General features: G+C 48.6%; 37 protein-coding genes and 1 pseudogene (1 of these 38 running past the window's edge). 21 read left to right on the top strand and 17 right to left on the bottom strand.

Annotated features, from left to right (window positions below; genetic code table 11):
• Positions 1-158: the 3' portion of a DNA polymerase III subunit epsilon gene (dnaQ, locus tag C8R34_RS02620; RefSeq protein WP_110337565.1), read on the top strand. It extends 562 nt beyond the left edge of the window; only the last 158 of its 720 coding nucleotides appear in the window; the start codon falls outside the window, past its left edge; it ends in the stop codon at positions 156-158.
• Positions 159-211: 53 nt separating this feature from the next.
• Here the strand turns inward: dnaQ and hpnA are convergent, their stop codons facing one another.
• From hpnA to C8R34_RS02600, 4 genes are all read right to left on the bottom strand, one after another.
• A complete protein-coding gene (gene hpnA / locus C8R34_RS02615; protein ID WP_110337563.1) occupies positions 212-1,201 on the bottom strand; it encodes a hopanoid-associated sugar epimerase in 990 nt (329 codons plus the stop codon).
• A gap of 101 nt (positions 1,202-1,302) precedes the next feature.
• On the bottom strand, positions 1,303-2,352 hold the full coding sequence (locus tag C8R34_RS02610; protein ID WP_110337561.1) for a phytoene/squalene synthase family protein: 1,050 nt from the start codon (positions 2,350-2,352) through the stop codon (positions 1,303-1,305).
• A gap of 71 nt (positions 2,353-2,423) precedes the next feature.
• Positions 2,424-3,677 carry a diaminopimelate decarboxylase gene (lysA, locus tag C8R34_RS02605; protein ID WP_110337559.1) on the bottom strand — a complete coding sequence of 418 codons (1,254 nt, stop codon included), beginning with the start codon at positions 3,675-3,677 and terminating at the stop codon, positions 2,424-2,426.
• Entirely contained in the window at positions 3,674-3,805 is a 132-nt protein-coding gene (locus C8R34_RS02600; protein ID WP_110337752.1) for a lipoprotein, read from the bottom strand. Before C8R34_RS02600 ends, lysA begins: the two co-directional genes overlap by 4 nt.
• Positions 3,806-4,139: 334 nt before the next feature.
• Between C8R34_RS02600 and C8R34_RS02595 the strand changes: the two genes are divergently transcribed.
• The 6 genes from C8R34_RS02595 to C8R34_RS02570 all read left to right on the top strand — a co-directional run bounded on the left by C8R34_RS02595 (position 4,140) and on the right by C8R34_RS02570 (position 26,047).
• On the top strand, positions 4,140-6,149 hold the full coding sequence (locus C8R34_RS02595) for an FG-GAP repeat protein (RefSeq protein WP_110337557.1): 2,010 nt from the start codon (positions 4,140-4,142) through the stop codon (positions 6,147-6,149).
• 65 nt (positions 6,150-6,214) lie between these two features.
• Positions 6,215-8,134, top strand: coding sequence for an integrin alpha (locus C8R34_RS02590; protein WP_110337555.1), 1,920 nt, complete (start codon positions 6,215-6,217; stop codon positions 8,132-8,134).
• Positions 8,135-8,206: 72 nt separating this feature from the next.
• The gene (locus tag C8R34_RS02585) at positions 8,207-12,130 is read left to right on the top strand and encodes an FG-GAP repeat protein (protein WP_110337553.1); all 3,924 of its coding nucleotides are present in this window, start codon (positions 8,207-8,209) and stop codon (positions 12,128-12,130) included.
• A gap of 72 nt (positions 12,131-12,202) precedes the next feature.
• The gene (locus C8R34_RS02580) at positions 12,203-18,049 is read left to right on the top strand and encodes an integrin alpha (RefSeq protein ID WP_110337551.1); all 5,847 of its coding nucleotides are present in this window, start codon (positions 12,203-12,205) and stop codon (positions 18,047-18,049) included.
• A 75-nt stretch (positions 18,050-18,124) separates the two neighbouring features.
• A complete protein-coding gene (locus C8R34_RS02575) occupies positions 18,125-20,134 on the top strand; it encodes an integrin alpha (protein WP_110337549.1) in 2,010 nt (669 codons plus the stop codon).
• A gap of 72 nt (positions 20,135-20,206) precedes the next feature.
• The gene (locus C8R34_RS02570; RefSeq protein WP_110337547.1) at positions 20,207-26,047 is read left to right on the top strand and encodes an FG-GAP repeat protein; all 5,841 of its coding nucleotides are present in this window, start codon (positions 20,207-20,209) and stop codon (positions 26,045-26,047) included.
• Between the two features lie 25 nt (positions 26,048-26,072).
• On the opposite strand, the gene C8R34_RS02565 is transcribed toward C8R34_RS02570, so the two are convergent.
• The 6 genes from C8R34_RS02565 to tsaE form a co-directional block, all read right to left on the bottom strand.
• Positions 26,073-26,693: an ABC-type transport auxiliary lipoprotein family protein gene (locus tag C8R34_RS02565; protein WP_110337545.1), complete on the bottom strand. Its 621-nt coding sequence runs from the start codon at positions 26,691-26,693 to the stop codon at positions 26,073-26,075.
• Complete coding sequence (locus C8R34_RS02560) at positions 26,690-27,595, bottom strand: MlaD family protein (protein ID WP_110337543.1); 906 nt, start codon at positions 27,593-27,595, stop codon at positions 26,690-26,692. The genes C8R34_RS02565 and C8R34_RS02560 overlap by 4 nt, the downstream gene beginning before the upstream one ends.
• Positions 27,568-28,371, bottom strand: a complete 804-nt coding sequence (locus C8R34_RS02555) for an ABC transporter ATP-binding protein (protein WP_110337541.1) — start codon at positions 28,369-28,371, stop codon at positions 27,568-27,570. Before C8R34_RS02555 ends, C8R34_RS02560 begins: the two co-directional genes overlap by 28 nt.
• Complete coding sequence (locus C8R34_RS02550) at positions 28,368-29,504, bottom strand: ABC transporter permease (RefSeq protein ID WP_110337539.1); 1,137 nt, start codon at positions 29,502-29,504, stop codon at positions 28,368-28,370. The genes C8R34_RS02555 and C8R34_RS02550 overlap by 4 nt, the downstream gene beginning before the upstream one ends.
• 114 nt (positions 29,505-29,618) lie before the next feature.
• The gene (locus C8R34_RS02545) at positions 29,619-31,058 is read right to left on the bottom strand and encodes an N-acetylmuramoyl-L-alanine amidase (protein ID WP_110337537.1); all 1,440 of its coding nucleotides are present in this window, start codon (positions 31,056-31,058) and stop codon (positions 29,619-29,621) included.
• Positions 31,022-31,528: a tRNA (adenosine(37)-N6)-threonylcarbamoyltransferase complex ATPase subunit type 1 TsaE gene (tsaE, locus tag C8R34_RS02540; RefSeq protein ID WP_110337535.1), complete on the bottom strand. Its 507-nt coding sequence runs from the start codon at positions 31,526-31,528 to the stop codon at positions 31,022-31,024. Before tsaE ends, C8R34_RS02545 begins: the two co-directional genes overlap by 37 nt.
• Between tsaE and queG the strand changes: the two genes are divergently transcribed.
• From queG to C8R34_RS02525, 3 genes are read left to right on the top strand one after another with little or no spacing between them, the layout of a single operon-like run.
• Entirely contained in the window at positions 31,523-32,620 is a 1,098-nt protein-coding gene (gene queG / locus C8R34_RS02535; protein ID WP_110337533.1) for a tRNA epoxyqueuosine(34) reductase QueG, read from the top strand. The genes tsaE and queG overlap by 6 nt on opposite strands.
• 30 nt (positions 32,621-32,650) lie before the next feature.
• The gene (gene purT / locus C8R34_RS02530) at positions 32,651-33,862 is read left to right on the top strand and encodes a formate-dependent phosphoribosylglycinamide formyltransferase (protein WP_110337531.1); all 1,212 of its coding nucleotides are present in this window, start codon (positions 32,651-32,653) and stop codon (positions 33,860-33,862) included.
• Positions 33,863-33,894: 32 nt separating this feature from the next.
• Positions 33,895-34,803 carry a D-hexose-6-phosphate mutarotase gene (locus tag C8R34_RS02525; RefSeq protein WP_110337529.1) on the top strand — a complete coding sequence of 303 codons (909 nt, stop codon included), beginning with the start codon at positions 33,895-33,897 and terminating at the stop codon, positions 34,801-34,803.
• A gap of 47 nt (positions 34,804-34,850) precedes the next feature.
• On the opposite strand, the gene ampD is transcribed toward C8R34_RS02525, so the two are convergent.
• Positions 34,851-35,420 (bottom strand): 1,6-anhydro-N-acetylmuramyl-L-alanine amidase AmpD, encoded by a 570-nt coding sequence (gene ampD, locus C8R34_RS02520; RefSeq protein WP_110337527.1) that lies wholly within the window; start codon positions 35,418-35,420, stop codon positions 34,851-34,853.
• A 75-nt stretch (positions 35,421-35,495) separates the two neighbouring features.
• Here ampD and tmk point away from each other — a divergent pair, with 75 nt between their 5' ends.
• From tmk to C8R34_RS02495, 4 genes are all read left to right on the top strand, one after another.
• Complete coding sequence (gene tmk / locus C8R34_RS02515) at positions 35,496-36,122, top strand: dTMP kinase (RefSeq protein WP_110337525.1); 627 nt, start codon at positions 35,496-35,498, stop codon at positions 36,120-36,122.
• Positions 36,112-37,161 carry a DNA polymerase III subunit delta' gene (gene holB / locus C8R34_RS02510; RefSeq protein ID WP_258364324.1) on the top strand — a complete coding sequence of 350 codons (1,050 nt, stop codon included), beginning with the start codon at positions 36,112-36,114 and terminating at the stop codon, positions 37,159-37,161. The genes tmk and holB overlap by 11 nt, the downstream gene beginning before the upstream one ends.
• A 145-nt stretch (positions 37,162-37,306) precedes the next feature.
• Positions 37,307-39,316: an integrin alpha gene (locus C8R34_RS02505; protein ID WP_110337521.1), complete on the top strand. Its 2,010-nt coding sequence runs from the start codon at positions 37,307-37,309 to the stop codon at positions 39,314-39,316.
• Between the two features lie 399 nt (positions 39,317-39,715).
• A complete protein-coding gene (locus tag C8R34_RS02495; protein ID WP_110337517.1) occupies positions 39,716-43,936 on the top strand; it encodes an FG-GAP repeat protein in 4,221 nt (1,406 codons plus the stop codon).
• Between the two features lie 128 nt (positions 43,937-44,064).
• On the opposite strand, the gene C8R34_RS02490 is transcribed toward C8R34_RS02495, so the two are convergent.
• Both C8R34_RS02490 and C8R34_RS02485 read right to left on the bottom strand, forming a co-directional pair.
• On the bottom strand, positions 44,065-44,586 hold the full coding sequence (locus C8R34_RS02490; protein ID WP_110337515.1) for a heme-binding protein: 522 nt from the start codon (positions 44,584-44,586) through the stop codon (positions 44,065-44,067).
• 214 nt (positions 44,587-44,800) lie between these two features.
• Positions 44,801-45,379, bottom strand: a complete 579-nt coding sequence (locus C8R34_RS02485; RefSeq protein WP_110337513.1) for a hypothetical protein — start codon at positions 45,377-45,379, stop codon at positions 44,801-44,803.
• Between the two features lie 313 nt (positions 45,380-45,692).
• Between C8R34_RS02485 and C8R34_RS02480 the strand changes: the two genes are divergently transcribed.
• From C8R34_RS02480 to C8R34_RS02460, 5 genes are all read left to right on the top strand, one after another.
• The gene (locus C8R34_RS02480) at positions 45,693-46,406 is read left to right on the top strand and encodes a dienelactone hydrolase family protein (protein WP_110337511.1); all 714 of its coding nucleotides are present in this window, start codon (positions 45,693-45,695) and stop codon (positions 46,404-46,406) included.
• Positions 46,407-46,457: 51 nt separating this feature from the next.
• Positions 46,458-49,001, top strand: coding sequence for a glycoside hydrolase (locus C8R34_RS02475; protein ID WP_165872512.1), 2,544 nt, complete (start codon positions 46,458-46,460; stop codon positions 48,999-49,001).
• Between the two features lie 201 nt (positions 49,002-49,202).
• The gene (locus tag C8R34_RS02470; protein WP_110337750.1) at positions 49,203-50,675 is read left to right on the top strand and encodes a DUF4139 domain-containing protein; all 1,473 of its coding nucleotides are present in this window, start codon (positions 49,203-49,205) and stop codon (positions 50,673-50,675) included.
• A 238-nt stretch (positions 50,676-50,913) separates the two neighbouring features.
• Positions 50,914-51,177, top strand: a complete 264-nt coding sequence (locus tag C8R34_RS02465) for a hypothetical protein (RefSeq protein ID WP_110337507.1) — start codon at positions 50,914-50,916, stop codon at positions 51,175-51,177.
• Positions 51,178-51,230: 53 nt separating this feature from the next.
• Positions 51,231-51,527 (top strand): hypothetical protein, encoded by a 297-nt coding sequence (locus tag C8R34_RS02460; RefSeq protein WP_110337505.1) that lies wholly within the window; start codon positions 51,231-51,233, stop codon positions 51,525-51,527.
• 83 nt (positions 51,528-51,610) lie between these two features.
• Here the strand turns inward: C8R34_RS02460 and C8R34_RS16615 are convergent, their stop codons facing one another.
• The 4 genes and pseudogenes from C8R34_RS16615 to C8R34_RS02440 form a co-directional block, all read right to left on the bottom strand.
• Positions 51,611-51,835 (bottom strand): hypothetical protein, encoded by a 225-nt coding sequence (locus C8R34_RS16615; protein WP_110337503.1) that lies wholly within the window; start codon positions 51,833-51,835, stop codon positions 51,611-51,613.
• Between the two features lie 59 nt (positions 51,836-51,894).
• On the bottom strand, positions 51,895-52,485 hold the full coding sequence (locus tag C8R34_RS02450; RefSeq protein WP_110337501.1) for an HdeD family acid-resistance protein: 591 nt from the start codon (positions 52,483-52,485) through the stop codon (positions 51,895-51,897).
• Between the two features lie 132 nt (positions 52,486-52,617).
• Positions 52,618-52,805: pseudogene (locus C8R34_RS02445) on the bottom strand (IS3 family transposase); the annotation flags it as partial.
• A 530-nt stretch (positions 52,806-53,335) separates the two neighbouring features.
• Positions 53,336-53,605 (bottom strand): hypothetical protein, encoded by a 270-nt coding sequence (locus C8R34_RS02440; protein WP_110337499.1) that lies wholly within the window; start codon positions 53,603-53,605, stop codon positions 53,336-53,338.
• A 476-nt stretch (positions 53,606-54,081) separates the two neighbouring features.
• On the opposite strand from C8R34_RS02440, the gene C8R34_RS02435 reads away from it, so the two are divergent.
• Positions 54,082-56,373, top strand: coding sequence for a hypothetical protein (locus C8R34_RS02435; protein ID WP_110337497.1), 2,292 nt, complete (start codon positions 54,082-54,084; stop codon positions 56,371-56,373).
• A gap of 609 nt (positions 56,374-56,982) precedes the next feature.
• Positions 56,983-57,339 carry a small metal-binding protein SmbP gene (smbP, locus tag C8R34_RS02425; RefSeq protein ID WP_110337495.1) on the top strand — a complete coding sequence of 119 codons (357 nt, stop codon included), beginning with the start codon at positions 56,983-56,985 and terminating at the stop codon, positions 57,337-57,339.
• Positions 57,340-57,671: the final 332 nt, after the last annotated feature.

Genomic DNA, 57,671 nt, shown 5'->3' with positions numbered 1-57,671 from the left:
CAGTGGATCATCTGGACGGTTGCGACTTGAAGATCATTGTAGCGACAGCGGATGAACACGCCCAGCATCTGGCGATATTGGAAAGCATTGCACGCGAAAGTAACGATAAGTGCGTGTGGAAGAAGCTTGAAGCGGATCATCGCACGGAATCGAGCTGAGGATTTTTACGAAAACCGGCAAAGTTGTTGGTGATTACAAGGACTCAGTGCGGCTATTTGCAGTAACCATTTTCTTTGAACCACCGGATAGCGTCTTTGAGCGCTTCAATGGCAGGGCGGTATTGATAGCCTAATTCGCGCTGGGCCTTGGCGCTGGAGAAAAACATCAGTTTCTTGGCCATTTGCACACTATCCAATGTTGCGCGTGGTTCGGTGTGCGTGAAGGTTGCGATTTTTTCCATACACCATGCCATGGGCAGCATTAAATTCACAGGCATCCTGATGCGGTTTACTGGTACCTGATTGATTGCATCAATCGTTTGCAGGATTTGCAACAACATCATGTTATCGCCGCCCAATATGTACCGCTCGCCCGGTTTTCCATGTTGATAAGCCAATAAATGCCCGTACGCAATATCGTCCACATGCGCAATGTTTAATCCGGTATTCACATAAGCAGGCATTCGACCCATTAATGTATCCACTACGATGCGGCCTGTGGGTGTCGGGCGTACGTCGCCGGGGCCGATTGGCGTGGATGGATTGACGATGGTTAAAGGCAAGCGGTGGTCATCGGTCAATTTTTTTACGATTTGTTCGGCCTGATATTTGGATCGCTTGTAGTATCCATTGATCGTTGCGAGATTGGCGGATGTTTCTTCATCCGCCGGCAATCCATCCGAGTTCAAACCTAAGGTTGCCACACTGCTGGTATAGATAATACGCTTCAAACCAGCCTCTGCGGCAGCAATGATGAGTGCTTGTGTACCGGTGACGTTGATTTCATGCATTGTCTGCGGATCAGGCACCCACAGACGATAATCCGCGGCCACATGAAATAGATTGTCGCAACCGCTGACCGCTCGTTTAAGCGATTCGTGATCAAGCAAATCACCTTCGGTAATTTCGACCTGAAAATTTTCAAGGTTCTTGCGATTACTACCAGGTCTCACCAGCACACGAACTTCATGACCTGCGGTTAACAAACATCGCATGACAGCGGAGCCGAGGAATCCTGTTGCACCGGTAACCAATGATTTCATAATTAAATACGATCTTGTAGCACGTTATTAACAAGTTGCCTTAAAAAAACAAGCAGCACAATTCGGGTACGACAAACCAATCAGCGGCCTTTTATCTGATCTCAGAGCAAGACTTCTTGATGTATTTCAGCATCGGGAAGGTTCCTGGATGTCAGTTTAAACAATAAATTGAGTGCCCGGTTGTGACTCGCGAATAAATTGGTTGTGACGATGGTTGCTTTCACATCGCGACGACTGATTTTAACCTGTGTTCCTTCAGAAAAATTCCGGTGCTGATTGATTTTATTGAGCGTCAAGATGGCCATGCCGATTGCCCATAAACAGAAACGCCGAATCCCTTTTTCATGCGGGGGAATCAAGCTCGTGTATATAAGCGCATTCTGCAAATGGCCTTTAGCGATACCCAGCAACTCTGCTAATCCTGCCTGAAATTCCGGACTCGACATACCTGGCTGTAAGTTATTGAGATTGAATCCATGTTTAAGGAAAATATCCTGGGGTAGCCAACACGCGCCGCGTTTACGATCATCCCAAATATCCTTGAGGATATTTGTCATCTGTAGTCCCTGGCCAAATGAGACGGAAAGCTTCATCAGCGTGGGTTTATGGATATTGATTTCCTGAGAGTAGTCGCAAAACAATTCAGTGAGCATTTCACCGACTACACCGGCAACGTAATAACAGTACTGGTTCATTGCAGGCAAATCCTTCAATCCTTCCAGGGATTCCGTCTCCTGATAATCCGACATGCCCTGCGCCATGATGCGAACACAACGTTCCAGCGCGCTGCGTTGCGTGGAATTAAAACTATGTGTAATGCGGATAACCGCAGGTGTGTTTTTGATTAAATCATGCTCTGCCGGGATGGTATGGTTGGAGAGGAGCGGATAGAGCCTTTGTGCAAATTCTTCGGCGGATGCAGTACCGCAGACTACCGCAGAAAATAGCTGCGATAGTTGTCTGGTTTGTTCTAAGGTGAGCGCGCTATCATCTTCAATCGTATCGGTGATGCGGCATAGCAGATAGGCATTGCCGATAACACGGCGTAAAGCTTCGGGTAATTGTGGAATGGTTAATGCGAACGTGCGCGATACACCTTGCAGGATATGATCCTGATATTGCTCGTCGTTGATGCTGAGAAGGCTTGTCATTACAGATTTGTCATAAAGCGATAAGGCATGTTACTACAATTGGGCGCATCGCCATATCCTATGCCGCTAAATTAAGACAAAATTTGTTCGCCGGCGATGAGTTGATCGATGGTTTCACGTTGCCGGATGACATGCACTGTGTCCCCATCTACCATGACTTCTATTGCGCGTGGCCGGGTATTGTAATTGGAACTCATGCTCATGCCATAGGCACCGGCTGACATGACCGCCAATAAATCCCCATCGGTCAGACCCAGCTTGCGATCATGACCGAGAAAGTCGCCGGTTTCGCACACGGGGCCGACAACCTGATAACTTTTCATATCCCCATTATTGTTATTAACCGGAATAATGTCGTGATAGGCATCGTAGAGCGCCGGGCGCATCAGATCATTCATTGCCGCGTCGACAATGGCAAAGTTGCGTGCGGACGTGTGTTTGAGGTATTCAACGCGCATGAGCAGAATGCCTGAATTACCCACCAAGGATCGGCCCGGCTCAATGAGCAGACGCTGCTTGACTTGATCGGTACTGGCACATAGCGCGGCGACATAATCCTTGATGGACGGCGGCGTTTCATTAGTATAGCGAATGCCTAATCCGCCACCCAGATCCAAATGCTCAATTTCCAGCCCTTGTGATTGCAAGGTGTCCAGCAAATTGAGCATTTTGTTACTTGCTTGCATGAATGGCTCGAGTTCTGTCAGTTGGGAGCCAATATGGCAATCCAATCCAGTGAACCGGATAGAAGGATACAAGTGCGCGGATTGATAGATTCTTTCAGCTTCACTGGCCGGAACACCAAACTTGTTTTCTTTCAGGCCGGTTGAAATGTAGGGGTGGGTTTTTGCATCCACATCCGGGTTGACGCGCAAGCTGACGGGTGCAATCTTGCCCAATTCTTTTGCGACCCGATTCAAAGTGACCAACTCAGCTTCAGATTCCACATTAAAACACAGAATACCGGCATGTAATGCCATGCGCATTTCATGCGCATTTTTACCAACGCCGGAAAAAACGATTTTTCGCGGATCGCCGCCCGCCTTGATAACGCGTTGCAGCTCACCGCCCGACACGATATCGAAACCGCTGCCAAGTTGCGCGAATAGATTGAGTATGGCGATATTGGAATTGGCTTTTACTGCGTAACAAATTAAATGATCCCGCTTGGCAAAAGCGGCGTCGAATTCCTGATAAGTCTTGGTTAAGGCGGCGCGTGAGTAAACAAAGCACGGCGTACCGAATTCATCGGCGATCTGTTGTAAAGAGACCGATTCTACAAAGAGTTCATGATTGCGGTAGCCAAATTCCGGAAAGCCGCTCATTTCTTTTCGACTTCATCAGATGATGCGGGCTTGGCTGCATCAGCCGGTGGCGGCATATAGAGCGGCCCTTTAAGACCGCACGCAGTAAGTAGATAGGTTAAAAGCAAGGTAGTAAGAAATAAACGCACAAGAAAACCCCTGAACAATAATTTTCGGGATACTAACACAAGAGAATAACAAGGACATCTTTAAAAAATCCAGATTGTTGCAACACTACGTCATCCACAAAAAATATTCCTGCTAATTCCATGAAACGCTTGGACAAAGCGGATGACCGCTGCCAGGAGCAAATGCATCGATTGCAACTTGATTGAGTACACAACAAATACGTGTTAGGCACGATTGTAAGTAGGATTTTTCTGGCGTAGTATCGAATCATCTGATGGAATCGCGCGATGGCGATTTCCGGTACTTCGTTCTTTAATCAGGCTTATCGAGCCATTTTTACAGGGGATTCTGATCATGGCAATCAATAGCATTAATTTATCCAGCCTCGACGGCAGCAATGGTTTTCGTTTGGATGAGCGTATAACGCAGACATATGGTGGATTGGGTTCTTCAGTCAGTGCAGGGGATATCAATGGCGATGGCTTTGATGATGTGATAGTTGGTGCTATAGGTGAAGGTGGTTATCCGTACCATTTCGGTGCTTCTTCGAGTTATGTGGTGTTTGGCAAGGCATCAGGTTTTGATGCTGTATTGGATGTATCCAACCTCGACGGCAATAACGGTTTTCATCTTATTAGTGGTGAATATGATTTATTCCCGTTTAGGGTGAACAATGCCGGTGATGTCAACGGTGATGGCTTTGATGATGTGATTATTGGTGCTTCTAATTATAGCTATAGTGGGGCTGATCGCATTAGCTACGTAGTGTTTGGACGAGCTTCCGGTTTTGATGCTGAACTGAATTTATCCACTCTCGATGGCGACAATGGTTTTCGTCTGATCGCAGCGGCGAGAGATGAATCGGCGAGCTTTACAGTCAGCAGTGCAGGGGATATCAATGGCGATGGCTTTGATGATGTGATTGTTGGTGCTCATGGTGCTGACACAAACGGCAACTACTTCGGTTCTGGTTACGTGGTATTCGGCAAGAATTCCGGTTTTGATGCGACGCTGGAGCTGTCCACTCTCAATGGCAGCAATGGTTTCCGCCTGGATGGAACGGCATCGTTTAACCTTACGGGTGCCGTCAGCAGCGCAGGGGACGTTAACGATGATGGATTGGATGATTTGTTCGTCGGTGCGCCTAGCGCTAATCATGGAACTGGTTCCAGTTTTGTGGTGTTTGGCAAGGTTTCCGGTTTTGCCGCTGCACTGGATCTATCCAGTCTGGATGGTAGCAACGGCTTCCGGCTGGATGGGGCGGCAGAACTTGATCTTTCAGGCGCTTCAGTCAGCGATGCCGGGGATGTCAATGGCGATGGTTTTGGTGACCTGATTATTGGTGCACCTCGTGCTGATTCGAATGGCGACAGATCGGGTTCTAGCTATGTGGTGTTTGGTAAGGCATCGGATTTTAGCGCTATGCTGAATTTATCCAGTCTTGACGGTACAAATGGTTTTCGCCTGGATGGAGAAACAACCTATGATGGTGCGGGCATCTCAGTCAGTAGTGCCGGGGATGTCAATGGCGACGGGTTTGATGATGTGATTATCGGTGCCCCTTATGCCGATCCGGATGGCAATGTTAGAGCAGGATCAAGTTATGTGGTGTTTGGTAAGGCCGGTGGTTTTGATGCTACGGTGGATTTATCCAGCCTGGATAGCAGCAGCGGTTTTCGCCTGGACGGCGCGGCAGCGGTTGATTATTCGGGTTCGCCGGTCAGCGGTGCTGGAGACATCAATGGCGATGGATTTGATGATTTAATTGTTGGCGCACCTGATGCTCGCATCAATGACAGAGGCCTCGGCGCCGGCTACGTCATCTTTGGCCGCAGCGACTTTGGTGGTGGTGGCGGTAGCAATGTGATTGCGGGTACGCCCGGGGATGATGTTCTCAAAGGTACTTTGGCGGCAGATATCTTTGAAGCCGGAGACGGCAATGATCGGATGACTGGTCGCGGTGGCGCGGATGTGTTTCATGGCGGTGCCGGGGATGATTATATTCAGGTGGCGGATCTTGGCTTTGGCTCGGTTGACGGCGGCAGCGGCAACGACACGTTGCACCTGGACGGCAAGGATCTGAATCTGGACTTGGCAAATCTTGGCAACAAAATCCACGGCATCGAAACCATCTGCTTGTATGGCAAGGGCGATAATACATTGACCCTAACCGCAACAAATCTCCTAGACCTATCAGACACCACCAATACGCTCAGAGTCAATGGCAATGCGGGAGATCACATTACTATCCAGGACGCCGGCTGGGTCGACGGCGGTCCCCGCGGTTCCGGTTATTACCATGTGTATACCCATGACGACGCGGTGTTGTTGGTGGGACAGAATGTCACGGTGGATTTTGCATAACGCGAGAGTTGCATTTCACTTTTAATACAGTAGCAATTCAAAGATGATGCTAGAGGAGAATAATCATGAGTGTTCCAGTTTTTAATTTATCCAATCTTGATGGTAGTAATGGTTTCCGCTTGGATAGTGACAGCAATATATATATTTCAGTCAGCAGTGCCGGCGATGTCAACGGCGATGGCTTCGATGATGTGATAGTTAACTCAAATGATAGTAGTGACAGTAGTTATGTGGTGTTTGGCAAGGCATCCGGATTCGATGCTCATATCAATTTATCCAGCTTGGATGGCAGCAATGGCTTTAGGCTGAATCCGGGTGAGACGGTTGGCAATGCTGGAGATGTGAATGGTGATGGCTTCGACGATGTGATTGTCGGTTTTCCTTATGCTAACGAGAGTTACGTAGTATTTGGCAAAGCATCCGGATTCAATGCGCAGATCGATTTGTCCAGTTTGGATGGTCATAACGGTTTTCGATTGGATAGCGACAGCGACTTTGATGAGTTCGGCAACTCTGTCAGCAGTGCCGGTGATATCAATGGTGATGGTTTTGACGATGTGATTGTCGGTGCTCCTTTTGCGGTTGGGTCCGGCGCTAGTTATGTGGTATTCGGCAAGGCTTCGGGCTTTGCTGCGACATTGAATGTGTCCGATCTTGTTGGCGATAACGGTTTTAGTATGAGAAACGGACTCTTGTCACAAGCTGGTCTTGGCTGGTCAGTCAACAGCGCCGGAGATGTAAATGGCGATGGCTTAGACGATGTAATTGTGGGCGCCCCCTTTTCTGAATACCGCGATAACTATGGCGCGGATGGGTCCAGTTATGTGGTGTTTGGCAAGACCTCAGGTTTTGGCGCCACACTGGATGTATCCAGTCTTGATGGCAGTAATGGCTTTCGTCTGAACGGAGGAGCGTATAGCGGATCGGGTCAATCAGTCAGCAGCGCCGGAGATGTGAATGGCGATGGCTTAGATGATCTGATCATCGGCGCGCCTTATGCTGCTAGCGCTATCACAAATGATTTTTTCGTCGGAGCTGGTTACGTCGTGTTTGGCAAGGTTTCGGGGTTTGCTGCCACATTGGATCTGCCCAGCCTCGATGGTCATAACGGTTTTACTCTGGAAGCTGTAAACTCAGGCGGTAGCTTTGGCAACTCAGTCAGCAGTGCCGGAGATGTCAACGGAGATGGATTTGATGATGTGATTATCGGTGCTCCCCATGATAATCATTCTTCCGGTTCCAGCTACGTGGTATTTGGTAAAGCTTCAGGATTCGATGCACATATCGATTTATCCAATCTGGATAGTAAAAGCGGTTTTCGCCTGGATGAAGAAAATCCGCATTCTTTCGGTGGTTTGGGCAGATCAGTCAGCAGTGCCGGAGATGTCAACGGTGATGGGTTTGGCGATCTGTTGATCGGTGCTAGAGGGACTAGTTATGTCATTTTCGGCAGCCGTGATTTTGGCAGTGGCGGTGGTGGCAATGCCATTGCAGGCACGCCCGGAAATGACAAGCTCACCGGCACTTCGGCAGCAGAAATCTTCGAAGCGGGTGACGGCAATGACAAAATGATCGGACGTGGTGGCGCGGATGTGTTTCATGGCGGTGCCGGCGATGATTACATCCAGGTGGCGGATCTTGGCTTTGGCTCGGTTGACGGCGGCAGCGGCAACGACACGTTGCACCTGGACGGCAAGGATCTGAATCTGGACTTGGCAAATCTTGGCAACAAAATCCACGGCATCGAAACCATCTGCTTGTATGGCAAGGGCGATAATACATTGACCCTAACCGCAACAAATCTCCTAGACCTATCAGACACCACCAATACGCTCAGAGTCAATGGTAATGCGGGAGATCATATTACTATCCAGGACGATGGCTGGGTCGATGGCGGCCCTCGCGGCTCCGGTTATTACCATGTGTACACCCATGACGACGCGGTGTTGCTGGTGGGGCACAATGTGACGGTGGATTTTGCGTAACGGAAAGTTGCATCAGCGGCACTTGCGTTATTTCTAAAGCAGCCGGATTGAAATTCATAAGGAGATTTGATCATGGCAATATCAATTATTAACGTATCTATTTTGAATGGTAGCAATGGGTTTCGTTTGGATGGGCAGTATTCGGGTAGGTCAGTTAGCAGTGCAGGGGATATCAATGGGGATGGTTTTGATGATGTGATGGTCGGTGCTTTTTTTGAATCTTGGTACGCGGGCAATTTTGGCTCCAGTTACGTGGTGTTTGGACAGGATTCCGGTTTTGCTGCTGACATCAATTTATCGAACCTTGATGGCAGTAACGGATTCCGTCTTGATGCACCAAACTCCAATTTGCTCCCATTTTTCGTCAGCGATGCCGGGGACATCAATGGCGATGGCTTTGGTGATGTCATTATTGGCGCCAAGGGAGTTCATGATGAGTATGGTAATCCACAAGACCATGCGGGGGCCAGTTACGTGGTGTTTGGCCGGGATACCGGTTTTACTGCTGATATCGATTTATCTAGCCTGGATGACAGCAATGGGTTTCGTCTGGATGCTGGAGGTATAGACTTTTTAGTGAGTGGTGCAGGAGACGTCAATGGTGACGGATTTGATGATGTAATTGTCGGTACTGCAGGCACTAGTTACGTGGTGTTTGGCAAGGCTTCGGGCTTTAGTGCTACGATGAATTTATCCGGTCTCGACGGCAATAACGGTTTCCGTTTGGATGGAGCGGCGGAATTTGATCTTTCTGGCAGTTCGGTTAGCAGTGCAGGCGATGTCAATGGCGATGGTTTTGATGATGTGCTTGTTGGTGCTTACCGCGCTGAGCCGAACGGCGAGGTATCCGGCTCCAGTTACGTGGTGTTTGGTAAAGCAGGTGGTTTTGATGCTGTGATGAATGTATCCAGTCTGGATGGTACTAACGGTTTTCGTCTGGACGGCGTGGCGGAAGGCGATTGGTCGGGTCGCTCGGTCAGCAACGCAGGGGATGTCAATGGCGATGGCTTTGGTGATGTGATTATCGGTGCTTTTGGTGCTGATCCGGACGGTAGCTATACCGGTTACTCCGGTTCCAGTTACGTGGTATTTGGGCGTGCTTCCGGTTTTGATGCCACGATGAATTTATCCGGTTTGGATGGCACTAACGGTTTCCGTCTGGATGGGGTTGAGGCGGGTGACCGGTCAGGCAGATCGGTCAGCAGTGCAGGGGATGTCAACGGCGATGGGTTTGATGATGTGCTTGTCGGTGCGCCTGAAGCTCATCCGAATGGCGAATTGCATATCGGCGCCAGTTACGTGGTGTTTGGTAAGGCTTCCGGTTTTAATGCCACGATGAACTTATCCAGCTTGGACGGCAATGATGGCTTTCGTCTTGACGGAAGGGGAGAGAGTGGTTTTTTTGGCTATGCGGTCAGCAGCGCCGGTGACGTTAACAGCGATGGCTTCGATGATCTGATTATCGGTGATTCTATCGGTATTAGTTACGTAGTATTTGGCGGCAAATTCATTACTGGTGAGGCAGTATATCAGGGCACATCCGGAAATGATAACCTCACGGGTACGATCTTAGCAGAACGCTTCGAGGCGGGTGACGGCAATGATCGCATGAGCGGCCTTGGCGGCGCGGACATATTCCATGGCGGTGACGGTGACGATACCACTGCGGTGCCGGATCTCAACTTTCAACAGATAGATGGTGGGATTGGCGTCGACACGCTGGCATTGACGGGAAGCGACCTTAAATTGGATCTAGCCGACTTTCACGACACCATCGATGGCATCGAAACGATTGATTTGACCGGCAGCGGTGACAATGCATTAATGCTCACGTTGCCGGACTTGCTCAGTTTGTCCGATACCACCGATACTTTTACCGTGAATGGCAACGGAGGAGATAGTGTTGTAGGACTCAGTGACGGCTGGACGGATGACGGCATTGATGGCAATTATCGTATTTTTACCAATAGCGGGACGACGCTGCGGATAGATAGGGCTGTGCACACAGACGTACCGATAGCGGGTGTGATCAATTTGGCTGGTCTTGACGGCAGCAATGGTTTTCGTCTGGATGGGGCTGAGTATGATGGATCAAGTTCTTCGGTCAGCGGTGCCGGGGACGTCAATGGTGATGGGTTTGATGATGTGATCGTCAATGCTGGCGCTGCTAGCGGTGTGGTATTCGGGCACGCTTCGGGATTTAGTGCTGCGACGGATTTATCCAGTTTGAACGGCAACAATGGGTTCCGTCTGGATGGAGCAGGGGGAGGATTCAACGTCAGTAATGCCGGGGATGTCAACAGCGATGGTTTTGATGATGTGATTGTCGGTGATGCTAGTGCCGATTCGAGCGGTGATGAATCCGGCTCCAGTTATGTGGTATTCGGCAAGGCCGCCGGTTTTGATGCCGCGTTGGATCTGTCCAGCCTCGATGGTAGTAACGGTTTCCGTTTGGATGGAGCGACGAAGTTTGACTATTCCGGTCGATCGGTCAGCAGTGCAGGCGATGTCAACGGCGATGGCTTTGATGATGTGATTGTTGGCGCTGACCGCGCTGAGCCGAATGGCAGAGAATCTGGCTCCAGTTATGTGGTATTTGGTAAAGCGAGCGGTTTTGATGCGGCAATGAATTTATCCAGTCTCGATGGTAATAACGGTTTCCGCCTGGATGGAGCAGCGGCGTATAACCAGTCGGGCAGTGCGGTTAGTAGTGCCGGAGATATCAATGGTGATGGCTTTGATGATGTGCTTGTTGGCGCCCGCTATGCTGACCCGAACGGCCTTGGCTCTGGCTCCAGTTACATAGTATTTGGGCGCGCCTCGGGTTTTGATGCTGCGATGAATTTATCCAATCTCGATGGCAGTAATGGCTTTCGCCTGGATGGAGTGACAGAGCAGGATGTTTCTGGGTATTCAGTCAGTAGTGCAGGTGACGTCAACGGCGACGGCTTTGCTGATATGATTATCGGCGCAAAGAGTGCTGGCCCGAACGGCTACGGTTCAGGCTCCAGCTACGTGGTGTTTGGCAAAGCAACCCGATTCGATGCACAGATTGACCTATCCAGCCTGGATGGTAGCAATGGTTTTCGTTTGGATGGCGTGGCAAGTAACGATTCTTTGGGTAGTTCGGTCAGTAGCGCCGGTGATATCAACGGTGACGGCTTTGACGATGTGATTGTCGGTGCTTACGCTGCCGACTCGAATGGCTACACCGCTCGCGACTCCGGTTCTAGTTATGTGGTGTTTGGCAAAGCTTCCGGTTTTAGTGCTGCAATGAATTTATCCAGCCTCGATGGCACTAACGGTATCCGTCTGGATGGCGTGGCGCGTGATGACTACTCGGGCAAATCGGTCAGCAGCGCAGGCGATGTCAACCGTGACGGATTTGATGATTTGCTGGTTGGTGCTCCTCGCGTTGATTCGAACGGTAAGGATTCCGGTTCCAGTTATGTTATTTTTGGCCGCAGCGATTTTGGCGGTGGCAGCGGCGGCAATGTGATTGCGGGCACGCCTGGGAATGATGTCCTCAAGGGCACCTCAGCAGCGGATATTTTTGAAGCGGGCGACGGCAATGACAAAATGATCGGACGTAGCGGCGCGGATGTGTTTCATGGCGGTGCCGGTGATGATTACATTCAGGTGGCGGATCTTGGTTTTGGCTCGGTTGACGGCGGCAGCGGCAACGACACGTTGCACCTGGACGGCAAGGACCTGAATCTGGACTTGGCAAATCTCGGCGACAAAATCCACGGCATCGAAACCATCTGTCTGTATGGCAGGGGCGATAATGAGTTGACCCTAACCGCAAATGGCGTGCTTAACCTGTCGGATACCACCAATACGCTCAGAGTCAATGGCAATGCGGGAGATCACATTACTGTCCAGGACGATGGCTGGGTCGACGGCGGCCCCCGCGGCTCCGGTTATTACCACGTATACACCCATGACGACGCGGTGTTGCTGGTGGGGCAGAATGTGACGGTGGATTTTGCATAGCGAAAAGTTGCAGCAGCGGCGCTTGCGGTATTCCTAAAGCTGCCGGATTGAAATTCATAGGGAGATTTGATCATGGCAATTATTAACAGTATCAATTTATCCAGTCTCGATGGCAGTAACGGTTTTCGCCTGGATGGTGTGGCAGCAGGAGATCTTTCTGGCTCTTCGGTCAGCAATGCCGGGGATGTCAACGGCGACGGCTTTGATGATGTGATTATCGGTGCTCGCGGTGCTTACCCGAACGGTGATCGTTCTGGCTCCAGCTACGTGGTATTCGGCAAGGCTGCTGGTTTTGGTATTGCCATGGATTTATCCAGCCTCGATGGCAGCAATGGTTTTCGTTTGGATGGAGCGAGTAGATCGATCAGCAGCGCGGGCGATGTCAATGGCGATGGTTTTGATGATGTGATAGTTAATGGCAGCTATGTCGTGTTTGGCAAGGCTTCCGGTTTTGATGCGACGATAGATTTATCCAGTCTCGATGGCAACAATGGTTTTCATCTGGAAGGAGCGGGTGGACCAGTCAGCAGTGTCGGCGATATCAATGGGGATGGCTTTGATGATGTGATTATCGGCGGCGGCGGAACTTATCCTTCTCCGATCACCGTTGATTATGTGGTGTATGGTAAAGCTTCCGGGTTCAGCGCTTCGATGAATCTTGCCGACCTCGATGGCAACAACGGTTTTCGCCTGGATGTCAATACCAATATCTATAGCGCTGGTGCTACTTCGGTCAGCAGCGCGGGCGACATGAACGGCGACGGCTATGATGATGCGATTGTCGGCGTTGTTTCTCTCTCGGGCTTTGATGGCCATCTGGATACCGAGAGTTATGTGGTATTCGGACAGGGCACTGGTTTTGATGCCGCGGTAAATTTGTCCAATTTAAATGGCAACGACGGTTTTGTTTTGGTAGGGGCGGGTGTTGGTTGGTTTGGTGGGGCGCTTGAAGTCAGCGATGCGGGCGATGTCAATGGCGATGGCTTCGGCGATGTGATCATTGGTGCCCCCGAAAGTAGTCGCAATGACTATTATTCTGGTTCCAGCTACGTAGTCTTCGGGCGCGCTTCAGGATTCGATGCTTCGATAGATTTATCCAGTCTGGATGGCAACAACGGTTTTCGCGTGGATGGTGGAGAAGCGTTAAATTCTTTGGGCAGATCAGTCAGCGGCGCTGGCGATGTCAATGGCGATGGTTTTGATGATGTGATCATTAATGTTAGCTCCATTGATCCAAACGCGGATTACTCTGGTTTCAGTTATGTCGTGTTCGGTAAAGCTTCCGGTTTCGATGCTGCGATGGATATATTCGCCCTTGACAGTAGTACTGGTGTTCGCTTGGATGGGGGTAGTTCAGTCAGCCGCGCCGGAGATGTGAATGGCGATGGAATGGATGATCTACTGGTGGGTAATTCATCTGCCAGTCCCAATGGAAAGGATTTTGCGGGTTCCAGTTATATCGTTTTTGGCAATCGTCACTTTGACGGTATCGTGACTTATGTAGGTACTGATGGCGATGACAATTTCACTGGCACCCCGGCCGGTGAGCGTTTCAAAGCGGGTGGCGGCAATGATGTCATGACTGGTGGTGGCGGAGCGGATGTATTTCTGGGAGGGGATGGTGATGATGTTATTCGCGTGCCTGATCTTGCCTTTGAAACACTGGATGGCGGTTTAGGCATCGATACGCTGGAATTAATCGGCAGCGGCATCGATCTGGATTTGGCCAATTTCCATGACAAGATCGACGGTATCGATACCATCGATCTGACTGGCAGCGGTGATAATACACTAACGCTGACCTTGGCAAATTTGCTCGAGGTGAACGGGGCGCTAAAAATCGATGGCGATGCAGGAGATCGTGTGGTGATACGCGGCGGTGGCTGGCTGGACGGCGGTATCGATGGCGACTATCACACCTATACCAATCGCGATAGCACGGTGCTACAGATTGATGTGGCAGTGAACACAGACCAGCCAGTTTTCGGTGGAGTATTCAGTTTGGTCAATCTCAATGGCAGCAATGGTTTTCGCTTGGATGGAGAAAAGTATGATCGTTCGGGATCGTCAGTCAGCGACGCAGGCGATGTCAATGGCGATGGCTTTGATGATGTAATTATTGGTGCACCTGGCGCTGACCCGAACGGCAATTATTCCGGCTCCAGTTACGTAGTATTTGGTCGTGCTTCGGGTTTTGATGCGGCCATGGATTTATCCAGTCTTGATGGTAGCAACGGTTTTCGCCTGGATGGGGAAGCGTCTGATCGTTCGGGCTCGCCAGTCAGTAATGCGGGCGATGTCAATGGTGACGGTTTTGCTGATTTGATAGTCGGTGCCTATGGGGCTAATTCCGGTTACGTGGTATTTGGGCGCGCTTCGGGTTTTGATGCGGCGATGGATTTATCCAGTCTTGATGGCAGCAATGGTTTCCGTCTGGATGGCGGAGCAGGAGCATTCAATACGGGTAGATCGGTCAGCCGGGCAGGCGATGTCAATGGCGACGGGTTCGGTGATGTAATTATTGGTGCACCTGGCGCTGAGCCGAATGGCGAGAATTCCGGCTCCAGTTATGTAGTATTCGGACGCGCTTCCGGTTTTGATGCGGCCATGGATTTATCCAACCTCGATGGCAGTAACGGTTTCCGCCTGGATGGAGAAAAGTATGATCACTCGGGATTGTCAGTCAGCAAAGCAGGCGATATCAATGGCGACGGATTTGATGATGTAATTATTGGTGCACCTGGCGCTGACCCGAACGGCACTTATTCCGGCTTTGGTTACGTGGTGTTTGGGCGCGCTTCGGGTTTTGATGCGGCGATCAATTTATCCAGCCTTGACGGCAACAATGGCTTTCGTCTGAATGGAGCGGCAAGAGATGACTATTCGGGCTTTTCGGTAAGCGGTGCAGGCGATGTCAATGGCGATGGCTATGATGATGTGATTGTCGGTGCGTTTAGAGCTGACTCAAGCGGCGATTACTCCGGCTCCAGTTACGTGGTATTTGGTAAGGCATCAGGTTTTGACGCTACGCTGAATTTAACCAGTCTCGACGGTAGCAACGGTTTTCGCCTGGATGGTATACGTGACGATAAAGCGGGTGTTTCAGTCAGCAGTGCAGGAGATGTCGATGGCGATGGCTTTGATGATGTAATTGTCGGCACTTCGTATGGCGGCTACGTAGTATTTGGCCGAGCTTCCGGTTTTGACGCCGTGCTGGATTTATCTGAGCTTGATGGCAATAACGGTGTACGCATTGATGGTGCGACGTATTCTAATATCTCTGGCAGATTAATTAGCGGTGCTGGCGATGTCAACAGTGATGGTTTTGCTGATTTGCTTGCTAGCCAGATTTATGCCCGTCCGAATGGCGATGAATCCGGTTCCAGCTATGTCATCTTCGGCAGCCGCGATTTTGGCCGTGCGGGATCTGACATCGTGGGAACGTCCGGCGATGATGACCTCATGGGCACTCCTTTGGCAGAACGCTTCGAAGCAGGCGACGGCAACGATCGCATGACCGGCCGTGGCGGGGCGGACATTTTCCGTGGCGGCAATGGCGACGATGTCATCGGGGTGTCCGATCTCGACTTCCAAATAATAGATGGTGGGATGGGTAGCGATACCCTGGAATTGATGGGTAGTGGTATCAACACGAATCTGGCCAACTTTAGCGACAGGATCGTTGGCATCGAAACGATCGATCTGACCGGCAGCGGTGATAATACATTGATGCTCACATTGCCGGATTTGCTCAGCTTGTCAGACACCACCGATACTTTTACCGTGAATGGTAATTCGGGAGATCGCGTTTTCGGGCTCATGGATGGTTGGACAGATGGCGGTATCGATGGCAATTATCGTATTTTCACCAATCACGCAGCGGTGCTGCGGATCGATACGGCTGTGAGTACGGATTCGTTGAAACCCGGCATTAACTTGGCCGACCTCAATGGTAGCAATGGTTTTCGCCTGGATGGCGTGACGATGCTTGACAAGACGGGCTCGTCGGTCAGCAATGCGGGAGACGTGAATGGTGACGGATTCGATGATGTGATCGTTAGCGCTCGCGGTGCTAACAATTCCTTTGGTGCCGGTTACGTAGTGTTTGGCAAAGCTTCAGGATTTGAAGCCACAATAAACCTAACCAGCCTTGATGGCAGCAACGGTTTTAGCTTTTATGGCAGCAATTCAGTCAGCGGCGCAGGCGATGTCGATGGCGATGGATTTGATGATTTGCTTATCGGCACTCGCTTTGCTGACTCGAATGGCAGTGATTCTGGTTCCAGTTATGTGGTGTTTGGGCGCGCTTCGGGTTTTAATGCGACGTTGAATCTATCCAGTCTCGACGGCAACAATGGTTTTCGTCTGGATGGCGTGACCGCATATGACCGGTCAGGCAGATCGGTCAGCAGTGTCGGCGATGTCAATGGCGATGGATTTGATGATTTGCTTATCGGCGCTCCCTATGCTGACTCGAATGGCAGTAATTCCGGTTCCAGTTATGTGGTGTTTGGGCGCGCTTCGGGTTTTAATGCGACGTTGAATCTATCCAGCCTCGATGGCAGCAATGGTTTTCGTCTGGATGGGGCAATGGCAGGTGACATATCAGGCGCATCGGTCAGCAGTGCCGGCGACGTCAATGGCGATGGATTTTATGATGTGATTATCGGTGCCTTCGGCGCTGATCCGAATGGTGATGATTCCGGTTCCAGCTATGTGATATTTGGGCGCACTTCGGGGTTTGACGCCACGATGGACTTATCCAATCTGGATGGTAATAATGGTTTCCGTCTGGATGGGGCGACGGAGAGGGACTATTCGGGTAGATCGGTCAGCAGTGCCGGGGATGTCAATGGCGACGGATTTGCTGATGTAATTGTCGGTGCTGGCAACGCCGATCCACAATTTTCAGGTTCGAGTTATGTGGTATTTGGGCGCGCTTCTGGTTTTGATGCGACGTTGAATCTATCCAGCCTCGATGGCAGCAATGGTTTCTGCCTAAATGGTGTCGCGGCGTATGACTATTCGGGTGGATCGGTTAGCAGTGCCGGAGATGTCAATGGCGACGGCTTTGATGATGTGCTCGTCGGTGCTTTCAACGCCGATCCGAACGGCTACAGCTCTGGTTCCAGTTACGTCGTGTTTGGCAAGGCTTCCGGTTTTGATGCTGCGATGGATTTATCCAGCCTTGATGGTATTAACGGTATCCGCCTGGATGGCGTGACGGTGTATGACCAATCGGGCTATTCGGTCAGCGGTGCTGGGGACGTCAACGGCGATGGTTTTGATGATTTGATTGTGGGTGCGCCTTATGCTGATGCAAACGGTCAAAATTATTATAACTACGGCTCCAGCTACGTCATCTTCGGCAGCCGCGATTTTGGCGGTGGCAACGGCGGCAATGTGATTGCGGGCACGCCAGGGGATGATGTTCTCAAAGGCACATCAGCAGCGGATATTTTTGAAGCAGGCGATGGCAACGACAAAATGATCGGACGTGGTGGCGCGGATGTGTTTCATGGCGGTGCCGGCGATGATTACATCCAGGTGGCGGATCTTGGTTTTGGCTCGGTTGACGGCGGCAGCGGCAACGACACGTTACACCTGGACGGCAAGGACCTGAATCTGGACTTGGCAAATTTCGGTAACAAAATCCACGGCATCGAAACCCACGGCATCGAAACCATCTGTTTATATGGCAGGGGCGACAATGCGCTGACGCTAACCGCAACAAATCTCCTAGACCTGTCGGATACCACCAATACTTTGAGAGTCAATGGCAATGCGGGAGATCACATTGCTATCCAGGACGACGGCTGGGTAGACGGCGGTCCACGCGGCTCCGGTTATTACCATGTGTACACCCATGACGACGCGGTGTTGCTGGTTGGGCAGAATATCACGATGGATTTTGTGTAGCGGGAAGTTGCATCAGCGGCGCTTGCGGTATTTCTAAAGCAGCCCGGCCTATTTATTCTATAAGGAGATTTGATCATGGCAATTATTAACAGTATCGATCTATCCAGTCTCGATGGCAGTAACGGTTTTCGTCTGGATGGAACAAAGAGCGAGGATAATTCGGGCAGCTCGGTTAGCAGTGCCGGAGATGTCAATGGTGACGGCTTTGATGATGTGATTGTCGGTGCTCTTTTTGCTGACCCCGCCGGTTCCAGTTATGTGGTGTTCGGGCACGCTTCCGGTTTTGATGCTGCATTGGATTTATCCAGTCTCGACGGCAACAACGGTTTTCGTCTGGATGGTGAAACGGCGGGTGATTATTCGGGATGTGCAGTAAGTAGTGCCGGGGACGTTAATGGTGACGGGTTCGATGATGTGATTATCGGTGCTCTTGGGGCTGATACGAATGGCGACAACTCTGGTTCCAGCTATGTGGTATTTGGCAAGACTACCGGTTTTGATGCGGAGATGGATTTATCAAGCCTCGACGGCAGTAACGGTTTCCGGTTGGATGGGGCAGCGTCAAAGGATGTTTCGGGTAATGCAGTCAGTGGTGCCGGTGATATCAATGGTGATGGCTTTGACGATGTGATTATCGGCAGTAGGGATCGCAATGACGACTATTCTTCTCCGGTTACTGTTGACTATGTGGTGTTTGGTAAGGCCTCCGGATTCAGTGCTGCAATGAATCTTTCTGACCTCGACGGCAGCAACGGCTTTCATTTGGATGCCAACACTTCTGTCGCTTCCACTAATTCGGTCAGCAGTGCGGGTGATGTCAACGGCGATGGTTTTGATGATCTAATTGTCGGTATCGATTTCCCATCGCCTGAGGGATATTTTACAAGAGACGCTGCAAGTTATGTGGTATTCGGCAAGGATTCTGGTTTTGACCCCGCGTTGAATTTATCCAATCTTGATGGCAGTGACGGATTCCGCCTGGCAGGTGCGAATTTTAGTGTATACAACGGAGGACTTGAAGTCAGTGACGCGGGAGATATCAATGGTGACGGTTTTGGTGATTTAATTGTTGGGAGTTATTCGGGAGGTAATCTCTATTTTTCAGGTGTCAGCTATGTAGTGTTTGGCAAGGCTTCTGGTTTCACTGCTGATTTGGATTTATCCAGCCTTGATGGCAACAATGGTTTTCGCCTGGATGGAGAGATGGAGGATGATGGTTCGGGAAGTTCAGTTAGCAGCGCCGGAGACATCAACGGTGATGGTTTTGATGATTTAATCGTCGGTGCTCGTGGTGCTGGCTCAAACGGCGATCAATCTGGTTCCAGTTACGTGGTATTTGGGCGTGCTTCCGATTCTGATGCTGTGATGGACTTATCCAGTCTGGACGGCAAAAATGGTATCCGCCTGGATGGGGCAGCAGATGAAGAGTCGGGTACTTCTGTGAGCAACGCCGGGGATGTCAACGGCGATGGTTTTGACGATTTGCTGGTTGGTGCTCCTCGTGCTGATTCGAACGGCGATTTCTCCGGTTCCAGCTACGTCATTTTTGGCCGCAGCGACTTTGGCGGTAGCGGTGGTGACAATGTCATTGCGGGCACGCCCGGGAATGATGTCCTCAAGGGTACTTCGGCAGCAGAAATCTTCGAAGCAGGCGACGGCAATGACAAAATGATCGGCCGTGGCGGCGCGGATGTGTTTCATGGCGGTGCCGGCGATGATTATATTCAGGTGGCGAATCTCGGTTTTGGCTCGGTTGACGGCGGCAGCGGCAACGACACATTGCACCTGGACGGCAAGGATCTGAATCTGGATTTGGCAAATCTCGGCAACAAAATCCACGGTATCGAAACCATCTGCTTGTATGGCAAGGGCGATAATACGTTGACCCTAACCGCAACAAATCTCCTAGACCTGTCGGATACCACCAATACCTTGAGAGTCAATGGTAATGCGGGAGATCACATTACTGTCCTGGACGACGGCTGGATCGACGGCGGCCCCCGCGGCTCCGGTTATTATCATGTGTACACCCATGACGACGCGGTGTTGCTGGTGGGGCAGAATGTCACGGTGGATTTTGCGTAGCGGAAAGCTACATCAGCGGCACTTGCGGTATTCCTAAAGCTGCCGGATTGAAATTCATAAGGAGATTTGATCATGGCAATTATTAACAGTATCAATCTATCCAGTCTCGATGGCAGTAATGGTTTTCGTCTGGATGGTGTGGCAGCAGAAGATTTTTCGGGTTATGCGGTCAGCAATGCCGGAGACGTCAACGGCGACGGCTTTGATGATGTGATTGTCGGTGCTCGCGGTTCTGACCCGAACGGTAATAGCTCTGGATCCAGCTACGTGGTATTCGGGCGTGCATCCGGTTTTGATGCCGCCATGGATTTATCCATCCTTGACGGCAGCAGCGGCTTCCGTTTGGATGGAGCAAATGAGTTTGATAGTTTGGGCGCTTCGGTCAGCAATGCTGGAGATGTCAACGGCGATGGTTTTGATGATTTGATTATGGGTGCGCCTTATACAGATCTAAACGGCAGTTACTCAGGCTCGAGTTATGTGGTATTTGGGCGCGCATCCGGTTTTGACGCTGCGATGGATTTATCCAGTCTCGATGGCAACAATGGTTTTCGTCTGGATGACATTGTTAGGGGTCAATCTGCTAGCGGCACAGGAGACATCAATGGGGATGGCTTGGGTGATGTGATTATCAGCAGCAGTGGTCGCAACGATGACTATTCTTCTCCGGTCACCGTTGATTATGTGGTGTTTGGTAAAGCTTCCGGATTCAGCGCTTCGATGAATCTTTCCGACCTCAATGGCAGCAACGGTTTTCGCCTGGATGTTGGTACCTATAATGCTGTTACGACTTCGGTCAGCAGCGCGGGCGACATAAACGGCGACGGTTATGATGACGCGATTGTCGGCATCGTTTTTCCATCTAACAATAGAGGCGCCATACGAAGTACCGAGAGTTACGTGATATTTGGGCATGCTTTCGATTTTGGTGCTGCGGTAAATCTATCTAATCTTGACGGTAGTAACGGCTTTCGCCTGACAGGAGCGGATGCCAATTTGCATGGTGGGAAACTTGGAGTCAGCGATGCGGGCGATGTCAATGGCGATGGCTTCGGCGATGTGATCATCGGCGCTCCCGGAGATAGCCGAAGTGGTCATGATTCCGGTGCCAGCTTCGTAGTATTTGGGCGCGCTTCAGGATTTGATGCTTCGATAGATTTATCCAGTCTGGATGGCAACAACGGTTTTCGCGTGGATGGTGGAGAAGCGTTAAATTCTTTGGGCAGATCAGTCAGCGGCGCTGGCGATGTCAATGGCGATGGTTTTGATGATGTGATCATTGGTGTTAGCTCCATTGATCCAAATGTTACTTCCTCTGGTTTCAGTTATGTGGTGTTTGGTAAGGCCTCCGGTTTCGATGCTGTGATGAATATATTCGCTCTTGACAGCAGCACCGGTGTTCGCCTGGATGGAAGCAGTTTGGTCAGCGGCGCCGGAGATGTGAATGGCGATGGGCTGGATGATTTACTGATGGGTGATTCATCTGCTGATCCGAACGGTAACGCTTCTGGCTCCAGTTATGTGGTATTTGGCAGTAGCAATTTTAGAGGCACAAGAACTTTTGTAGGTACACCCGGGGATGACAATTTCACCGGCACCTCGGCGGATGAGCGTTTCGAGGTGGGCGATGGCAACGATACGATGACAGGTGGCGGCGGGGCGGATGTATTTTTGGGAGGGGATGGTGATGATGTCATCCGCGTGCCCGATCTCACCTTTCAGACACTGGATGGCGGTTCCGGTACCGACACCTTGGAGTTGACCAGTGGGAGCATCGATCTGGATCTGGCCAATGTTCATAACAAAATCGACGGTATCGACGTCATCGATCTGACCGGCGGCGATGACGATACGCTAACGTTGACTCTGACGAATTTGCTTGAGGTGTCGGACAGGACGCTGAAAGTCAATGGCGATGCAGGAGATCGCGTGGTGATACGCGGCGGTGGCTGGATAGATGGCGGTATCGATGGTGGTTATCACACCTATACCAATAGTGGTCAGACGATGCTGCAGATTAATGTGGCGGTGAGTACGGATCCACCGTTGCTCGGTGGAGTGTTCAGCCTGTCCAGCCTCGATGGTAGTAACGGTTTTCGCATGGATGGGGAGATGTATGATCTTTCGGGCAGGTCAGTCAGTACCGCAGGCGATGTCAACGGCGATGGCTTTGATGATGTAATTATTGGTGCTCCTGGCGCTGCCCCGAGTGGTATCAGCTATGTGGTATTTGGGCGCGCTTCCGGTTTTGATGCGGCAATGGATTTATCCAGTCTTGATGGTGGCAACGGTTTCCACCTGTATGGGGAAGCGTCTAATCTTTCGCTTGCACCGGTCAGCGATGCAGGGGATGTCAATGGTGATGGATTCGGTGATTTGATAGTCGGTGCCTATGGGGCTAATTCCGGTTACGTGGTATTTGGGCAGGCTTCCGGCTTTGATGCCGCGATGGATTTATCTGCTCTCGATGGCAGCAATGGTTTTCGCCTGGATGGTGGAGCAGAAGCATTCAATACGGGCAGATCGGTCAGTAGCGCCGGAGATGTCAATGGGGATGGTTTCGATGATGTAATGATCAGCACTTATTATGCGGGCTTGAACTACAACTCCTTCGGTGCCAGCTTCGTGGTGTTTGGTAAAGCCTCTGGGTTTGATGCAGCACTGGATTTATCCAGTCTGGATGGCAGCAACGGTTTTCGCCTGGATGGGGAAACAGCCTATGCTGGTACGAGAATCTCAGTCAGTAATGCCGGGGATATCAACGGCGATGGCTTTGCTGATGTGATTATAGGGGATTCTCTTGCTGATCCGAATGGTGATCGATCCGGTTCCAGTTACGTGGTGTTTGGGCGCGCTTCGGGTTTTGATGCGGCGATCAATTTATCCAGCCTTGACGGCAACAATGGCTTTCGTCTGAATGGAGCGGCAAGAGATGACTATTCGGGCAGTTCGGTGAGCAATGCGGGAGATATCAATGGCGATGGCTTTGGTGATGTAATTATTGGTGCTCCTGGTGCCGATCTGAGCGACAGCTATTCCGGTTCCAGTTACGTGGTGTTTGGTAAGGCATCAGGTTTTGACGCCATACTGAATTTGGCCAGTCTTGACGGTAGCAACGGTTTTCGCCTGGACGGCGCATATGGCGGCGGAGTGGGCAATCGAGTCAGCAGTGCGGGAGACGTTAATGGCGACGGTTTTGCTGATGTTCTGATAAGTTCTAGCGGTGGTGGTCTGAGCGCTCCTAGTTACGTGGTGTTTGGTAAAGCCTCGGGGTTTGACGCCACGCTGGATTTATCCGTTCTCGATGGCAATAACGGTGTACGCCTCGATGGTGTGACGGATTTTAATACCGGTGGCAGATCGATCAGCGCTGGTGCCGGAGATGTCAACGGTGACGGTTTTGACGATTTGCTGGTTGGCCAGGATTATGCCAGTCTGAATGGCGATGGTTCCGGTTCCAGTTATGTCATCTTTGGCAGCCGCAACTTTGGCCGTGCGGGATTTGATATCGTGGGAACGTCCGGCGATGATGATCTCACGGGCACTCCTTTAGCAGAACGCTTCGAGGCAGGCGGTGGCAACGACCGCATGACCGGTCGTGGCGGAGCGGATATTTTCCATGGTGGTAGTGGTAATGATGTCATCGGAGTGCCCGATCTTGACTTTCAAATAATAAATGGCGGCACCGGCACTGACACGCTGGAATTGATGGATAGCGACATTAATCCGGATCTGGCCAATTTCCGCGACAGGATTGTCGGCATCGAAACGATCGATCTGACCGGCAATGGTAATAATATATTGACGCTCACGTTGCCGGATTTGCTCAGTTTGTCAGGCACGACTGATATTTTCACCGTGAATGGCGATGCGGGAGACCGCGTTTTCGGGCTCATGGATGGTTGGACAGATGGCGGTATCGATGGCAATTATCGTATTTTTACCAACCACGGAACGGTGCTGCGGATAAATACGGCTGTGAGCACGGATTCGTTGAAGCCCGGCATCAACCTGGCTGATCTCAATGGCAGCAATGGTTTTCGCCTGGATGGATATGCGCTTGATCGTTCAGGTTCATCGGTCAGCAATGCAGGGGACGTGAATGGTGACGGCTTTGATGATGTGATTGTTGGTGCTTCAAGTTATTATGGCCACAGTTACGTAGTGTTTGGGCGGGCTGCCGGTTTTGATGCTGCAATGGATTTATCCAGTCTCGATGGAACTAGCGGCTTTCGCCTAGACGAAGGTGGCACGGTTAGCACTGCAGGAGACATCAATGGCGACGGTTTGGATGATTTGATCTTTGGTGTTTCTGGCACTTCTGATTACTATGGCATCCCGATCAGCGATGGTGATGGTTTCGTAGTATTTGGACGGGCTTCCGGTTTTGATGCTGTCATAGATTTATTTAGCCTTGATGGTAGCAACGGATTTCATCTGGATGTAGCTGGAAGCCAATCCGTTCCAGTCAGCGGCGCCGGAGATGTCAATGGCGATGGCTTCGATGATGTGATAGTCGGCGATTCTAATGCTGGCTCGAATGGCGATCGCTCGGGTTCCAGTTATGTGGTATTCGGCAAGCCATCCGGTTTTGATGCTGTCATGGATTTATCCAGTCTTGATGGCAACGATGGTTTCCGTCTGGATGGAGTGGCGGCAGGTGATCTTTCTGGTGGTTCGGTCAGTAATGCCGGGGATGTCAACGGCGATGACTTTGATGACGTGATTGTTAATGGTGGTGGCTCCAGCTATGTTGTGTTTGGCAAAGCTGCCGGTTTTTCTGCTGTAATGGATTTATCCAGTCTTGATGGTAGCAACGGTTTTCGCTTGGATGGAGCGAGTAGATCAGTTAGTGGCGCGGGTGATGTCAATGGCGACGGGCTTGCTGATTTGATCGTTGGTACGCCCAGGGGCGGTTCGATAGATTCAGGCTCGAGTTATGTGATATTTGGGCGCGCTTCGGGTTTTGATGCGATGTTGAATTTGTCCAGCCTCGACGGCAATAACGGGTTTCGCCTGGATGGCGTGACGGCGCATGACCTGTCGGGTTATTCAGTCAGTGGTGCCGGGGATGTCAATGGCGACAGATTCGATGATGTGATTGTCGGTGCCAAGTGGGCTGATCCGAACGGTGATTACTCCGGTTCCAGTTACGTGGTATTTGGGCGCGCTTCCGGTTTTTCTGCCGCGATGAATTTATCCAGCCTCGATGGTAATAACGGCATTCGTCTGGATGGTGTGGCGGCGCTGGATGAGTCGGGTAGTTCAGTCAGCGGTGCCGGAGATGTTAACGGCGACGGTTTTGACGATTTGATGATCGGTGCGCCTAGTGCTAGCCCAAACGGTGCTGGTTCCGGCTCAAGTTACGTCATTTTCGGCGGTCGTGATTTTGGTGGTGGCAGCGGTGGCAATGTCATTGCGGGTACGCCCGGGAATGATGTCCTCAAGGGTGCTTCTGCAGCAGAAATCTTCGAAGCAGGCGACGGCAACGACAAAATGATCGGTCGTGGCGGCGCGGATATGTTTCGTGGCGGTGCCGGTGATGATTATATCCAGGTGGCGGATCTTGGTTTTGGCTCGGTTGACGGCGGCAGCGGCAACGACACCTTGCACCTGGATGGCAAGGATCTGAATCTGGACTTGGCAAATTTCGGTAACAGAATCCACGGCATCGAAACCATCTGTTTATATGGCAGGGGCGACAATGCGTTGACGCTAACCGCAACAAATCTCCTAGATCTATCAGACACCAGTAATACGCTCAGAGTCAATGGCAATGCGGGAGATCACATTACTATCCAGGACGACGGCTGGGTCGACGGCGGCCCTCGCGGCTCTGGTTATTATCATGTGTACACCCATGACGACGCGGTATTGCTGGTGGGGCAGAATGTCACGGTGGATTTTGCGTAGCGAGCCGTTGAAAAAATATCGGCGGCTAGTGGCGAGGCAATTCAGCGGCTAACCATGCAATCAATTGATCGATCAATTGATTGCTGGCGGATCCGAATGCGAATACGGCACCTGCCGCATCAGCAGTTGGTGCTTTTTCTGTGATACTAAAATCTTTCTGGGCAAGTAGGTTGCGCGAGCTGCGTTCTATCAAGCTGGCGCGCAAGCCGATGACGACGCGGTTGTCTTGCGTGGTATCAAATAGTTGCATGAATTCTTCCAATTCGATGTGCAAAATGTAGTCGGTTTTCGCCGTACTGCTACTTTTTATGACTTGCTCGTCGGTATTGGCGACAATACGGTCGCGTATTTGCTGAGTCAGTATGGCAGCCGGCGATGCTCTCCAACGGCTGTTGGCGTAGCTATACGATTGAGATGGATTATGATAGAGCAGCCGGTAATGAATTGCGGTGCTGTCCAGCCATGTTGGCACGGTAGCATCGGCGATGAGTATGCTTTTTCTGTGCTTATGCGATGGCTGCAATCTGTCCTGAGTATGCGACTGTGTGCCTAAATCGTAAGTAGCCATTGCCGAATGGGATTTGTGCAATGCGGTACAACCTGAAAATAGACATGCAATTACAATCAATAGAAGAACTTTCATCATTTGAAATTCTCAACGGGAACGGGTGATGTGAAGCCTGTTTCTCCAGGTCCGGGTGATGCTGACGAGCGACCGAATATCAGGCTTTGCGGATTCTCTTCCAATTGATGCAGTACCCGGTCGAGATTATTTGAATTACGTGCGATGCTGTTACTCACTTTATGTAGTTCAGGGATTGTTGTTGCTAATTCCTGCGCGCTTTGCGACAAGCTGTCAAAGATACCTTCTTTCTGATTGGCTTTTGCCAGTGCAAGATTGATTTCACCGAGCAATTGATCAAGACGCTTAACCAGAGTGGCGGATTCAATGGTCAGTTCGGTGAAAGACTTTAATACGGGTTGTAAATGCCCGGCAATTCCATCAAAGTTTCTGGTGGCTTTTTCAATATTTTGCAAGATTTTGGCAACTTGCGTTTGATTCTGATCGTCAATCAATTGATGCATTTTCAATACCAATTGATTGACATTGCTCAGTAAATCCTGGCCGGATCCGGTCACTTCATCGAGTAACGACCGGCGCATTGGAATCGATGCATCCGGCGGTAATGGTTCATTGTCGACGCCATCATCATTCAATTGTATATAAGCGAGTCCGGTAACACCTTGGTATCCTAACTGTGCATACACCGATTTGCTGAGCGCCACATTCTCATTAATCAGGATATGAACAAGAATTTGGCGTAAATTATCGGGATCAAACTCGATATTTTCAACTTTACCAATATTAACACCGCGATAGTGTACGGCGGATTGCGGGTTCAGTCCGCTCACCGATTCTTTGGTTATCACGAGATAAGCGTTATACCGAATATTGCTGCCGCTGAACTGCATCGCAACTAAAGCGATCGCGATACTGAGGAAAATAACGAATAAGCCGGCTACGAGAGCGTGGGCGCGGTTTTCCATGTTTGCTCCGAATAATCTTTTTGATCAAATTTATGTCGTATGCTCTTAAAGAAACTGGTTGTGAATGGGTGCTGAAGGCGACATATTTCAGCGACAGTACCGGTTGTCACCACTTGTTGGTCAGCCAGCACAGCAATGCGGTCTGATAATGCAACCAAGGTATCGAGGTCATGAGTTACCATGACAATCGTCAGATCCATTTCGCTGCGCAATGTAAGAACCAGTTCTACAAAACTTTCGCTTAATTCAGGATCCAGTCCGGCGGTGGGTTCATCCAGAAATAATAATTCCGGATCTAATGCCAGCGCGCGCGCCAGGGCGACACGTTTGATCATGCCACCCGATAAGGCCGAGGGCATTTTGCTGGCATGTTCCGGTTCGATTGCCACCATATTCAATTTGATCATGACCAAATCACGAATCATATTTTCACTCAGTGTGTGTAGCTCCCGTAGCGGCAAAGCAACATTATCAAACACGGTCAATGCGCTGAATAATGCGCCTTGCTGAAACAGCACGCCGGAGCGACTGCGGATGCTTTTTTGCTGAAGACTGAGATTGGTAGGCGCGCTTCCAAAAATTTTTACGCTACCTTGAGTGGGTTTTTCCAGACCCAGCATCTGGCGCAGCAAGGTTGTTTTCCCGCTACCGGAACCACCGATCAGTGTCAGTATTTCGCCATGATAAATGGATAAATTGACATCTTTATGGACGACATGGTCGCCAAAGCGCGTATGTAGTCCTTTAATTTCGATGATGCATTCCGCGGTTATCATTGTTGAGTGAGCCCTACGTCGGAAAATATGACTGCAAAAATTGCATCGACGATAATCACCATCGTGATCGCGGTAACCACGGAAGTGGTCGTGCCTTCTCCTAGGCTCTCGGTATTGGGTTTTATTCTTAGGCCAAAATGGCACGCGATCAGCGCGATCACCATGCCACATACTACCCCTTTTCCTAATCCCAGCCACAGATTGCCGATCGGCACAGTATCGGGTAATGCAGTAATAAAATATTGATAGCTCAAGCCTAACTGTAATTCGGCTGCAACCATTCCACCCAATAGCGCCATGGTGCTGGTCCACATGACCAACAATGGCATGGCAATCCCAAGACCTACTATTTTGGGCAATACCAAACGTTGACTATGCGAGATGCCCATGACCGTCAGGGCATCCAATTCTTGTGTTACGCGCATGACACCCAATTGCGCTGTCATCGATGATCCGGAGCGACCTGCTACTAATATGGCGGCCAGCATGGGTCCCAATTCACGGGTAATGCTGATGCCCAATATATTGATGATGAAGATATCCGCGCCAAATAATTGCAATTGTTTCGAGGATAGGTAGCTCAGTACGATACCAATTAGAAATCCCACCAGTGCTGTGATTCCTAGTGCTTGTGCGCCGGTGCGAAATAAATTGGCGGAGATTTCACGCCAGGGAATGTAAACAGGGTGCCGGATTAAATAAACAGCATCAATCAGTAATTGACCGATCAGCGTGATCAGCCCCACGGTATGTTGCCATAGCAGTAGCGCTAGTCGCCCCAGGCTGGTGATGGGCCACAGGATATCGGTATATTGGGTTGCAGGTTGCGGAATAGGAGACTGCTCCAACCGCTCAAACATTTTTTCATGTTCCGTGCGTAGTTGAAGCTGTTTCGGACGTTGTGCCTTCCAAGCATGCCATAGCATCATCATACCGGCGGTATCCAATTGTTGGATGCCGGTTAGATCCCAGTGTAAGTCAGCATTGGCTGCCTGTTGAGTCAGTTCGTCTGCCAATGTTTCCATCACTGGTTCAAGCGCTGCCAACGTATAATTACCCGCAAGCGCTATGCGTTGCGTGCCTTGTTCATTACTCAGCTGATACCATTTTATTAGGGTTTGATCGGTGTGCATTCACTCATGCTTGCTTGGTAATCGTATATGTGAATTCTTTGGGCAGCGGTTATTGTATATCGTTTGCTGCGACAGTTTTAATGCGATTGCATTGCTTCACGAATGATGGTTGGTTTATTTTACTTGTGCCATTTCGGCGCGAGTGAGCGCCGGATTACTTGCAAAGTAGTTTCTAATTCCCACAAAAACCGCGTCGGCCATTTTGTTTTGATAAGTATTATTGCGTAACTTCTCTTCTTCTTTGGGGTTGCTGAGAAAAGCGGTCTCAACCAAAATGGATGGAATATCCGGTGATTTGAGCACGGCAAAACCGGCCTGCTCAACCCCCTTTTTATGCAAGTGATTGATGTCGCCAAGTTGTTTCAGAACGTGTTCGGCCAGTTTTACACTGTCGTTAATGGTTGCGTTGAGTGATAAATCCAGTAACAGCTCTTTGATATCTTTTGATTTGGATGTGATATCAATTCCTCCCATCAGATCGTTGTCTACGCTGTTTTCCTTGTCAGCAAGCCAACTCGCTGTGGTTGAGGTTGCGCCATGCTCGGATAGTGTAAATACTGAAGAGCCGTGCGCATGCGATTTGGGATTGGCATCCGCATGGATCGATACAAACAGATCGGCATTGGCGCGCCGGGCGTTGATACGTCGCTGCGGAAGTGAGATATAGTAATCGCCGGTGCGGGTCAAGATCGCGCGCATATTCGGTTCTTTGTCGATTCTTTCTTTGAGTTTCCTGGCAATTGCTAGAGTCACGTCTTTTTCGTGAGTGCCTTGATAGCCGACTGCGCCAGGATCTTTACCGCCATGGCCGGGGTCAATAGCAACAATGATGATTCGTGGAACCATCATGGGTTTGCGGTTTTTGGCGGCCTGGGAACCAGCGGTGGGTTGCTTCGATTGGCTTGCCTGCTGAGGTTTGGGAAGCGGACGGCTGGGCTGCGTGTGACTTGCCTTGGGTCGCTTACCACCCTGTATCAGTGTGGCAACCAATTCATCCAACATATCCGCCGTAGAATCAGCACCCAAACCGGCCTCGAAATTGGCATTCGAATCGGTTTTCGCTGCTTTGTCTGGATGGTAAATATCCAATATCAATCGATGTGCATAGTTTTCTTTTGGTGCAACCACAAAAGTGCGTGGCACTACATTCGCTTTCAAATCGAATACCAGCCGGATGACATCGGGTTTGAATTGTCCGATCCGCACTTTCTCCACTAGAGGATCGATGGCATTTACTTTCTGCGGCAATGTGGCAAGTGCCGGGGAAGGCTTGATATTGCTTAAATCTACGATAACCCGGTGCGGATTGTCGAGCATGCTGAGTTCATACTGCAGCGGCTGATTGGATTCCAGTGTGATACGGGTATAGTCCGGTGTTAGTCCAACACGCACGGATTTAACGGTGACATCTGCAGCGAGTGCAGGTTGGTTTAGCAATAGCAGCAGGCAGGTTAGAATAAGGAATGCCAGGAAAATACCTTTTGCACAAGCAATATTATGCTTACTAAAATAGGTGATCACACGCTGTTCTGATTTTTCCAATGTTCTAAGCATTGCTTTCCTGTCTCTGTACCCACTCGAATTTCGACACTTCGACCTGTTTCAAGTATTTTAAAAAACAGCTGAAGATCAGCCACAGGCAATAAATCTCCCGCTTTTTCAGGCCATTCCACTAAGCAGATTGAATCCGAATTAAAGTATTCGCGAAAACCTGCTTCTTCCCATTCAAAATAATCATTGAAGCGATAAAAATCAAAGTGATACAAGTATAACCTAGAAATTTTATAGATTTCAACTAAATTATACGTAGGACTTTTTACAATATGTTGGTAGCCAAGGCCGTGTAAAATACCTCGTGCGAATGTTGTTTTACCGGCACCTAGATTGCCAACCAGATTAATAACCAACCCGGCATGCAGGATAGCAGCCATTGCTTTACCAAAATTCAACGTCGCTGTTTCATCAGCTAGATCATATGTAAAGTGTTGTGCTGGCACAGAATCTGAAGAATGAATGTTATGCAAGAAAATACCTCAACGAATAAATTGCCTGATTACATTGCTTTGGCGACCGCCATTAAAGCGTGGAGCAAGGAACTTGGTTTTCAGGATACCTGTATCGCGGATGCCGGTGCTGATATGTCCGCAGTGGAATCCGGGTTGTTCCAGTGGTTGGATAAAGGATATCACGGCGACATGGATTATATGGCGAAACATGGCACCAAGCGTACTCGTCCCGCTGAGCTCGAGCCCGGAACGCAACGGATTATTTCGGTGTGTATGAATTACTCTCCGCCTGCTACCAAGAAAAGCTGGGATGTGATCAACATGGGGGACCAAGCCTTTATTTCACGTTATGCATTGGGGCGTGATTACCACAAGGTCATGCGCGCACGCTTGCAACGATTGGCTGATAAAATCACTGCAGCAGTAGGGCAATTCAATTACCGGGTTTTTTCGGATAGTGCACCGGTGATGGAAGTGGCATGGGCGCAGAAAGCCGGTCTGGGCTGGCGCGGCAAACATACCTTATTGTTGTCGCGTCAAGCAGGTTCGATGTTTTTTCTCGGTGAAATGTATACGGATTTACCGCTGCCCGTTGATGAGACAACTGGAGATTATTGCGGTAGTTGTTCCAAATGTATCGATATATGCCCAACGCAAGCCATCATTGCGCCGTATGAGTTGGATGCCCGGCGCTGTATTTCTTATTTGACCATCGAATTGAAAAGCAGCATTCCGGAATCGTTGCGTCCGCTAATTGGCAATCGAATCTATGGGTGCGATGATTGCCAGTTGGTGTGTCCATGGAATAAATTTGCCAGGATCACCAATGAAAATGACTTTCATGTACGGAATGGCCTGGATGATGTATCGTTGATTGCGTTATTCAGTTGGGATCAGGAAACATTTGAAACCAAACTGGCCGGCACGCCAATCCGCCGCATCGGTCACCAGCAATGGTTGCGCAATATCGCCGTCGGTCTGGGTAACGCGCCGTATTCCGGCGAGATTGTCACGGCATTGCAAGCCCGGTTGGATGATGCATCGGCTTTGGTGCGCGAACACGTGCAGTGGGCGTTACAACAGCAGGACAAAAAAAGAACAGAACAATAAAACAGTAATTTTGAAACAGCATAACATACGATGAATAAACGATCAGTGATTGGCACACCGCTGAGTCCGTCAGCAACCAAAGTCATGTTGCTGGGTAGTGGTGAACTTGGTAAGGAAGTCATTATCGCGCTGCAGCGGCTTGGCGTCGAAACCATTGCGGTGGATCGCTATGCCAATGCACCGGGACATCAGGTGGCGCATCGCTCGCATGTGATCAATATGGCGGACGGCAAGGCATTACGTGCCCTGGTGGAGCAGGAACGTCCCGACATTATCGTGCCGGAAATTGAAGCCATCGCCACCGAGATGTTGATTGAAATTGAACAAATAGGATTGGCGACAGTGATTCCAACCGCGCGCGCCGCCAAATTAACTATGAATCGCGAAGGCATTCGTTGCCTGGCAGCGGAAACATTAAGCTTGCCGACGTCGCCTTACGCTTTTGCCAACAGTTTGGACGAATTGCGCGCGGTGATTGATGGCAAGATCGGTTATCCGTGTATAGTCAAACCGGTGATGTCTTCTTCCGGCAAAGGACAATCACGTATTGACACCGCCGAAGCAGTTGAAGCGGCCTGGCGTTACGCCGCAAGCGGCAGCCGGGTGGATCAAGGGCGGGTGATTGTCGAAGGGATAATTCACTTTGATTATGAAATCACACAACTGACCGTGCGTGCGCTGGATGCCAACGGTGTCGTGCAAGCGCATTTCTGCGAACCGATCGGGCATGTGCAAGTGCATGGCGATTACGTCGAAAGCTGGCAGCCGCAAGCGATGACACCGCTGGCATTGCAACGTGCACGTGAAATTGCCAAGAAAATAACCGATGATCTCGGCGGTTTGGGTATTTTTGGCGTGGAATTATTCATCAAAGGCGACGAAGTCTGGTTCAGTGAAGTCAGTCCGCGACCGCATGACACCGGTATGGTGACGATGTGCAGCCAACGGCAGAGTGAATTTGATTTGCATGCGCGCGCCATCTTGGGACTGCCAGTGGATGCCTCCTTGCAGGCGCCGGGTGCCAGTGCGGTGATTTATGGCCAACTGGAAGCCCAAGGCATTGCGTTTTCCGGCGTGGTTGAAGCGCTCAGTGTGCCGCAAAGTGACTTGCGCTTATTTGGCAAACCGGAATCTTTTGTGCAACGACGCATGGGAGTCGCTTTGGCGAACGGCACCCATACAGATGAAGCGCGGAGCCGTGCTAAACTTGCAGCCAGCCGAGTCAAACCCATTCAAGAATAGAAAATCAAACAACAACTTAAAAAAGGAAAATCATGACTATCGAACAACTCAACGCGCAATTCGGTATTGCAGGTCAACTTGAATTCGTAGTAGGCAAGGGCGGATTACCGATGATTCAGGTCAATAGCGCCAAAGCCAAAGCACTGATATCGATCCATGCCGGACAGGTGCTGTCATTTAAACCCGGCAACGAGCCGGAAGATGTGATGTTTTTGAGCGAAAAAGCTTATTATCAGGACGGTAAAGCAATTAAAGGCGGCGTACCGATTTGCTGGCCATGGTTTGGTGCCGATCCGGAAGGCAAAGGACGTCCGGGACATGGCTTTGTACGCAATCGTCCGTGGAATGTCATTGCAACGCAAGCCACTATAAATGGCGACATCGTCATCACGCTGGGTCTGACGGATACTCCAGAAACCCAGGCTATCTGGCCACATTCCTTTATCTTGAATCAGGAGATTATCATCGGCGATTCCTTGAATCTATCCTTGATGACCCGCAACACAGGGAAAGAAAAATTTTCCATTACGCAAGCGTTTCATACTTACTTCAAGGTTGGCAATATTGCGCAAGCCAAAGTGCTTGGCCTGGAAGGCTGCAATTATATTGACAAAGTAGGCGGCAGCAATGCGCAAAAGCAGCAATCAGGCGCAGTGACCATCGATTCGGAAGTGGATCGTATCTATTTAGATGTCGGCAATACCATGATCATCGAGGATAGCACATTGAACCGTCGTATCCAGATCACTTCACAAAGCAGCAAAACCGCTGTGGTGTGGAATCCCTGGGAGAAAATATCCAAGGAAATGGCCGATCTGGAAGATGCGGATTACCAACGTTTGCTATGTGTTGAAACGACCAATGCCGCCAACGATGTGGTGGAAGTTGCACCGGGAAGCGAATGCCGATTGGTTGCTAATTATCGAGTGATACGCAACTAGTCATGGGTTTCTAATACCGGATGGTGAGGTGTGCGGATGCCTCATCATCAGGAACATGAAATGGTTTTGAGATATTCATGATCGCCCAAGCTGCTGGCATATTTTTGCCAATCGAAACGCGGTCCAGGATCGGTTTTGCGACCAGGGGCGATGTCTGCATGCCCGACGATATGCTGGATGGGATATCGACTGCATAAACATTGCGTTACTGCAATCAGCATTGCATATTGGGCATCGGTAAAAGGCATGGTGTCGCTACCTTCCAGTTCAATGCCAATCGAAAAATCGTTGCACCGCTCCTTACCTTGCCAGCTGGATACGCCTGCGTGCCAGGCGCGCATGTTGCAAGGCACAAACTGTATGATCAAGCCATCACGGCGGATGAAAAAATGTGCGGATACCTTCAATCCCTGCAACGACTGGTAATAAGGATGCGCGTACGGGTCGATTTGATTTGTGAACAGTTCAAGTACGCCATTGCCGCCAAATTCATTCGGCGGCAGGCTGATGTTATGGATCACCAGTAAGCTGATGTGAGTACCTGCCGGTCGTTCGTCAAAATTCGGGGAAGCGATAAACTGGGCAGTATCCAGTAGGCCTGCGGCATCTATTTGCATGCGTTAAAATGGACGGATGATTAACTGATCGTGCATGGTAGCTTACCTTCATAACACTTGAAAACAGAAAAACACATGACACAGGGCAAATTCATTACGCTGGAGGGCATTGACGGCGCGGGTAAATCGACTCAGCTTGCCTGGATCATCGAATTATTGCAGCGTGCGGGATTACAAACTGTGGTTACGCGGGAACCGGGCGGAACACTTTTGGGTGAGCAGTTGCGCGCTTTGTTACTGGATAAATCCATCGCCATGCATGCTGAAACGGAAGCGTTACTGATGTTCGCCGCGCGCCGTGAGCACCTTGACAAAGTGATTCTGCCGAGTTTGGCGCAAGGCCAATGGGTCATATCCGATCGCTTTACCGATGCCAGTTTTGCCTATCAAGGCGGCGGCAGAGGATTGGATAGCGAGAAACTGGCTATCCTGGAACACTGGACGCAAGGTACGCTGCAGCCCGATTTAACGCTGTACTTCGATGTACCTGTCGACGTGGGGCAGCAACGCGTGAGTCAAATCAAGGTTTCCGATCGATTTGAGCAAGAACAGACTGACTTTTTCCAGCGGGTGCGTGCGGCCTATTTAACCAGAGCCAAGCAGTTTCCTGATCGCATCAAGCAGATCGATAGCAGCCAATCGTTATCCGAAGTCAAAATTGCGGTTGAGCAAGTTCTACAGCATTTATTGCATGATGAGTGATATTTATAGCTGGCAGCAGGGCATCTGGCAGAAATTGACGCAGAACCGTCAATTCCGGGGTCACGCATTGCTGCTAAAAGGGAAAAAGGGCATCGGCAAGTACGGTTTTGCACGTCATCTGGCGAAATCATTGCTATGCACAGCGCCCACAGCAGAACAAAAGGCTTGTGGGGAATGTTCAAGTTGCGGATGGTTTGAGCAGCATGGGCACCCCAATTTTTATCAGGTGATGCCGGAGGCGCTAGCGGTCCACTCTGGTGAGTCGAGCGAGAAAGAAGAAAGTGACGAGAAATCCGGCAGTGCTACGACCAAGAAAAGTGCCAGCCAGCAAATCAGTATCGAGCAAATCCGCAAACTCACCGATTTTGTCTACATGACCGGGCATCAGGATGGTTACAAGATTATCCTGATTTATCCCGCCGAAACCATGAATAGAGCGGCAGCCAATGCACTGCTCAAGAAGTTGGAAGAACCGCCGGCCAATGTGTTGTTTATTCTGGTAACGCATCAAACGCAGCATGTATTGCCGACCATACGCAGCCGCTGCCAGCAAATCGCAATGCCGGTCCCGGACATTGAAACTTCCATTGCGTGGCTAAAGCAGCATGCGATCAATGATCCGCAAGCCTGCCTCGCAGCCGCCGGCTTTTCTCCCTTGTCGGCACAGCAGTTCGATCAAGGAGAAAATGTAGCGCAATACCAGCAATTTATCCAACACATCGCTGATTCCAAGCGGCTGGATGCGCTTTCTCTGGCTGAGGCCTTGCAGCAGACAGCTTTATCTGTCGTCGTCAGTTGGTTGCAAAAATGGTGTTATGACTTGATCAGTTATCGCACCACTGGAAAAATCCGCTACTATTTGAATCAACTGGCTACCATCCAAGCGTTGAGTGGGCAGTTTGATTTGCTGGAATGCATTACTTTTGCGCGTACTCTAAATACCAAACAACGATTGTCCCACCACCCGCTGAATCCCCGCCTGTTCCTGGAAGAAATGTTCATCGACTATGCAACGATGATGCATGGCAGTAGGCAATAAAGGTTATTTCAAGGAAAGACATTAAGCAGGCTCGCTTGCCAGCAGAATTTTCCAAGCGTACATTGACCTCGTTACTTTATAAAATAGCGGATTAGATGCTTTTTTCAGGTAAATTCCTGATAAATTCTTTGAAGGAGTTCTTATCATGGCAACAACAATAATTAATTTATCCAGTCTTGATGGTAGTAATGGTTTTCGTTTGGATGGGGTGGCGAAGGGTGATAGATCAGGCTTTAGTGTCAGCAATGCGGGAGACGTCAATGGAGACGGTTTTGGTGATGTGATTATCGGTGCAGACAGTGCTGATCCGAATGGCGAGAGATCCGGCTCCAGTTACGTAGTGTTTGGCAAGGCTTTCGGTTTTGATGCCACATTCAATTTGTCCAGTCTCGATGGCAGCAACGGCTTCCGTCTGGATGGAGAGGCGGCAGATGATTCTTCGGGCAGACGTGTCAGCAGTGCCGGAGATGTCAATGGGGACGGTTTCGATGATGTACTTGTCGGTGCGGACCACGCTGACCCAAGCGGAATCTATGGCGCTGGATCCAGTTATGTAGTGTTTGGCAAGGTTTCCGGTTTTGCTGCTACGCTGGATTTATCCAGTCTCGATGGCAACAATGGCTTCCGCCTGAATGGAGAGGCGGTGTCGGATAGATCGGGTAATTCGGTCAGCAATGCAGGCGATGTCAACGGCGATGGTTTTGCTGATGTAATCATCGGTGCAAGTTATGCGGCACCCAACGGCATTTACAATGCTGGTGCCAGTTATGTAGTTTTTGGCAGGGCTTCCGGTTTTGCTGCTACGCTGGATTTATCCAGTCTCGATGGCAACAATGGCTTCCGTCTGAATGGAGAGGCGGGATTCGGTAGATCAGGCAATAGTGTCAGCGATGCCGGAGACGTTAACGGCGACGGTTTTGATGATGTGATTGTCGGTGCTCCTAATTCGTATGGACAGGTAGACAGTTCCAGTTATGTAGTGTTTGGCAAGGCCGCCGGTTTCAGTGCCGCGCTGGACTTATCCAGCCTCGATGGCAGCAACGGCTTTCGTTTGGACGCAAGAGCGAGGGATGATGGACTAGGTTATTCGGTCAGTAGTGCAGGCGATGTCAACGGCGACGGTTTTGATGATGTAATAGTCAGTGCCTATGGAATAAACCAGAATTACGATATCTCCGGATCCAGTTATGTGGTGTTTGGCAAGGCTTCCGGTTTTGAAGCCGCGCTGGATCTGGATGGTCTCGACGGCAGCAATGGTTTTCGAATGGATGGAACAATAGAAGGTCGTCCTGTTGTTTCTGTCAGTAGTGCGGGGGATGTCAATGGCGATGGTTTTGCGGATGTGGTTGTCGGTGCTTCCCACGCAAGCCCGAACGGTAACTTCTTCTCTGGTTCCAGCTGCGTTGTGTTTGGGAAGGCTGGAGGTTTCAGTGCTACGGTGGATCTATCCAATCTCGATAGCAATAGCGGTTTTCGCCTGGATGGCGTGACGCGAGGAGATACTTCGGGCGATTCAGTTAGCAGTGCGGGGGATGTCAATGGCGATGGCTTTGATGATTTGATCGTCGGAGCTCTTGGAGCAGGCCCGAACGGCGATGTCTCCGGCTCCAGTTACGTGGTATTTGGCAGAAGCAACTTTGGCGGTGACAATGTGATTGCGGGCACGCCGGGAGATGACATTCTCAAAGGCACCCCGGCGGCAGAAACCTTTGAAGCGGGCGATGGCAACGATCAAATGATCGGCCGTGGCGGGGCGGATACCTTTAAGGCGGGCGCGGGCAATGACAAGATTACCGTGGCCGATCTCGATTTTACATTGGTCGATGGCGGTGCGGGCAACAACGATGTGCTGCATCTTGCCGGTAACGGTCTGAATCTCAACTTGGCGGATTCCGGCGCCAGCATCAGCGGCATCGAAACCTTGTGTTTGTTCGGCAAGGGCGATAACACGCTGACATTAACCGCAGAAGGCTTGCTCAATCTGTCGGATACCAGCAATACCCTGAGAGTCAACGGCAATGACGCAGGCCACATCATTGTGGAAGATAGCGGCTGGGTCGACGGTGGCGATCGCGGTTCCGGTTATTACCATGTGTATACCCATGACGACGCGGTATTGCTGGTGGGGCAAAATGTGACGGTGGATTTTGCTTAACAAAAACTATCTGCATTGCCGCTGCGGTGTTTAAAACGGGCTTGAAATGCGCATTTATTGCGTATACCTCGCATTTTCTGGCCTGTTTTTGCGCGGCAATTGGTTTTGCTTCGAATGCGTTTTGCGATGATTTGATAAGAAGCGTAGAACGCCTGTCACTTCAAGCACAGCAGAAAATCCATACTGCTGATTCCATAAGATTCCTCACTGCGTTTGGAATGACGTCAGTGGAATTATCCAAAATACCTTAAAATTGATAGCAATTACAAAAACTTTGTAATTGGTAAGCAGTTTTTTCAGCGTAGCATCAGCTACCTACTTGTTGAAATAACATATCGATATTTCTGATACTTTTTTCAAGTTGTTAGTTGATTAATTCTTTTGTGGAGATTATCGGTCATGGCTACAGCAATAATCAATTTATCCAGTCTCGACGGCAGCAATGGTTTTCGTTTGGATGGAACAGCGGCAAGTGACTATTCGGGCAGTTCAGTGAGTAATGCAGGCGATATCAATGGGGATGGCTTTGATGATGTGATTGTCCAAGATAGTGGCCGTGACCCGCACGGTGATAGCTCCTCAGGATCCAGTTATGTGGTGTTTGGTAAAGCTACCGATTTTGATGCTGCACTGGATCTATCCAGCCTCGACGGCAGCAATGGGTTCCGTGTAAATACGGAATCGACATATGATTATTCGAGCATCTCATCCAGCGATGCAGGGGATATCAATGGCGACGGTTTTGATGATTTGTTTGTCCGTACCTTTGGTCATGATGCGTACAGCCATAGCAATGGTTTTGAAACCAGCTATGTGGTGTTTGGCAAGGCTTCCGGTTTTTCCGCTGCGCTGGATTTGTCCAGCCTCGATGGTAGTAATGGTTTCCGCGTGGATGAGGAGACATCCCATAATCATTCGCAGACTACAATCGTTAACGCAGGGGACGTTAATGGCGATGGACTGGAGGATATGTTTATCCGTGCCATTGGTGATACTTCGAACGACAATAGCTTCGGGTCCAGTTATGTAGTATTTGGGCGCACTTCGGGTTTTGATGCCACGCAGGATCTATCCAGCCTCGATGGCAGCAATGGTTTTCTGCTGGATGGGGTAACAGTAGGCGGCCAGTTAGGCTTCTCGATCAGCGATGCCGGCGACGTCAACGGCGATGGCTTTGATGATGTGATTATCGGCGCGCCTGACGCCGACCCGCACGGCGAGAATTCCGGTTCCAGTTACGTGGTATTTGGTCAGGCTTCCGGTTTTGATGCCACGCTGGATTTATCTACTCTCGATGGCAATAATGGTTTTCGCATGGACGGCGTGGCGGAGGATTACCATTTGGGAAGCGCAGTCAGCAGCGCAGGGGATATCAACGGTGATGGACTTGATGATGTTATTGTGGATGCTCCCGGTGCCAACAAGTACAGCTATGGATACTACACGCTCTCTCGCGATGCCCATTACGTGGTATTTGGTAAGACTTCCGGCTTTGATGCCACGCTGGATTTATCTACTCTCGATGGCAGCAATGGCTTTCGCATGGATGAATCATCTGCCTCGAGTTCCTCGGTCAGCAGTGCAGGAGACATCAATGGCGATGGTTTTTCTGATATGTTGGTAGAAATCTCGGGATTTACCCGGTACTCGAGCTACCAAGCCGGTTATGTGGTGTTTGGGCGCGCTTCGGGATTTGATGCTACGCTGGATCCATCCAGTCTCGATGGCAGCAACGGCTTCCACTTATTTGCGGGAGATGTGAGTTCTGTAGGTCAAAATCCGTCTATGGCGTTCAATAGTGCAGGCGATATCAATGATGACGGGTTTGATGATTTGATCGTTGGCGTTGTCGATGCTGATACGAATGCCTATGCTGGATCCAGCTATGTGGTGTTTGGCCAGGCTTCTGGATTTAGTGCCACATTGGATCTGTTCGATCCGGACAGCAATATCGGTGTGCGTCTGGAGGGGGCAGCAGCATCTGATGAATCGGGCAGCGCTGTCAGCCATGCAGGAGATGTCAACGGCGATGGGTTTGATGATGTGATTATCGGTGCACCACGCACTGATCCGAACGGCAACAATTCCGGTTCCAGCTACGTGCTGTTTGGCCGCAGTGAATTTACTAATGATAAGACGATCCGGGGCACTGCCGGCAATGACAAACTCACCGGCACGCCGGCAGCAGACCGCTTCGAAGCGGGTAACGGTAACGATAGCATGATTGGCCGTGGCGGGGCGGATATGTTTCTCGGAGGTGACGGTGACGATACCATCGCGGTTGCGGACCTCAGCTTTCAATTGGCAGATGGTGGAAACGACACCGATACGCTGAAATTGGCGGGTGGCGGTCTTAATCTGGATCTGGCCAACTTTCACAATGCCATAAATGACATCGAATCAATTGATCTGACTGGTAACGGAGACAATACCCTGACGCTCAGTTTGCCAGATTTGTCGAGTTTATTCAGCCTCGGTACGCTTACCGTGGATGGTAATGCGGGTGATCGTGTCATAGCGCTCACTAACGGTTGGACAGATGGTGGTGTCGATGGCGATTATCGTATTTTTTTGCATAGCGGGGCGGTGCTGCGGGTGAATAGGGAGATAAGTGCAGACGTACCGCTAGCAACAAATGTGATCAATTTGGCCGATCTCGATGGCAATAACGGTTTCCGCCTGGACGGATCGGCAAATAATTCGTCGGGAGGATCGGTCAGCAATGCAGGTGATGTCAACGGCGATGGTTTTGATGACTTAATTATCGGGATTAGTAGCGCTGATCCGAACGACATCAATGCAGCAGGATCTAGTTATGTGGTGTTTGGCAAGGCTGGCGGTTTTGCTGCAACGATGGATTTAGCCAGCCTCGATGGCAGTAATGGTTTCCGTCTCAATGGAGTGAAAGATTATGATTCTTCAGGAAGATCAGTCAGCAGTGCCGGGGATGTCAATGGTGACGGTTTTGATGATGTGATTGTCAGTGCCCCTGATGCTGACCCGAATGGCGAGAGATCCGGCTCCAGTTACGTGGTGTTTGGCAAGGCTGCCGGTTTTGATGCCACGTTGGATCTGTCCAGCTTGGATGGCAGTAATGGTTTCCGTCTGGATGGCGTGGAAGATTATGATTCTTCAGGAGAATCAGTCAGCAGTGCCGGGGATGTCAATGGTGACGGTTTCGATGATGTAATTGTTGGTGCGCCTGGTGAATTTTATTCTGACTCGCAGGTCTCCGGTGCCAGTTATGTGGTGTTTGGTCAAGCATCTGGTTTTGATGCCACGTTGGATTTGTCCAGCTTAGATGGCAGTAACGGTTTCCGTTTGGATGGGGTTGAAGCAAATGATCGTTCGGGCTATTCGGTCAACACTGCCGGGGATGTCAATGGCGACGGCTTTGATGATGTGATTGTCGGCGCGACTGATGCTGACCCGAACGGCATTCACAACGCAGGATCGAGTTACGTGGTGTTTGGCAAAGCCACCGGTTTCGATGCCGCGATGGATTTGTCCAGTCTCGATGGCAACAATGGTTTTCGGTTAGATGGAGAGGAAGCGGGTGATATTTCTGGCTTTTCGGTCAGCAATGCGGGAGATGTCAACAGCGATGGTTTTGATGATGTGATCGTCGGTGCGCCAAATGCTAACCCGAATGGCGATTACTCTGGTTCCAGTTATGTGGTATTTGGCAAAGCTGCCGGTTTTGATGCCGCGATAAATTTATCCAGTCTCGACGGCAACAACGGCTTTCGCCTCGATGGCGTAACCGAGGATGTCTTTTCCGGTAGATCAATCAGTAGTGCGGGAGATGTCAATGGCGATGGCTTTGATGACGTACTCGTCGGTGTCTCTTTCGATGGCCCGTATAACAATTCCGGTTCCACCTATGTGGTGTTTGGTAAAGTCTCCGGTTTTGCTGCTGCGATGGATTTATCCAGCCTGGATGGTAATAACGGCATTCGCCTGGATGGCGTGACGGCGTTTGGCGAGTCAGGTGCTTCAGTCAGCGATGCGGGGGACGTCAATGGCGATGGGTTTGATGATTTGATGGTCGGTGGTATCTCCGGTTCCAGTTACGTCATCTTCGGTCGCAGCGACTTTGGTGGTGGTGGTGGTGGCAATGTCATTGCGGGCACGCCCGGAAATGATGTCCTCAAGGGCACATCAGCGGCGGATATTTTTGAAGCCGGTGACGGCAACGACAAAATGATCGGCCGTGGCGGCGCGGATGTGTTTCATGGCGGTACCGGTGATGATTACATCCAGGTGGCGGATCTTGGTTTTGGCTCGGTTGACGGCGGCAGCGGCAACGACACGTTGCACCTGGACGGCAAGGATCTGAATCTGGATTTGGCAAGCTTCAGCAACAAAATCCACGGTATTGAAACCATCTGCTTGTATGGCAGGGGCGACAATACATTGACATTAACCGCAGAAGGTTTGTTGAATCTGTCGGATACCAGTAATACGCTCAGAATCAATGGCAATGCCGGAGATCATATTACTGTCCAGGACGACGGCTGGGTCGACGGTGGCCCCCGCGGTTCCGGTTATTACCATGTATATACCCATGATGACGCGGTATTGCTGGTGGGGCAGAATGTGGCAGTCGATTTTGCTTAGCAGGTTTTTGCAGAACTGCCATGTCGAGCGCATGAGGAACTAGGATATTGACTCCAAAAATTCCTCATGTACTCGGAATGACAAAATTGGTGTAACGAGCTTCTTGTATCCTATCTGTTCTCCAACAATTACTTGCTTTCGAACGTGTCGTCCGCTTTCAGGACTTTAAGTGCAGCGCTGGCGCACACTTCATCGAACTGAATTCCGGGAGCACCGCCTACACCGATACCGCCGACCACTTCACCGCCGATCTTGATGGGGAAGCCGCCGCCCAACAACAGAATGTTTTCATTCATTCGTGCCAGGCCTTGTAATTCTGGTTTTTGCGCCACCAGCATGGCATATTTCTGTGTCGAGTCGCGCAGACTATTCGCTGTGTAAGCTTTGCGGCGGCTGCTATCCAGCGTATGCGGTCCGGCGCCATCGGCTTTTAACTGTACTTTGACTAATCCGGATTGGTCGACAATGGCAACGCTGACCTTGAATCCATCGTCATGACATTTTTTTACAGCCGCCATGGCTGCCTGAGCTGATAATTCCAGCGGTAGAATTTTCTGCGTCGATAGATCCTGCGCCCAGACCGGATTGGATAATGCGCAGATTGATAACGCTGAAATACTGAGTACAACTTGGTGGAGTTTGTTAGTCATGATCAGGTTCCTTTTTAGGTCAATTAATGATATGGCTTGCTGGATCGCTGGTATAGCAAGGCTAACATTCTTTTGAATCGATTTTCAGATTAAATATTCCTGAAAATGGATTTTACCTGATGTTACTTTGGGGCAGGGCGGCAGTGATTATTTTCATAATATTACCGCCCTGTGAGATGCAATCAGCAGTAAAGCTGATCAATCATGATCATTTTTAATGACCTTTTTGCTTACTTTTGCTGTCGTCATCTTCCTCATCATCATTGCTGGCATCGCTGTAATTTGCCATGTTGGCATTATCTTGAAGGAATGTGACTTCCCAATTAGACGAACTGCCGCGGCGATCCATATTGACTGTGACAATGGAGTCATTAATCTGAACGCATGGGATCGTCAAAACGCCCCTGTCCAGATCCACGGTGGAGATACATTCTTTGACGGGAATAGTTTTTTGTACCAAGCACTTAGATACGTCGACAGTCACGGTGTCGGTCAGCGCGTTGCCTTGACTATCAAGCGGGTGCACAGTCACGATTGCATAATTGCGCTTGATGACGACATCGGTTGCAGTTGCCAGTAAGCTGGTGACATCATTACCTGCTGGATCGAGCAAGGGTGGTGCGGTGCATTGATTCAGTTGTCCGGTGAGCAAATCCTTAACAACCAGGCCTTTGTCAGCGATGAATATTTGATCGTATTTGATGGCGACGCTTTCCGCAAATACTGTGCTGGTTGCACATAGCAAAGAAGCTGCTACGCATGTGGAAAAAATTTTATTTCTTAGAAGTGCCATTTTATAAATTCCTCATAAAGGTTTTGTATACGAGATTTCTTCAGATCCTTTAATTGTTATAAAGTTTCATAACAATCAAAGTGTTCTTGCTGTCGCAGCATAAATATTCAGTTGCATAGATGAGATATGTGCGATAGCAAGATGCCGTTGTTATCGAATCAGATTTTTATTTATTGAATTTTTTGCAACGGGAGAGTTTGCAAATGCAATATAAAATAGTCTTTGTTGAGCAATTGTCATTGAACAAGATGCTATGCTCTTTAATGAGGGGAGTAATATATTGCTGGTGAATATTTAATAAAGGAAGAGAAATATGATTACAAAAAACATTGATTATGAAGATGGCAGCCGTCGATTGGAGGGGTACCTAGCGTATCACGACACCGGTGAGCCTAAGCCCGCTGTGTTGGTAGCGCACGATTGGAGCGGGCGGCGCGAATTTGCCTGTAAAGCTGCCAAAAGAGTCGCCGACATGGGCTATGTGGGTTTTGCGCTGGATATGTATGGCAAGGGGATTGTCGGCGCTGATGGCGATGCTGAGAAGAACGGTGCATTGATGAGTCCGTTTGCGAAAGATCGGGCATTACTCCGGCGCAGAATCAATACCGCCCTGAGCATAGTACGGCAACTGCCACAAGTCGACGCAACCAGAGTTGCAGCCATGGGTTATTGTTTTGGCGGTATGTGCGTGCTGGAATTGGCTCGCTCGGGAGCGGACGTGCGCGGGGTGATCAGTATTCACGGCATTTTGACACCGGGGACTGTCGCAAATGAAACTATAGTCGCCAAAGTACTTTGCCTGCATGGTCACGATGATCCGATGGTGCCGCCGGAGCAGGTGTGCGCATTTGAAACCGAAATGACGCAAGCAGGCGTGGATTGGCAGATTCATGTTTACGGCGGCACGATGCACGCTTTCACGAATCCGAAAGCCAATAATCCTGATTTCGGAACGGTATACAAGGAAGCGGCAGCAAATCGCGCGTATCGATCGATTGCTGACTTTTTGGGCGATATTTTTAACTAAATTGGATATGACTCAACGCTCAGATTCTTTTACAATTTTTCAATGGTCGGTATGAAAGGTATTATTTTAAGCGGCTGTGTCTTTTTACTGATCCTGTTAATTGCACAACAGAGTTTTGCCCAAAAGCGGATTTATCTTGCGCCGGATGATCATACCGATTACATGTGGACGGCAAACGAAGCCGAATATCAGGATGTTTTTCTGACTACTATCGACTATTACCTGGATCAGATGGATGCGACTGCGGCAAGCCCTCCGCCGTATCAGGCGCGCTGGAATGCCGACGGTAGTTTTTGGTTGTGGGTTTATCAAAAAAATCGCTCAGTGACGCAATTCCAACGATTGATTAACCGCATCAAGGACGGGCATTTCAGTGTGCCGCTCAACGCACTGGTGCTGTCAAGTGGCGGTACGCCGGCGGAAGCGATTTTGCGCGGCATGTATTATCCGGGATTAATCCAACGTGCACACGGCATTGATTTTCCACTGGCGATTGCGATGGAAAATCAAACTTTGCCATACGGCCTATCGTCGCTGTGGGCCGGATCGGGAGCCAAGTATTCGTGGAAGGGCGTGTGTGGATGCGCCACGCATGTGCCGCACCTGAGTAACCGCGAACGCGAGATTTATTATCTCGGCGGTCGCGACGATAGCCGCATTTTGATGAAATGGAATTCACTATTGCTCAATATTACGGGCGATAATACCTCCATTGGCAGTTATGCCGAAGGGCGCGACCCTTATGCAACGATTCCATTTATCGATACGGATATGTCATTTGCAACGCGCTATCCTTTCCCGGTCATTGGTGTTTTTGGCAAGGGAGAAGATGATCTCATCACCATCGACGATGAATTTGTCACTGCCGCGAAGCAATTAACTACCGAAAAACGCCAAGTCATTGTGTCGAATCAATTGGATTTTTTTAGGGATTTTGAAGCACATCACGGCGCAGAATTGGAAACCTTTGCAGCCAGTTATGGCAATGAATGGGAGCTGTATTCGGCTTCAATGGCGGAAGTTTCAGCACGGGTTAAACGCGCCGTGGAGAAGCTGCGCAGTGCTGATGCGCTGGCTACGCTGGTTTCTTTGAAAAATTCTACCTTTATGAATAGCCGGATTGCGGCACGCGATAAAGCGATGCTCAATTTCGGTTTGTACTATGAACATAACTGGACTGCAGATGGCCCTGTTTCGCGTGCCGACAGAGCTGACTGGCAGCGTAGAATCGAAGGTGAGATTACATCGTACGTCGACACGCTGCACGAGGACGCAAAAAATCAGCTTAGCACGATGATTGCCCGAAGCGGCACCAATCCGAGATTTTACGTGTTCAACAGCCTGAGTTGGAACAGAACCGATTATGCGGATTTTCCTGTCGACAATAAAAGCCTGATTCATGTCGTTGATGTGGCAACCGGGCAGCAAGTGCCTTGGCAGTATGTGAGGATTGACGGACAAACCCGATTGAGAATTCTGGCCAGCGATGTGCCTTCGGTCGGTTACAAAGTGTTTGAAATCAGAAACGGCGCTGGAATTTCATTTTCAAATGCGGTAAGCGCGATCGGCAATATCATTGAAAACGATTTTTACCGCATCACCGTTTCAAACACCGGCGCGATTACGAGTCTGATCGATAAGACGCAAGGAAATCGGGAATTTGTGCGCAAGATAAATGACCGATGGGTTAACGATCTGGGGGGAAGGGGCGGCAGTTTTGCAAGCAAGAATCCTGGTGCAGTGAGTGTAACCCTACGAGTGATTTCCATGAGTCCGCATTTGCATACGACGCGTATTACATTGATTCGCGGCAGCAATCGCATCGAAATTCAGAACGATATTCTGCAAAATTTCGGTGAGACGCTGACGTGGGGTTACTCATTCAACATCGATTCGTCCGATGTTTGGCATGAAGAGGTTGGTGCGGTCATTCGCGCCAAACTGCTGCCGAATGGCGGACATTATTCGCCGCAGAATGCGCGGTATGATTGGCTGACGATCAATCATTTCGCCGATGTATCCGACGATAATGTTGGCGTAACGCTTTCAAACCCTGATGCGTATTATATGAAACTGGGCAACAGCACACTTACCGAGCTTGATACCGACACGCCGCAACTGAGCATTCTGGCGGGCGGCCAAGTGGATGGCAAGCATTTCGGAATTCCCAATCAGGGCGGCGATTCACGATTTTTGCAGCGGTTTGCCCTGCAAACACACGGCGCCTTTAATCAAACAGCGGCGATGAAATTCTCGCTCGAACACCAAAATCCATTCGTAACGGGTGTTGTGATCGGATCAAATCCGGTTTACAGTGAAAACAGTCATACATTTCTAACCATTTCCGATCCGGATGTGCTGCTGTGGGCTTTGAAACCGGCTGAGGACGGAATAAATCAGGGTGTGATAGCGCGAGTCTGGAACCAGGCCAATGTGGCGCGCGATTACACATTATCGCTCGCCTCCGATATTTTATCGGGGAAAAGAACTACGCATATTGAAACGGACATCGACGACGCCATGATTATCAGCGGAGATTTATCGGCATCGCTCACCGCACATCAAATGCAAACGCATCGGTTGCAGCTTCGATAACTGAGCAAGACAGGTATGCTGGAATGTATGTGTGTCCAGATCATTAAATGTCTGCATTCGTGCATACAGGAAACGTAAATCAAGCAGAATCTGATGGCGGTTCTCAATATATCAGCTGCTCTTTGCGGAGATGCGCGGCAAACAGAATTTTGTATTGAAATGAGGAAATTAATTATGTTGAATTATAGTGAGTGTATACGCATGACGAAGCATCTGAAGAACACAGGTTTTCTTGAGAAATGTACTGGGACTGTAGCCGTTGCGGTTATTTCTTCCATCATTATATGTAATTCTCATGCAGCCACAGTGGAAGAAAAAGTTTCAACGGCCCAGGACCAGGAAAATATCGCGATCACGATTTACAATGAAAACTTGGCTCTGATAAAAGATTTGCGCCAAGTTACATTGGATCAGGATATTAATCGTTTGGCATGGCGCGATGTGTCAGCCCAGATCCGCCCTGAGACCGCATTGCTGCGTAATCTCACCGCGCCTTCTAAGTTTCGCTTGCTCGAGCAGAATTTTGATTTTGACCTGCTCACCCCGGCGAAGCTGCTGGAAAAATATTCCGGCAAGGAGATCACCGTTATTCGCACCAATCCGATTACAGGCGCAGAGACGAGCGAAGCGGCCACTATCCTTTCAACCAATGACGGCGTGGTGCTGAAATTTAATGACCGTATCGAAACGGGTGTGCCGGGGCGGATGATATTTCCTGGTGTACCGAAGAATTTGCGTGATAAACCCACTTTGCTTGTTTCACTGCTGAGTCCATCCCAGGGTAAACACGATTTGGAGCTTTCCTATTTAACGCAAGGACTATCCTGGCACGCTGATTATGTGGTTGCTTTAAGTGAAACTGGCAATTCGCTGAATCTGAATGGTCTTGTCACGCTGACCAACCAAAGTGGCATTGCTTATTACAATGCCAATCTGCAATTAGTCGCGGGTGATATCAATCGTGTGCAACCCGAACAACGCATTGCCCGAAAAATGATGGCGATGGCAACAGAAGCAGTTGATGCATCGCAGATGAAGGAAGAGTCATTCTTTGAGTATCATCTGTATACCTTGCAGCATCCCACGACACTTTCTGAAAATCAGACCAAACAGGTTGCACTGATGTCCGCGCTGAATATTCCTTTCAACAAAGAGTATTTGTTGCGGGGGGCGGATTATTATTATTCCGGAAAGCACGATACGATCAGTCAAAAGCACAAGATCCATGTATTCATCAATTTTCGCAATAAAGGGGAGGGCTTGGGTATTCCATTGCCCAGAGGTGTTATTCGCGTTTACAAGAAGGATTTGCAGGGCAATAGCCAATTCGTCGGGGAAGATCGCATTGATCACACGCCCAGTAATGAACTCATACGCCTTAAGCTAGGCAGTGCATTCGATATCACCGCTGACAAAATACAAACTGATTTCCAACAAATTGCCGGCACAGTGCGTCATTCCAGCGTATTTGAAACTGCGTATCAAGTTACCTTAAAAAATGCCAAGAAAGAAGCGATCACCGTGCAAATCCAAGAACCCATACCCGGTGATTGGGAAGTGATATCCGAATCTTTGCCGCATGTGAAACTCAGCGCCAGTTTGGCGGAGTGGAAGGTGCCTGTTGCAGCGGATAGTGAAACTACGCTGACTTATCGCGTACGCGTCAAATATTGAGAAGGAGATGGCATAAACACCCCAGGTGATCCAAACGTTTTAAGCACCACACCGGGCGAGACAGAACTATGCTATTGTCGAATGTTTCTTGCAGTGCGCCTATGCACAATCAGAGTAGAATAATTAACAGCATATTGTACGCAACCGAACAGATAAGTCTGAGAAGAATGGTTATTATCAATTTTGTAATCTTATGAATGGTAAATAAATAATTCTAAATTAAGGAGCTATATTCAAAATGAAAACATCTAATTTACTACTGGCACTGACTATCGGTTTGTTTTTCTCAACTGCATATGCTGCTGAAACACTGTATGAAAAAGGCGAAGCAACTAAAAATGAAATCAAACGCGATGCGAGCAAAGCAGTAAATCGTGTAGAAGAAGCGACTTGTACTGGTACTGATGTCGAATGTGCGAAGAAAAAAGTTGATAACCGCGTTGAAGAAGGAAAGGATTTGATTAAAGATAAATCTTCAGAAGTAAAAAATAAGATAGATTAGTTTAGATTCTTCCATTATTATTTGAAATTGACACAATTAAATGGAGAATTATTATGAATCAAGGAAAAATCTTAACGATAGCGACTATTATGTATATGGCTTTTTTTACAGGTAGTGCATTTGCTTTTGATAAATCTTTTCATCCAAACCATCAGTTTGTTGAGAGAGAAAGTATCGGACCGAACCTTAAACCTGACCTTATTATCGATAAAGAAAAGGCAGCAAAAGCAAAAACTGCAGAAGAAGAAATGCAGCTCCCTTCTGGAGTAATTCCAAGTGATCCTTCACCAAAGAATTCAAACATACCTACAGGAGTAGCTCGTAGGTTAACCCCGGCTTTGTACTGGTGATAAATGCATAAAACAAAAGAGCACTTAGTCAATATTGATCTAAGTGCTCTTCTCTTATGTACTGGCAGAAAAGAAATGAATGATCACCAGCCTCGATGCCATCCATATTGGGGATGATGCCAACCCCATCCGTATTGAACATGATAATTCCATAAATATCCAGGGCCTGGACGTACATAAGCAGGTGCAACATAAGTAACACCAGCCGGTATAGCTGGAGCGACAGGAACTCCAACTACTGGTTCTGCGACACATCCCGCCATTAAAATAATCATCATTGTACTTGCCGTAGTGATAAATAATTTCATAATTTAAACTCAGTAAATATAATTATATGGATCATCGAAAAGATGAAATGCGTTCGCGATTAAGTATTCGCATCCGCTGGTAACTCATTAGATTCTTTAAGTTTCTTGATTGAAAAGGAGGCCAATATAAGCATGGTTCCATTCATAATCAAATTAATCGCGAGAAGGGTTCCAAGTGCAATACCAGCCAATTTATCGATTTGAACCAAAATTATGGCACCAAACAAGACTACCATGATGCCGCCAAACAATAGCCAGATCCAACCACGAAATGAGCGAAGCTGGTATGCATAAAAAATCTGCGTAATTCCGTAAACCATTAGTAACGATGCAACCACAAGAGTAAGGCTAAAAATACCTTCTATCGGATTAAGAATAAGTACAATACCCAATATTATCGATAACGTGCCTGACGTTATGATCCAACCTTTTCCTTTCTGTTCGGTCTGGAAGGCTTGCAAGATACTTGCAATACCGGAAAAAACAAATATCCAGGCAACTAAAATTTCTACAGTAAGGGTTGCAAAAAACGGTTGATATAAGGAAAAAACTCCCCCAATCAAACTAATAACGCCTATGATCAAAAACCAATACCATTTGTTGCGTAATTCAGTGATGTCTTCTGGTTTCAAGTTTATAGTAGTTTTCATAAATTTCTTTGCTCCTAATAAATTGGGAATCAGTTTGAGAATTTCAGGACATAGGTCATGAAAACTGATTCTGAAATTAACAATCTTATTGATTAATTAGATAGCGATTAGCTGATATTTTAACAGCAATGGATTCAGCTTGTTCTCGAACACCGGTTGTTTATGATTACTCCTTGTACTTCTGCCGGTACCGCATTTGCACACCCGCTTCTCGCATCAGGCTTCGAGCTTCCCAGCGACCAACCGGATAACCCGATACATTCATTCAGTGCTTTTGCGATTCTACGGCTGCCGTAGCTAAGATTGCTGGAGTTCGCTATGCCTTCCGTAACACGGATCTGCAGAACGGACATAATCCATCAGCCTGTCTGAGCTTGACAATCAACTTTGGCAGAGCTTAATCTTACTTCAGTCTGCACAGCTTAAGAAGACCACTTCGGTTCGATTTCCCATGCGCAACTTTAGAAAACAAAATAATCGCCATAGGAGTTTAATGACTTGGCTGTAACCTGCTAATTTAATGAATAATTTTCACTGGATATAGCAGGATCCTCATTAACTAATTGTAATGAGTAATCTGATCGGGCTGACTCAGCTACTAGGCCATTATAAACAGCTTTCTCCCAAGCCTTAGTGAAATAATCTTAGTATAAATCATCTCCTAATAGTTCTATTGGATACTCAGCGATAATATTGTCTGAGTTAATTTCAATAATTTGCACGCTAGTAAACATGACAATAATCCCTTTATATTTTAAATATTCCTCCAAACACCAGAAGCGTTTCAGTCCGCTTTCGTGCGCTGATGGGAAAATCCCGCCGAGGCGGGTCAAGTAAAGTACCGATAATTTTATTTCTCTTTAGCGGGGTTACTACTTGCTTTTTTAGATGTATGTTCCCCGGCCGCATCATCGCGAGGACCTTCTGGATGGTTATCGCTGGAAGAATTGTATGTTTCCTTATTATCTTTATTCTCGTCAGGTGAATGGGAACGAACTGGCTTTGGTGAATTTTCCTTATTATCTGTTTTATTTTGAGTTTGTGGATAATCCGCAGCAAATACCGGCGCACCAACTAATAAAAATCCACTGATAATTGTTGTGAGTAATATTTTCGTCATGATAATAATCCTTTCATTTTTATAAGGATTTTTAGAATGCCTTATTATTCAGTGACAGTCTGTACGTAAAAGCACAGAGTTAGAGATCTTTGTACGGAAACAGTCCAAGGGTACTGGATCGGGTGATATAATTATTTTTTAAAACAATATCATTGAAGTGATTGGCATCAATTTCTCGGAATAACTCACATTAGTTATTCCGAGCGTAGAGAGAAATTCTTAATAATCAATGTAATGGATTTCTTACTCTTGCTCGAAATAACACTTGTTAAGGGTCTCCTTAAGTATATTTATAAAACAATCACCTGCAATGCTTGCCAGCAATCAAACTGGTGTCGATCTACCTCAATCAGCAGTATTCTCAAATAAAGAACCCGCGGGAAGACCACGGGGAATCGCAAATTGAAGCTTCTATGAACAATATCTAGAATCAATAATGCATTGATTTTTCATTGAATTTAATTAAGGGAATCAACATGACAGCTGCAAATATAACAGATGCGCAAAAAACAGAAGTTCTGAAAATTGTCGTGGGATTGTTCAGCGCTGCGCCAGGAAGTAATTATCTAAATGATTTTACAACTGCAATAACTCATGGAATGACGACACTGCAGTTGGCTGAAATTTTGGCGATGCAAACTGATTTTTTTGACACGATTATGCCATCATGCCACGAGATTTCTAAAGAGCAGCAAGCTGAATTATTGATGAAAAATTTTGACCTTAATACCGGCAACCCTGACCTCTTAAGTGCAGATGCTCAAGCTGAAGCTTATTTCAGAGGACAAATTGACGCTGGCATTGGCTTGGGAGAAATTGTCTATGATGCCGTACAGTACCTATCTACCTTACCTGCACCCGAATTCAGGGATACCGCAGCACTACTTACCAACAAAGCTTTGGTTGCTGAACAGTATTCTTTGAACTATTCATCAGATGATCTGACTGAACTGCGATCTATACTTGGTGCAGTATCCACCACATACCCAACTGACGTGACTGAAGCGCAAGAATACCTGCTTACCGACTATTCTCACAGCGAATTCTCACACTTAATTTATGGGCAAGATACTGTTGCAGGTTTCGCCGGTGATGATACTTTTACGGCAGGCCTCGTTAGTGACAGTAAAGGTAATTTGGTGAACAGCCTCGAGAGTGGCGATATTTTGGATGGCAGTAACGGTAAAGACACCTTGAATGCTACGCTTCATGAAGCAACAACGATCACGCCTATGATGACCGGAATTGAGATAGTGAACATTCGGAATGTAACTTCTGATGCGATTATCGATTTCGCCCGCACAACCGGTGTAGAACAAATTTGGAACAATGCATCTTCATCCGATAGAACGCTAACTTATGAAACTGCGCCGATTGCGGCTATTTTTGGGGTTAGAAATACCAGCTCAACAACCGACATAAAGACTTTCGATGATGCAACAAGTAACGCAGATCATTTATCGCTAGCGGTAGCTGATGCGGGTAGCATTAAAACCAACGCCGTTATCACCTCTACAGATAATGCCAGCGCTACTGAAACATTGAGCATTGCTGCAACTGGAAAAAACTTTGTCGATGTTTCTGCATTTAATGCCATTACGAAATTAATAGTAACCAATACAGGCACTGTAGCAGCCGTTGTCGATGCATCTGCTTTAACAGAATTGGATGCATCAAATAATTGCGGCGGAGTGCAATGTGATCTCAATAAGGCCAAAACCAACTTAACGATAGCCGGTGGTTTGGGGAATGATGTAATTTTCTCAGGCGATGCTAACGATAGCATTCATTTAGGTGCGGGTAATGACAGAGTAGTATTCGCTGCGGGTACGATCAATACTAACGATATTGTCGACGGTGGAGAGGGTAAAGATATCTTCGCCATTGCTGGTGATGATATTGGTCTTTTAAATGGTGCTGTACATACTGGTTTTGAAGTATTGGAACTAACTGCTGCGAAAAATGCTGTTTCTTTCGACAATACCGGATCAATTGTGGAAAAAATCATTCTATCGGGTAGCGTCACCGATGGCGGCGATTTAAATATTGATAATCTGGGAGATGGAATACTCGAAATTCAATCAAACCAGAACAAGAATGATATTAATGTATCCGGAATAAACATCAGCTTGCTTATCAATGCTAATACAGCAATCACGGTAAATGGTTTGAGTGTTACCAATGATGCCGCAGTGACTATCAGCACAGCAACTGAGGCCGACGATATAAGGTTTTCCGCAATCGAAACAGATGGCGTAGCAACATTAACATTTTCAGGTGCTGGCGATGTGATCATCACAGATATGACGGATGTGAATTCTACCAACAATGCAACAGCGAGAATGACAGAATTAAATCTGATTAATCAAACTGGTGGATTTGAAATATCAGTCAACAACATCGGTTATGGTACTCAATTCCTATTGGCAAACTTAGGCAATACCACCACAGCGAAATTCGATTTTGATGGTGACAAAGTTACTGATGATGCCTCATACCTCGATGCTGCGGCAGGATCTCGCGATACTTTTGTGTTTACCACAGCATTTGATGGAAATATTGCCATCACAAATGGTGAATTTGGTAGCAATGCAACGGATGATCAAATCGATTTAACTGCTTTCAATCTTACAGGAATTAGCGATCTCAATTTCAATTTAGAGAATACCGGTTTATTAATTTCTAGTAAGACAGATGCCTTTGATGGCCACATTCTCCTCGTTGGAATATCAAAATCAGAAATCGACGCAGCGGATTTCGTTTTTTAAACATTATCGAATGATTAATTACCTTTAAATCGATCAGGATATTATGAACAATAATACCCTGCAGATTCCATAAATGGAATCGCCCATCGCCATGAGGAAACCATGGTTGCAGCGGCTATTTTTCTACTCTTTGCAGTCCAGGCTACGGCGATGTTCACTTATGGCCGTGTAACTGAGCGGCTTGAGTCTCCAATCGCATCCACAGAACCGAGAAAACAGCCAGGGTGAAACACCACTAGCAAGCGCAATACCGGTATCTCAGCCTGTCGCGTGTAGTTTGTGGCCTTACCAAGTACAAAACAATCGCTCTCAATGCTTTCTGATGCGGTCGATTGGTTGCAGGTCGCTGCGTGTGTCGCCAATAAGACTAATTGTGTTTGTTATGGGCATCAGGCTCAACGTTTGAATATTGTTCCTGATACCTGTCAGGCTGCAATCAATTATGGGTGGATTGTGCCTAAGAAACTTTGAGCAAAGTTATAAATAGGGCACTTAATCCATTTTTGTTTAAAGCAATAAGATGATTTTACAAATTTATACTTATTTTTCTGATTTTGATTTCTGAAAATTCTAACTTTGTTTGTAACATAATGAGAAATAAATAAATTTATGCTAATAATTAATAATGTTGTTAACACGATGTTATACCTCAGTGTTACACTTATCTTTCTATTCTTTCTTTCAGCATGTCGGACAGAAAATCATTTACATCAGGCAATTAAATATTCTGAAGCTGCGGTTTTGGCAGATAATCGAAAAATTATCTCTAAACATTTAGAACTAGCAAAATTTCATGCTCTTTCGACCCTAAACCAAAAAAATATGTCATCTGCGGATCGTATTCATTTGGCTGTTGGTATTGTAAGTTTGGATCAGGCAATTGAAAATGGAATACTTGAAGCTGATGATTCATCGAGGAGATCTGCAAGAGTCGCAATGGCTCACTTCAAGGAAATTACACCATAAGCTATTTGTTTAACCTTTAGAACTTTCCAGGGTCGCGCCGCCGATCGGCGCGAAGGGTATGCTCCCGAAAGGGGGCATGCTGCCCGAACCCTAATGCGATTTATTTTTATTCAGACTACACCATATTGCTAAACAGTTTTTGATAATTTCTAATTGTTCTAGAATAATATGACATATATCAGATTACTTAAAATTCAAATTTAAATGTGACGCCAACAACACGCAGATAAGCAGCACTGTCAATCGGCATTGAAAACTTTCCAGGAATCGGCGTCGAAAAGTTTCCACCTGGTATAGTTGGTTAATCGGTTTTTATACACTTCTTACGATGC

The sequence above is a fragment of the Nitrosomonas sp. Nm84 genome, from assembly GCF_003201565.1.
Lineage (GTDB): Bacteria > Pseudomonadota > Gammaproteobacteria > Burkholderiales > Nitrosomonadaceae > Nitrosomonas.
Note: the sequence above shows the minus strand (reverse complement) of the source record. Positions and strands in the feature narration are given on the sequence as shown.

Coding starts and splice junctions, on each gene's coding strand:
- lysA (WP_110337559.1), bottom strand. CDS start 3,677: ATGAGCGGCTTTCCGGAATTTGGCTACCGCAATCATGAACTCTTTGTA.
- C8R34_RS02485 (WP_110337513.1), bottom strand. CDS start 45,379: ATGGCACTTCTAAGAAATAAAATTTTTTCCACATGCGTAGCAGCTTCT.
- C8R34_RS02545 (WP_110337537.1), bottom strand. CDS start 31,058: ATGCTTAGAACATTGGAAAAATCAGAACAGCGTGTGATCACCTATTTT.
- C8R34_RS02470 (WP_110337750.1), top strand. CDS start 49,203: ATGACGAAGCATCTGAAGAACACAGGTTTTCTTGAGAAATGTACTGGG.
- C8R34_RS02590 (WP_110337555.1), top strand. CDS start 6,215: ATGAGTGTTCCAGTTTTTAATTTATCCAATCTTGATGGTAGTAATGGT.
- C8R34_RS02495 (WP_110337517.1), top strand. CDS start 39,716: ATGGCTACAGCAATAATCAATTTATCCAGTCTCGACGGCAGCAATGGT.
- C8R34_RS16615 (WP_110337503.1), bottom strand. CDS start 51,835: ATGAAATTATTTATCACTACGGCAAGTACAATGATGATTATTTTAATG.
- C8R34_RS02525 (WP_110337529.1), top strand. CDS start 33,895: ATGACTATCGAACAACTCAACGCGCAATTCGGTATTGCAGGTCAACTT.
- C8R34_RS02585 (WP_110337553.1), top strand. CDS start 8,207: ATGGCAATATCAATTATTAACGTATCTATTTTGAATGGTAGCAATGGG.
- C8R34_RS02505 (WP_110337521.1), top strand. CDS start 37,307: ATGGCAACAACAATAATTAATTTATCCAGTCTTGATGGTAGTAATGGT.
- tmk (WP_110337525.1), top strand. CDS start 35,496: ATGACACAGGGCAAATTCATTACGCTGGAGGGCATTGACGGCGCGGGT.
- C8R34_RS02550 (WP_110337539.1), bottom strand. CDS start 29,504: ATGCACACCGATCAAACCCTAATAAAATGGTATCAGCTGAGTAATGAA.
- C8R34_RS02595 (WP_110337557.1), top strand. CDS start 4,140: ATGGCAATCAATAGCATTAATTTATCCAGCCTCGACGGCAGCAATGGT.
- holB (WP_258364324.1), top strand. CDS start 36,112: ATGATGAGTGATATTTATAGCTGGCAGCAGGGCATCTGGCAGAAATTG.
- hpnA (WP_110337563.1), bottom strand. CDS start 1,201: ATGAAATCATTGGTTACCGGTGCAACAGGATTCCTCGGCTCCGCTGTC.
- C8R34_RS02580 (WP_110337551.1), top strand. CDS start 12,203: ATGGCAATTATTAACAGTATCAATTTATCCAGTCTCGATGGCAGTAAC.
- C8R34_RS02610 (WP_110337561.1), bottom strand. CDS start 2,352: ATGACAAGCCTTCTCAGCATCAACGACGAGCAATATCAGGATCATATC.
- purT (WP_110337531.1), top strand. CDS start 32,651: ATGAATAAACGATCAGTGATTGGCACACCGCTGAGTCCGTCAGCAACC.
- C8R34_RS02490 (WP_110337515.1), bottom strand. CDS start 44,586: ATGACTAACAAACTCCACCAAGTTGTACTCAGTATTTCAGCGTTATCA.
- C8R34_RS02570 (WP_110337547.1), top strand. CDS start 20,207: ATGGCAATTATTAACAGTATCAATCTATCCAGTCTCGATGGCAGTAAT.
- C8R34_RS02575 (WP_110337549.1), top strand. CDS start 18,125: ATGGCAATTATTAACAGTATCGATCTATCCAGTCTCGATGGCAGTAAC.
- C8R34_RS02460 (WP_110337505.1), top strand. CDS start 51,231: ATGAATCAAGGAAAAATCTTAACGATAGCGACTATTATGTATATGGCT.
- C8R34_RS02480 (WP_110337511.1), top strand. CDS start 45,693: ATGATTACAAAAAACATTGATTATGAAGATGGCAGCCGTCGATTGGAG.
- C8R34_RS02440 (WP_110337499.1), bottom strand. CDS start 53,605: ATGACGAAAATATTACTCACAACAATTATCAGTGGATTTTTATTAGTT.
- ampD (WP_110337527.1), bottom strand. CDS start 35,420: ATGCAAATAGATGCCGCAGGCCTACTGGATACTGCCCAGTTTATCGCT.
- C8R34_RS02475 (WP_165872512.1), top strand. CDS start 46,458: ATGAAAGGTATTATTTTAAGCGGCTGTGTCTTTTTACTGATCCTGTTA.
- C8R34_RS02555 (WP_110337541.1), bottom strand. CDS start 28,371: ATGATAACCGCGGAATGCATCATCGAAATTAAAGGACTACATACGCGC.
- C8R34_RS02465 (WP_110337507.1), top strand. CDS start 50,914: ATGAAAACATCTAATTTACTACTGGCACTGACTATCGGTTTGTTTTTC.
- C8R34_RS02560 (WP_110337543.1), bottom strand. CDS start 27,595: ATGGAAAACCGCGCCCACGCTCTCGTAGCCGGCTTATTCGTTATTTTC.
- C8R34_RS02450 (WP_110337501.1), bottom strand. CDS start 52,485: ATGAAAACTACTATAAACTTGAAACCAGAAGACATCACTGAATTACGC.
- C8R34_RS02435 (WP_110337497.1), top strand. CDS start 54,082: ATGACAGCTGCAAATATAACAGATGCGCAAAAAACAGAAGTTCTGAAA.
- smbP (WP_110337495.1), top strand. CDS start 56,983: ATGCTAATAATTAATAATGTTGTTAACACGATGTTATACCTCAGTGTT.
- C8R34_RS02565 (WP_110337545.1), bottom strand. CDS start 26,693: ATGATGAAAGTTCTTCTATTGATTGTAATTGCATGTCTATTTTCAGGT.
- queG (WP_110337533.1), top strand. CDS start 31,523: ATGCAAGAAAATACCTCAACGAATAAATTGCCTGATTACATTGCTTTG.